The organism is Streptomyces sp. NPDC056452, from assembly GCF_042796085.1.
Taxonomy (GTDB): Bacteria; Actinomycetota; Actinomycetes; order Streptomycetales; family Streptomycetaceae; genus Streptomyces.
Genome location: NZ_JBHTRI010000011.1, coordinates 153,005 through 210,675, shown reverse-complemented (window position 1 = coordinate 210,675; position 57,671 = coordinate 153,005). Strand labels below are relative to the sequence as shown.

Below are 57,671 nucleotides of genomic sequence, written 5' to 3'. Positions count from 1 at the left end.
CGGACGCTGCCAGTCCTCGTCGGACAGCTCCCGGAAGGTGGACAGCGTGGCGCGGAGCTCTGCCTCGTTGACCTCACGCGCCCGCTCCTCGGACGTGCGGGGGATGGTACGGGCGGAAGGTGTCGCGGTGGTCATGAACCGGCTCCCCTCTTCGCCCGGTCAACGCTACGCCGATGAGCCCGGCCCCGCCCGGCACGGGGGTGAGCTGTCCCGCCCGGCAGGGACACGGGCGGAAACAGGGGGGCTAACCCCACTGCCCCGGGCGCCCGCGATTCGTACCGTAGGACGCATGGAAGCCCGTGACTCCGAGCTCAAGCGAGAGCTCGACGCGACCCTGCAGGCCCGTAGCGAGCTGGGCCCCGAATACGAGTCCGCACTCATCGACTCGTTCCTGGAGAAGGTCGAGCAGCGGCTCGACGGCACCCTCGACCGGCGGGTGCGGCGGCATTTCGCCGAGCAGCAGATGGTGGTCGCCCGGGGCGGTACGCAGCCTGCCCGGGCGGACGGGACCTTCGGGGAGCGCTTCGGCTTCGGGGTCGTCTCGCTCGTGCTGGCCATCCCGCTCTCGGCGATCGGCGTCGCGAATGCCGGGATCGACGGGCTCGTCGTGGCCTGGCTCGGGATCGTCGGGGTGAACGCGGTGCACGCCGCCCGTGGGTGGCCGTGGTTCCGGGACAAGCAGCGTGAGAGGGCCTCGTCCGACTGGGAGGCCTGAGGGCTGCGGGCTGCGGGCTGCGGGCCGAGGATCACGGGGGCGAATTCCGCCGGTCGTCCGCACGCATGCGCATGCCGCCGGTCGCCGCGCTCTGCGCGCATGGATATGTCGCGGGGACCGCCGCACCCCCGGTTTCCCGGAGGGCGGGACGACGGCGGTCCCCGCGAGGGACGCGCTCCCGGGTCAGGGCCGGGTATCGCGTCCTGGCGACGGTGGAGGTCCGGGAGCCGCTCCGTAGTCCGTGTCGCCGTACTTGGTGCCGGCGGGGTTTCCCCTGCCGACATCCCCTACTGTGCCGGAGCCGTGTTAAGCCGGTGCTGCGCGCACGTGTCGCGCTCGTACCGGTTTCGCGAAGCCCGGAAATCCGGCCTACGGCTTCGGGGTCGCGTCCTTCGCGAGGAACGCCAGCAGGTCCTGCCTGCTCACCACGCCCTTCGGCTTGCCCTCGACCAGCACGATCGCCGCGTCCGAGCCGTCCGTACCGCTGAGCGCGGCCATCAGGTCCTCGACCGGTTCACCGGAGCCGACCTGCGGCAGCGGAGCCGACATGTGCTTGTCCAGCGGGTCGGAGAGCGAGGCGCGCTGCGTGAACAGGGCGTCCAGGAGCTGGCGCTCGACCACGGAACCGATGATCTCGGCGGCCATCACGTCCGGGTGGCCCGCGCCCGGCTTCACGATCGGCATCTGGGAGACGCCGTACTCGCGGAGTACGTCGATGGCCTCGCCGACCGTCTCGTCCGGGTGCATGTGGACGAGCGTGGGGATCGGGCCCTCCTTGAAGTCGAGGACGGCACCGACCTGGGCGGAGGTGCCGGTGTCCTCCAGGAAGCCGTAGTCGGCCATCCACTCGTCGTTGAAGATCTTGCTCATGTAGCCGCGGCCGCTGTCCGGCAGCAGGACGACCACCACGTCGTCGGGGCCGAGCCGCGCGGCGACCTCCAGGGCCGCGACGACCGCCATGCCGCAGGAGCCGCCGACCAGCAGTCCCTCCTCCTTGGCGAGGCGCCGGGTCATCTGGAAGGAGTCCTTGTCGGACACCGCGACGATCTCGTCCGTGACCGTACGGTCGTAGGCGCTCGGCCAGAAGTCCTCGCCGACACCCTCGACCAGGTACGGGCGTCCCGATCCGCCGGAGTAGACGGAGCCTTCCGGGTCGGCGCCGATGACCTGCACGCGGTTCTCGCTGATCTCCTTGAGGTAGCGGCCCGTGCCGGAGATCGTGCCGCCGGTGCCGACGCCGGCGACGAAGTGGGTGATCCTCCCGTCGGTCTGCTCCCAGAGCTCGGGGCCCGTCGTCTCGTAGTGCGAGCGCGGGTTGTTCGGGTTGGAGTACTGGTCGGGCTTCCAGGCACCGGGCGTCTCGCGGACCAGGCGGTCGGAGACGTTGTAGTACGAGTCCGGGTGCTCGGGGTCAACGGCCGTCGGGCAGACGACGACCTCCGCGCCGTACGCCCGCATGACGTTGATCTTGTCCGCGGACACCTTGTCCGGGCACACGAAGATGCACTTGTAGCCCTTCTGCTGGGCGACGATGGCCAGGCCGACGCCCGTGTTGCCGCTGGTCGGCTCCACGATCGTGCCGCCGGGCTTGAGTTCGCCGCTCTGCTCGGCGGCCTCGATCATGCGCAGCGCGATGCGGTCCTTCACCGACCCGCCGGGGTTGAAGTACTCGACTTTGGCCAGGACCGTCGCCTGAATGCCTGCCGACACATTGCGCAGCCTCACCAGCGGGGTGTTGCCGACAAGACTGATCATCGAATCGTGGAATTGCACCGTGTACTCCGGGGTCTCCGAGATGGTCAAGCAAGACTATGCGTACGGGGAGGACATTGGACGAAGCGATTGGGCTACGCCCCGTACGGGGCAGGTAGTGCTGTGTACAGCTGCACAGCAAGGAGGAGGTGGACCGGACTGTGTCGAGGGCGAGGGTGGCACGGCGGATCGCGGCGGGCGCGGCCTACGGCGGCGGAAGCGTCGGGCTGATCGGTGCGGCGACGGTGGGCCTGGTGCTGGCGGAAGTACAGCTGGCGAAAAGGCAGGTGGGCGGCGGTACGGCGCCGGTCCCGCCGAGTGCGAACGGACGGTACGGGGTGGCCTTCGCCGGCCCCACCGATCCGTTGCGGTTCGTGATGCTGGGTGACTCCACGGCGGCCGGGCAGGGGGTGCGCAGGGCCGGGCAGACACCGGGGGCGCTGCTCGCGTCCGGGCTGGCGGCGGTGGCCGAGAGGCCGGTGGATCTGCGGAACGTGGCATTGCCCGGGGCCCGCTCGGACGATCTGGACCGGCAGGTGTCGCTGGTCCTGGCCGATCCGTCGGGGGTGCCGGACGTCTGCGTGATCATGATCGGCGCGAACGATGTGACCCACCGGATGCCTGCGACGCAGTCGGTGCGCTGTCTGAGTACGGCCGTACGGAGGCTGCGCACGGCCGGCGCCGAGGTGGTCGTGGGCACGTGCCCGGACCTGGGCACGATCGAGCCGGTCTACCAGCCGCTGCGGTGGCTGGCGCGGCGGGTGAGCCGCCAGTTGGCGGCGGCCCAGACGATCGGTGCGGTGGAGCAGGGCGGGCGGACGGTGTCGCTGGGCGATCTGCTGGGGCCCGAGTTCGAGGCGAATCCGCGTGAGCTGTTCGGCCCCGACAACTACCACCCGTCGGCGGAGGGGTACGCGACGGCGGCGATGGCGATGCTCCCGACGCTGTGCGCGGTGCTGGGGCTGTGGCCGGAGTCCGACCATCTGGACGGGTCGCGGCGCGAGGACATGCTGCCGGTGGCGAAGGCGGCCTCCCAGGCGGCACGGGAGGCGGGTACGGAGGTCACGGGGGCACGGGCGCCGTGGGCCCTCCTCAAGCACCGCCGGCGGCGGCGCCTGCCTGCGCACACGGAGCCGGCGAAGCGGCACGGCGTGGACGCCGCGGACGGCGGGCCGCCGCCGCCCGCGCCGCCGCCTTCCGGGTCGGGGGCCACGTGGCGGCCGGCACGGGAGCGGCCCTGACGGCCCTGGGGTGAGGGTGGCCCGGCGGTGGCGCGCGGACCGGCGGTCCCCCGCGGGAACAACACGGGCGACTGAGCGGTTGCTTAGAAAAGAGGTCCGCATCACACAGCCTGTTGGGTGACCTCAGCTATACGTCCGGGTAACTTCCAAGTCAGCCCAGTCTTCCAGCCCTCATGGAGCCGCGTGATGCCCGAAGCCGTGATCGTTTCCGCCGCCCGCTCGCCGATCGGCCGGGCCTTCAAGGGGTCCCTCAAGGACCTGCGCGCGGACGACCTGACCGCCACCATCATCCAGACCGCGCTGGCCAAGGTCCCCGAGCTGGACCCCAGGGACATCGACGACCTGATGCTCGGCTGCGGCCTCCCCGGCGGCGAGCAGGGCAACAACCTGGGCCGCATCATCGCCGTGCAGATGGGGATGGACCACCTCCCCGGCTGTACGGTCACCCGCTACTGCTCGTCCTCGCTGCAGACCAGCCGCATGGCGCTGCACGCCATCAAGGCCGGCGAGGGCGATGTCTTCATCTCCGCCGGTGTCGAGATGGTGTCCCGCTTCGTCAAGGGCAACTCCGACAGCATCCCGGACACGCACAACCCCTTCTTCGCCGAGGCCGAGGCCCGTACCGCCGCCCGCGCCGAGGAGTCCGGTGCGAGCTGGACCGACCCGCGCGAGGACGGCATCGTCCCGGACGCGTACATCTCCATGGGGCAGACCGCGGAGAACCTGGCCCGGACCAAGGGCGTCACCCGTAAGGACATGGACGAGTTCGGCGTCCGGTCGCAGAACCTCGCCGAGGCAGCCATCAAGAACGGCTTCTGGGAGCGCGAGATCACCCCGGTGACGACGCCGGACGGCACGGTCGTCTCGCAGGACGACGGCCCGCGCGCGGGCGTCACCCTGGAGGGCGTGGAGGGCCTGAAGCCGGTCTTCCGCCCCGACGGCCTCGTCACCGCGGCCAACTGCTGCCCGCTCAACGACGGCGCCGCCGCGCTCGTGATCATGTCCGACACGAAGGCGCGGGAGCTCGGCCTGACCCCGCTGGCCCGGATCGTCTCGACCGGCGTCTCCGGCCTGTCCCCCGAGATCATGGGCTACGGTCCCGTCGAGGCCAGCAAGCAGGCACTGAAGCGCGCCGGCCTGACCATCGACGACATCGACCTGGCCGAGATCAACGAGGCGTTCGCCGCCCAGGTCATCCCGTCCTACCGGGACCTCGGCCTGCCGCTGGACAAGGTCAACGTCAACGGTGGCGCGATCGCCGTCGGCCACCCCTTCGGCATGACCGGCGCCCGGATCACCGGCACGCTGATCAACAGCCTGCAGTTCCACGACAAGCAGTTCGGCCTGGAGACCATGTGCGTGGGCGGTGGCCAGGGCATGGCCATGGTCATCGAGCGCCTCAGCTAGGTTCCGGAGAGCGGTTCGCCCTCCCTCGGAGGGGCTGTTTTGAACCCGGCCGAGCCCCGAACGTGACCGAATCTCCCCCAGGATGTGATCTGCGTCCCGGGGGAGAGTCGTTTCCGCAGGTCACACCAGCCACAGGGCTAAACATCAGGCCCAAAGACCTGTCCAATTCGTGACGTAATGCACTGACAGCAGGCACGAGTACAGGACAAGCTGATGTAGGAAGTCGGGGGTGTCGATTGAAACCGGGAGTATGTCAGTGAGCGCCATGTCATTTGCCCTGTTGCTGACCACCGCCGCTGCCACGGCTGTCGGCGCCGCTGCTCTGCACGCTGCTCACGGGTTGCGCAAGCAGGTCGCGGCACTGCGGACGGAGCTGGCGGAGGGACGGAGCCTCAGTGCGTCCGTGCCCGGACAGCAGAACCGGAGCACCGCCGTCTCCGCCTCCGCCGAGGAGATACGCACTGCGGTCGCCGACGCACTCGCCGAGGAGCGGGAGCGTGAGCTGGCCGAAGCCCGTGCCTTCTGGGCCGCCCAGGAGGCGCGCGACGCCGCCGACGCCCCGTCCCTGCTGGGCGGGCTCGCCGGCCTGGGCGAGGACGCCCCGTTCTTCATGCCCCGCCAGGCCGATTTCGCGGGCCTCGAGGCGATGGACCTCGAAGCCACCGAGGCCATGGAGGAGCTGATCGAGCTGACCGATCTGCCCGAGGTCGCCGAGGTCTCCGAATTCGCGGAGTTCGCCGAGGACTCGCCCGAGCTGGCAGCGGCGCGTCGCCGCCACCCCTCGCACCCGGACTTCGTCCCGGTGCAGACACCGGTTGTCACTGACCATGAGCGTACCGTGAACCGCCTGGAGCGGCTCGCCGACACCGGTACCGAGCTCACCGACGTCCGCCCCGGCCCGCTCGGGACGCTCGACGTCTACGTCTTCGCCGACGGCACCACGCTCTGTATGACCCCCGGGCACCGCGAGACCGCCGAGCGTCTCTCCGATTCGCTGCGCGCGGGCGAGCAGCCGGTGCTGCTGGGCGGTTCCGGTGTCTCCGGCGCCTACGCACTGACGTTCTCGTGCGGCAAGGAGAACGTCTACATCCTCGCCGACCGCGTCATCGCCTCGTTCTAGTACGCGCCACGCACGCCTGCTCCGGCCCGCGCGGGCTCAGGAAAACGCCCGCGCCGCCGCTGCGTCGACGAATCGCACGGCCTCGTCCAGCTCCGCGGACGAGGCCGTTTCCAGTGCCACCGCCAGATCGCGGCCCGCGACGGCGAGCTGGTCACCGACCGCGAATATCCCGGCGTCCGGCATGACGCGCGGCTCCCGGTCCGGCGCCTCGGCGCGCTGGGCCCGTGCGGTCAGCTCCCTGGCCGTGGCCAGGGCCCCGGCGGCGGCACCGCGCTGCAGCCGGCTCTGCGGGGCGCTGCGCAGACGGTCGGCGAATCGGTCCACGGCGGTGATCAGAGGTGTCGTATCGAGCACGCCGTGACCCTACGCGCCCCCGCAGGATGGTTGCCAACGGGCCGAAGCTCGGGCACGGTGTCGGGAAGGACCAGCAACGCGCACTGCGTCGGAGGCGCCGATGTCTCAAGTCTTCTCCGAAGAAACCCATCGCAACCTGCTCTCACGGATCCCTCAATGCACCGGTCGTGACATCGCCGACTGGCTTCGCACCGTCGACGACGGCCCCTCCCTCTTCCGTTTCGAGGAGAAGGTCAGCTGGCTGCGGAGCGAACACGACCTCACCTACGGCCATGCCAAAGCGATCATCCACGAGTACGACCTGAGGCGGGCAGCCAGAAGGCTCCTGTGACCCCGCAGCACCCCGGCAACAGACGGAACGGCCCGCAGGCAGTGCCTGCGGGCCGTTCCGTCGAGCTGGGTCCGGAGGGATCCAAGGGATCCCCGCGGGTCAGTCGTCCCCGTTGAGGATGGAGAGCAGACGCAGCATCTCCAGGTAGATCCACACCAGGGTCAGGGTGAGGCCGAAGGCCGCCAGCCAGGACTCCTCGCGCGGGGCTCCGAAGTTGACGCCGTCCTCGACCTGCTTGAAGTCCAGAGCCAGGAAGCACGCGCCGAGGATGATGCCGATGACTCCGAAGAGGATGCCGAGGCCGCCGCTGCGGAAGCCCAGGCCGTCACCGCCGCCGAACACGGAGAACAGCAGGTTGACCATCATCAGGAGCACGAAGCCCACGGCCGCTGCCATCACGAAGCCGTAGAAGCGGCGGGTGACGCGGATCCAGCGCATCTTGTACGCGATGAGGACACCGGCGAAGACACACATGGTGCCCATCACCGCCTGCATCACCGTGCCGGGGCTGATGTAGGTGCTGACCGCGCTGGAGATCACTCCGAGGAAGACACCCTCGAAGGCCGCGTACGCGAGGATCAGCGCCGGGGACGGCTTGCGCTTGAAGGACTGGACCATCGCCAGGACGAACGCCACCAGGGCTGCGCCGATGGCGATGCCGTAGGACTTGCCCAGGTTGGCCTCGTCGACCGGCAGAAGGGCCCAGGAGAGCGCGGCGGTGAGCACCACGGTGCCCAGCGTCATCGCCGTGCGCGTGACGACGTCGTCGATCGTCATCGCGCCGGAGCGCGCGGGCGCCTGCGGGGCGCCGTACTGGGTGTCCGGCTGGGCGTAGGGGTTCGTGGCGTACGGGTTCGCGGCGGCGCCCTGCGCGTACGGGTTGGCACCCGCTGCGGGGGCCCCGGCCTGCGGTGCCGCGTTGAAGCCCGCATAGCCGTTGTCGCGGCTGAAGCCCCGTCGCGAGAAGACCGGGTTGCTGCTCCTCATTTCACTCCTCCATGGCCACCCTGCGTGGCCTTGCCACAAGAGTAATGGGTAGGCAAAACAATGACCCTAGTGCCAGAGGAGGATCTTTGAGAGAAGTTGACCACTGAAGTACTCTGCGCCCGATCGGGCCCCACCGACCGTGCGGTGGTGCCCGGAGCCGGACTCGAACCGGCACGCCCCCGAGGAGGCAGCGAGGTTTAAGCTCGCCGTGTCTGCATTCCACCACCCGGGCGTGGGCGCGCGGCTCCGCGTTGGCACAAGACCCTATCCGGGGGCCTCCCTCGAACAGCGGAACAGCGGCTCGATGTTGTCTTATTTTATTGACCGTTTGAGGGTGCGTCAGACGGCGCGTACAGCATCAGCACATGCCCGGACGGGGTAACGGGAGCGAAGCCCCGCAAACCGGAATGACGGAAACTCGCCGCACCCCAACGGCCGAGCAGCCACGGCCGCGCCACCGATCGCCAGGGCATCGCCACCTCAGGGGGCGACGGCGTCATTGACGCACCTCAGAACCGGCGCGGATCCCAGTGCCTCCGGGTCCTTCAGCACCGCGCCGGTGACATGGAACACCGCGCTCTCGCCGGGCAGCAGGGTGACGAGCATGTCGTCCACCTCGGCCGCCGGATCCAGCCGGTCGGGGAAGAGCGCGAGGTCCCGCAGGAGCGTCCGAGCGGTCACCGTGACCCGGTAACCGATGCCCGACTCGTCACCCTGTGTGACCGACACGTCGTACCGTGCCGGCGGCAGCGCGACCCGGGTGTCCTCCTCGTAGAACTCCACCGCCCTCACCTCGCCCAGCCGCGCCACCAGCGCCTCGCGGGCGCTGTCCACCGGCACGGCGACGGACGGCGGGAGGACGACGCGGGTGACGCCGCGCGCGGCCGTGCTCACCGCGATCTCCTCCTCGGCCAGGACCGCCCCGTCCAGTCCGTGCCGGGTCAGCCGCAGGTTCCCCTCCCAGACACGGGCCGAGTCGTTGACCAGATGCAGGGCGCCGTCCCGTACGGCCAGCAGACGGTCCGCGTACACCGTGCGCAGCGCGTACCAGAGCGGCTTGCGGCGGCCGTCGCCGTCCACGGCGGCCCAGGACACGACCGGCCAGCAGTCGTTGAGCTGCCACACGATCGAGCCCGTGCAGTACGGGGTGTGCGAGCGGAAGTGCCTGATGCCGAAGGCGACGGCCCGGGCCTGGTTCAGCTGCGTGAGCCAGTGCCAGTCGTCGAAGCCGGACGGCTGCGGGAGGTGGTCGCCCAGGCCGCGCAGCAGCTTCGCGTCGCCGTCCTCCGCCTTCTGGTGGTGGGCGAGCAGCGGGGCGTCCGGGGCGAGCGGGCCGCTGACGGCCCGGCGCAGGGTGGCGTACGCGGGCGGTCCCTGGAAGCCGAACTCGGCGACGAAGCGGTGGGCCGTGTCGGCGTAGTGGCGGTAGTCGACACGGTTCCAGACCTCCCAGAGGTGGACCGTGCCCAGGGCGGGGTCGTTCGGGGGGAGATCCGGGGAGCCCGAGTAGGGCGACCCCGGCCAGTACGGGCGGGTGGGGTCGGTCTCGGCGCACAGGGCGGGCAGCAGCTCGTGGTAGTAGCCGTGGCCCCAGGTCCGGCCCTGGAGTTTCTCCTGCCAGCCCCAGTCGGCGTGGCCCTCCAGGTTCTCGTTGTTGCCGCACCACAGGACCAGGGAGGGGTGCGGGGCGAGCCGTACGAGGTTCTCGCGGACCTCGGCGGCCACCTCGTCGTACAGCGGCTGCTCCTCGGGGTAGGCGGCGCAGGCGAACGGGAAGTCCTGCCAGACCAGCAGCCCCTTCTCGTCGGCCAGCTCGTAGAAGTCGTCGCTCTCGTAGAGGCCGCCGCCCCAGACCCGGACGAGGTTGACGCCCGCGGCGATCGCCTGGTCGAAGCGGTCGGAGATCCGCTGCCGGGTGACGCGGGCCGGGAAGCAGTCGTCGGGGATCCAGTTCACCCCGCGTACGAAGACGGGCTCGTCGTTGACGAAGAGGCCGAACGCCTCGCGCTCCAGGGTCACGCCCCGGAAGCCGGTCCTGCCGGTCCAGGCGTGGTCGCCGAGGCGGACGGTGACGTCGTACAGCGGCTGCTCGCCGTGGCTGTGCGGCCACCAGCGACCGGCCCCGGGGACGGGCAGGGTGACGGCCGCGCGGTCCTCTCCCGCGGCGACGGTGAGCACGGCCCGTTCGCCGGCCACCTCCACCGACGCCTCCAGCGGCCCGTCCCCGGCCCGGTCGACGTCGAGGGTGAGTGCCAGACGCGGCACCCCGTCGCCGTCCAGGTCGGCCAGGACCTTCACGCCGGCGATGCGCGGGCCCGTCCAGGACTCCAGCGCGACCGGGCGCCAGATGCCGGAGGTGACCAGGGTCGGCCCCCAGTCCCAGCCGAAGTTGCAGGCCATCTTGCGGATGAAGGCGTAGGGCTCCGTGTACGCGCCCGGCCGGTCGCCGAGCTTGTCGCGCAGCGCCTCGGCGTAGGTGTACGGGGCGGTGAAGCGCACGTCGAGGGTGTTGGCGCCCTCGCGCAGCAGCGGCCGGACGGGGAAGCGGTAGCTGCGGTGCTGGTTGGCGGTGCTGCCGGCCTCGGTGCCGTTGACCAGGACGGTGGCGACGGTGTCGAGGCCGTCGAAGCACAGATCGGTGAACGTGTGCCCGTCGGCGGACCAGTCGAAGGTGGTGCGGTACGTCCAGTCGGTGCGGCCGATCCAGCCCAGCCGGGTCTCGTTGTCGTCCAGATAGGGGTCGTCGATCAGTCCGGCGGCCAGCAGGTCGGTGTGGACGCAGCCGGGGACGGCCGCCGGAACGCCTCCTGCGGGGAGCCCCACGGGCACGGGGCCGTCGGCATGAAGCGTCCAGCCTTCGTGCAGGGGCAGGCGGCGCAGGGTCACGTGAGGGTCCTTCCGCAGTCGGGGAGCCCGGCGCAGGCGACGAAGTGGCCCGGTTCGGTCTCGTACAGGTCGTCGCCGGGCGCGGCGGCCCGGCCCTCGTGGTAGGCGCAGGCCTCCACGGGGACAGCGGCCGTCCAGGGCTGGTTGAGGCGGGGCACGGCGGCCAGGAGGGTGCGGGTGTAGGGGTGCAGGGGGTTGCCGAAGACCTTCTGCGTGTCGCCGCGTTCGACGACACGGCCGCTGCGGAGCACCACGGTCTTCTCGGCGAGGTAGGTGCCGAGCGAGAGGTCGTGGGTGATGTAGAGGACGCCGAGGCCGCGTTCCTTGAGGCCGGCGAGGAGGTTGAGCACGTCGATGCGGGTGGAGGCGTCGAGCATGCTGGTGATCTCGTCGGCGACCAGGAAGCGCAGGTCCAGCAGGAGGGCGCGGGCGATGAGCAGGCGCTGCAGCTGGCCGCCGCTGAGCTGGTGCGGGTAGCGGCCGAGGACCTGTCCCGGGTCCAGGCGTACGTCGCGCACCGCGCTCTCGACGCGGTCGGCCCACTCCTTGTCCGAGAGGCCCGGGTGGTAGGAGCGGCGGACGAGCGCGAAGACGCGGTCGGCCTTGAAGACCGGGTTGTAGCAGCTGAAGGGGTCCTGGAAGACGCCCTGGACGCGGCGGTAGAAGTCCTTGCCGGGCCTGACCTGTTCGCCGTCCAGGGTGAGGCTGCCGCCGCTGGCCCGGGTGAGGCCGAGGACCATCCGGCCGATGGTGGACTTGCCGCTGCCGCTCTCGCCGATGAGGGAGACGAGCTCACCGGGTGCCGCTTCGAAGGACACCCGGTCGACGGCGGTGACGGAACCGCCGCCGAAGGCACCGGCCCGGAAGGTCTTGGTGACACGGTCGAGGGTCAGCATCAGGCCGCCTTCCAGCATGCGACGGTGTGGCGGGGAGCTATCTCGACGACGGGCGGCTCCTGCTCGCACCGACTGTCGGCGAGCGGGCAGCGGTCGCGGAAGCGGCAGCCGGCCGGCGGGTTCAGCAGGGAGGGCGGCGACCCCTCGATGCCACTGAGCGGCTTGTCCTTGTACCGGGCGCCCACCTGGGGCAGCGAGCCGATCAGCATCTTGGTGTACGGGTGGCGGGGCTCGGTCGTCAGGGCCTTCGTGGGCGCCTTCTCGGCGAGCTTGCCCGCGTACATCACCATGATCGAGTCGGCGATGTGCGAGGTCAGCCCGAGGTCGTGGGTCACGAAGATCATGCTGGTGACCAGGCCCTTGTCGCGGAGTCCGGTCAGGGCACCGACGACGGCCTGCTGGTTGGAGACGTCCAGCGCCGAGGTGACCTCGTCGGCTATCAGGACCGAGGGGTCCAGGAGCGTGGAGATCACCATGACGGCGCGCTGCTTCATGCCTCCGGAGAGCTCGATCGGGTAGCGGTCCAGGACGTCGGGTTCCAGGCCCACGAGGGCCAGCCGGCGGTGCAGTTCGCCGGTGTCGACGCTGACGCCGCGCGAGGCGAGGAGCTCGCGGATCATGCGGCCGATGCGGCGGGTCGGGTTGAGCGCGCTCATCGAGTACTGGGGGACGAGCGAGACCTTGTGGAAGCGGTAGGCGTTCATCGCGCGGTCGTCGGACAGCGGCAGTTCGTCGCCGTCCAGGGTGACGGTGCCGCCCACGTGCCGCATCCGGCCGTCGAGCCGGATCAGGGACTTGCCGAGGGTGGTCTTTCCGCAGCCCGACTCGCCCGCCAGGCCCAGGATCTCGCCGTCCGCCAGGTCGAAACTGACACCGTCCAGGGCCCGGACCTCGCCACGCAGCGTGCGGTAGTGGACCCGCAGGTCGTTGACGGTCAGGGTCATGTGCTCACGACTCCCTCAGCTTCGGGTTGAAGACCTCGTCGAGGCCGACGTTGGCGACGTAGAGCGCGCCGACGATCGCGGTGATCCCGGCGCCCGGCGGAATGAACCACCACCACATGCCGAGTTGGAGCGCACTCCACTGCTGGGCGCTCTGCAGCATCAGGCCGAGCGAGACGCCCTCGGTCGGGCCGAGCCCGATGAAGTCCAGTGAGGAGGCGATGAGGATGGACCCGCCGAAGAGCAGGATGAACATCATGAAGAGGTACGAGCTCATGTTGGGCGCGATCTCGCGGAAGACGATCCGCCAGGTGCCGCTCCCGCTGAGCCGGGCGAGGTCCACGAACTCCCGGGTGCGCAGCGAGAACGTCTGCGCCCGGATCGCGCGGGCCGCCCAGGGCCACGAGGTGAGGCCGATGAACAGGCCCTGCACGGCGACGCTGCGCACCCCCAGGTACGCGTTGATGATCAGCAGGACCGCGAGGGCGGGGATCACCAGGACGACGTTGGTGAGCATGTTGAGGACCTCGTCGACGAGGCCGCCCCGGTAACCGGCCAGGAAGCCGACGACCATGGCGATGACGGCGGCTATCCCGCCGCCGACCACGCCCACCAGGAAGGTGGCGCGCAGTCCGTGCACGAACTGCGCGTACACGTCCTGGCCGAAGGTGGTGGTGCCCATCCAGTACGTGCCGTCGGGCGGCGCGGCCTGCGGGCCGACGTATTCGTTGGGGTTGCCGTTGTCGAGCAGCATCGGGCCGAGCACACCGACCGCGAGCAGGATGACGACGAGGACGAAGCCGATGATCAGCTTGGGGTTGCGCACCGCGTAGTGCAGCGACTCGCGGCCGGGCCCGGCCGCGGGGGCGCCGGCCGTGTCGGGTACGGGTGCCGGCTCGGGCAGTGTGCTCATGAGGTGCCTCCTGCCATGCCCGTACGGGTGCGGGGATCGACGACGACGTACACGATGTCGATGAGGAAGTTGGCGATGAGTACGCCGATGACGATGAACAGGAACGCCCCCTGGAGCAGGAAGAAGTCCTGGTTCTGGATGGAGGCGAGGATCAGTGAGCCGAGCCCCGGATAGGCGAAGACGATCTCGGTGACGAGTGCTCCGGCGACCAGCACGCCCAGTTGGAGGGCGAGGCCGGTGACCTGGGGCAGCACGGCGTTGCGGAAGGCGTAGCGGCGGATGAGGCGCTGCGGTGCGCCGAGGGCCGCCAGATAGGAGGAGTAGTCGGACTCCAGCTCGTAGATGATCATGTTGCGCATGCCGATGGCCCAGCCGCCGAGCGCGACGAGGAAGAGCGAGAGGAACGGCAGCACCCAGTGGTGCAGCGCGTCCAGTACGAAGTCGGCGTTCCAGCCGGGCTGGATGTCCAGGCTGTAGCCGCCCGACAGGGGGAACCAGCCGGCCTTCGCGCCGAGCGCCCAGGCAAGGATGACGGCGATCCACATGTACGGCATCGCGGTGAGCAGGTAGCCGGCCGGCAGCACCGTGTTGTCGAGGACCTTGCGGCGGGCGGAGAGCGCGCCGATCCAGTTGCCGACGAACCAGCTGAGCAGCACCGACGGGATCATCAGGGCGAGGGTGTACGGGAGCGCGTCGAGCAGGACGTCGCCGACGGGCGTGGGGAAGACCCAGATCGAGATGCCGAAGTCGCCCTGGAGCAGGGCTCCCCAGAAGTGCAGGTACTGCTGCCACAGCGGCTCGTCGAAGCCGAACAGGTTGTTGTAGTACGTGCGCATCGCCTCGGCGGCCTCGGGCTGCGAGACGCGGGCGCGGGCCACCATGGCCGCCACCGGGTCACCGGGCATGAAGCGCGGGATCATCCAGTTGACGGTGACGGCGACGACGAAGGTCAGTGCGTAGACAAGAAGTTTGCGTGCGAAGTAGCGGCGCAAGGGTGCTCCCCTGGTGGAGAGCCCCGCCGTGCGTTCACCTGTCAGGTGGGCGTGCGCACGGCGGGGCGGTCATCGAGTCAGAACTGCCGTGTCACTTGGCGGGCTTGAGCTGGGTGAGCGTCTCGAAGCCGCCCAGCTCCAGCCAGTTGCGCCAGAGGGCCGGTGCGGTCTTGGGGGCTCCGGCGGCGTCCGACGGCCAGTTCTTCCAGGTTCCGCTGGTGGACTGCGACCAGAGGCCGTTGTACCAGAGCGGGATGATGGGCATCTCGGTGAGCTGGATGTCCTGGATCTCGGAGATGGCGGTCTTCATGCCCGCGACGTCATCGGTCTTGACCCCGCCCAGCTCCTGCACCAGCTTCCAGGCCTCCGGGTTCTCGTACCGCCCGAAATTCACCGTGTTCTGCTGCTTCTGGATGGGCATCTGGAAGATGTAGTCGTAGTACGTCCACGGGGTGCTGGACAGCTGACGCTCGTTGTTGATGACGAGGTCGAAGTCGCCCTTGCCGCGCTGCTCGTTGAGCGCGTTCTGGTCGGGGAACTCCGTGCTGATCTTGATGCCCGCGTCCTTGGCGCCGGTGGCGATGACCTTGGCCGCCTCCATCCAGTCGGTCCAGCCGGAGGGGACGGCCAGCTTCAGGCTGAGGGCGGAGCCGTCCTTGTTCTCGACGAAGCCGTCACCGTTCTTGTCCTTGTAGCCGGCGTCGGCGAGCTCCTTCTTCGCCGCGGCGACGTCGTGCGTGAAGCCCTTCTCCGCGATGAGGGCCTTGTCCTCGAACTGCTCCCACTGCGGCAGGAGACCGGTCGGGCTGGCGGGCTTGACCAGGTCCCCGTACACACCCTTGACGATCTTCCCGGTGTCGACGGACGCGGCGAGTGCCCTGCGGAAGGCGGCGTCGTCCATCGGCTTCTTGGTGGTGTTGGGCACCAGCCAGGCGGTGTTGGCCGAGAGCATGTACGGCGCCTTGTCGTAGTACGACACGACCTTCTTGCTCTTGATCAGCGAGGAGGCACCGGGCAGGAAGTTGTTGCTGAGGTCCAGCTGGCCCTGGCCCAGCTGGCCGATGACCACTTCGTTGCTCGGGTTGGAGACGTCGACGATGTAGCGGGGCGCGGGCGTCATGCTCAGCGCCTTGGTGCCCCACCAGTCCTCGCGCCGCTCCCACACGACCCGGTCCTGGGACTTGCTCTTGAGCTTGTACGCGCCCGTGCCGACCGGCTTGTCGTTGACTCCGTTGAGGATGTCCTCGTCGGTGCGCGAGCTCCAGACGTGCTCGGGGACGATCGGCTGGCCGTAGAGGGTGAAGTCCCACTCCTGGTAGCGGGCCTCCTTGAAGGTGAAACGGACGGTCGTCGCGTCCACGGCCTTCGCGTCGGAGAGCCAGCTCCACAGCGAGTGGAAGGCGGAGGCCTCGATCTTGCCGAGGCCGTAGGAGTACGCCACGTCCTTGGCGGTCAGCGGCTTGCCGTCGGCCCAGGTGATGCCCTGCCGCAGCTTCACGTCGTACGTCTTGTCACCGGTCCAGCTGCCCGACTCCGCGAGCCAGGGCGTCAGCTTGCCCTCGTTGGGGTCGAAGTGGAACAGCGTCTCGTAGACCAGGCCCTTGGTGCCGGTCGCGTGGTCCCAGTTGCGCAGCGGGTTGTAGTTGGCCGGCGGCCCCCACTGGGTGCCGGTCGTGTACAGCGTCTCGTTGCGCGGCAGAGCGCCGCCCTTGCCGGCGGGCCCGGTGGAGCCTCCCGACGACGAACCGCCCCCCGTGCACGCGGTCGCAGCGAGTCCGAACACGGCGAGTGCGACGGTGATCCGCACCCGGGTACGCGTACCCATAGCCCCTCCTTTTCCCCGCCGTCCCTGCCGAGCGGAGTTACTGAACCGGGTAAGTGCCGCGAAGGTATGGGCGCACCAAGGCCGTGTCAAGGGTGCGGGAGCGCTCCCAATCCAGTTTTTTCGGATGATTGCGAGGGGGTCCGGACCGGGAAGAGGAAGACACAGGTCAGGGAGCTGTAGTTAGGATGGCCCCTGAACACGAACCGGTTAAGCGAGGTCGCATGTCCAAGCACCGCCCCACGATCGCCGACATCGCGCGCCGGGCCGGGGTCTCGAAGGTCGCGGTGTCCTACGCACTGAACGACCGCCCCGGGGTCTCCCCCGCGACCCGTGCCTCCATCAAGGCCATCGCCCAGGAGATCGGCTGGCGGCCCAACAGCGCGGCCCGCGCGCTGACCCACGCACGGGCGGACACCGTCGGCCTCGCCCTGTCCCGGCCGGCCAGGATGCTCGGCGTCGAGCCGTTCTTCATGGAGCTGATCAGCGGCATCGAGACCGAGCTGGCCACCCGCGGCTGCGCCCTGCTCCTCCAGGTCGTCACCGACCCCGTGCAGGAACTGGAGATGTACCGGCGCTGGTGGGGCGAGGGCCGGGTGGACGGGGTGTTCATCGCCGACGTGCGCTCCCCGGACCCGCGCATCGAGGGCGTCGCCGAGCTGGGCATGCCGGCCGTGGTGATCGGCCACCCCTCGGCCGCAGGCCGCCTCACCCCCGTGTGGTCGGACGACTCGGCGGCACTGCGGGACACCCTCACGTATCTGAGCGCGCTCGGCCATCGCAGCATCGCCCGGGTCGCCGGGCTGCCCGACCTGATCCACACCCGGATGCGCGACCGGGCCCAGCACGAGATCTCCGCGGAACTGGGCCTGGACGAACCGGTGGTGGTGCACACCGACTACTCCGGCGAGGAGGGCGCCCACGCGACGCGGCGGCTGATCAGCTCGCCGGGGCGACCCACCGCCGTCATCTACGACAACGACATCATGGCCGTCGCCGGGCTCTCCGTCGCCCAGGAGATGGGGCTCGACGTGCCCGCCGACCTCTCGCTCGTCGCCTGGGACGACTCCCAGCTGTCCCGGGTCGTCCGGCCGCCGCTGACCGCGCTGAGCCGCGACATCCCTGCGTACGGCACCCATGCGGCGCGCACCCTGCTGGCGATGGTGGCGGAGGGCTCGGCACCCGGATTCGAGGATTCCACGGCCCGTCTGGTACCGCGGGGATCGACCGCGCCGCCCCGCTGACCGACCGCGCCACACCGCTGACCGACCGCGCCGTCCCGAGCCGCCGGTCCTCCGCCCCGCTGAGGACGGACGCCGTCAGGGTCGGTGTCATACCCGAGGAGTACGCCGCGGTCCCGCCGATGCGACTCAAGAGGGCCCCAGGAACCGGTACGGGGGCTGACGTCCGGACGCGATTCGGCGGCGACGATGAAGGGGTCCCGCGAACCCCGCCGCATCGTCGCCCGAACCAGGAGTACCCCTGTGACCACCACCACCGTTCACCGCACCACCGCGGTCGCCGCCCGCGCCACGGAGCTGTCGAAGGTCTACGGCCAGGGTGAGACCCAGGTGGTCGCCCTGGACCGGGTGACCGTGGACTTCCCGCAGGGCGAGTTCACCGCGATCATGGGCCCGTCGGGCTCCGGCAAGTCCACCCTCATGCACTGCGTGGCCGGCCTGGACAGCTTCAGCAGCGGATCCGTGCGCATCGGCGACACCGAGCTCGGATCGCTGAAGGACAAGCAGCTGACGCAGCTGCGCCGGGACAAGATCGGTTTCATCTTCCAGGCCTTCAACCTCCTGCCGACGCTGTCCGCGCTGGAGAACATCACCCTGCCGATGGACATCGCCGGCCGGAAGCCGGACGCCGCCTGGCTGCAGAAGGTCATCGACATGGTGGGCCTCTCCGACCGGCTGAAGCACCGCCCGACCGAGCTCTCCGGGGGCCAGCAGCAGCGCGTCGCCGTCGCCCGCGCCCTGGCCTCCCAGCCGGCGATCATCTTCGGTGACGAGCCGACCGGAAACCTCGACTCCCGCTCCGGCGCCGAGGTGCTCGGCTTCCTGCGCAACTCGGTGCGCGAACTCGGCCAGACCGTGGTGATGGTGACCCACGACCCGGTGGCCGCCTCCTACGCGGACCGCGTGATCTTCCTCGCGGACGGCGCGATCGTCGACCAGATGATGCACCCCACCGCGGACGGGGTCCTCGACCGGATGAAGGCGTTCGACGCGAAGGGCCGCACCAGCTGACCCGCTGGTAGCCGGCTGCCCGTCCCCTCCTCCCGACCCTCATCCCAGGACACAACACCATGCTCCGTACCGCCTTGCGCAACGTGCTCGCGCACAAGGCCAGGCTGCTGATGACCGTGCTCGCCGTCATGCTCGGCGTCGCCTTCGTCTCCGGCACCCTGGTCTTCGCCGACACCCTCTCCAACGCCTTCCGCAGCCAGTCCGCGAAGAGCTACGACGACGTCGCGGTCGCCGTCACCTCGTACGCCGACCCGAACGCGGCGGAGAAGGAGCCCGGCCTCTCGCAGGAGACCCTCGACAAGATCGCCGGGCTGGACGGCGTCACCGCCGTGCACGGCCGCGTTGACGGCTTCGCCGGGGTCGCCGACCCCGAAGGCAAGCTCATCGACGGCACGTTCGGCAGCCCCAAGGGCTCCAACTTCGCCCCCGGCAAGGACGGCAAGGACGCCGCCTACGTCTTCACCGACGGCTCGGGCCCGCTGAGTGCCGGTCAGATCGCACTGGACAAGGGCACCGCGGCCAAGGGCAACTACGAAGTCGGCGACCGGGTCCGGGTCGCGACCAACGGGCCGGTCAAGGAGTTCACCCTCAGCGGCGTCTTCACCACCGACGACGGCGAGGTGAACGCGGGCGGCAGCCTCGTGCTCTTCGAGACGGCTACGGCCCAGGAGCAGTACCTGAAGCGGGGCTACTACCAGGAGCTCACCGTCACCGCCGCCCCGGGCGCCGACGACGCGAAGATCCTCGACGCGGTCCAGCCGCTGCTGCCGGAGGGCGCCGAGGCGCAAACCGGCCAGGCGCTCGCCGACCAGCAGGCGAAGGACATCGAGCAAGGCCTCGGCGCCCTCAAGCAGGTACTGCTGGGCTTCGCCGGCATCGCGCTCTTCGTCGGTGTCTTCCTGATCTCCAACACCTTCTCGATGCTGGTCGCCCAGCGCACCAAGGAGCTCGCGCTGATGCGCGCCGTCGGCGCCTCGCGCAGGCAGATCACCCGCTCGGTGCTCGTCGAGGCCGGGATCGTCGGCGTGATCGCCTCCGTGATCGGTTTCGCCCTCGGTATCGCTCTGGCGGTCGGACTGCGCTCGGGGATGGCCGCGTTCGGCATGAAGGTGCCCGGGGGGCCGCTGGTGCTGTCGGCGACACCGGTGCTCGCCGCACTCGGCGTCGGCGTGCTGATCACGATGTTCGCGGCCTGGCTGCCCGGCCGCAGGGCCGCGAAGATCCCGCCCGTGGCCGCGATGAGCAGCGTCCACGCGGTGGCCACCACCAAGTCGCTGGTGGTGCGGAACTCCATCGGCGCGGTCATCACCGCGATCGGTGCCGTGGGCATCGTGGCGGGCGCCGACCGCGGCGGCGACGAGGGCCGGGTCCTCATCGCAGCCGGCGCGTTCTTCGCGCTGATCGGCATCATCGTCCTGATCCCACTGCTGTCCCGGCCCGTCATCGCGCTCATCCGCCCGCTGCTCGTCGGCCCCTTCGGCGTCTCCGGCAAGCTGGCGGGACAGAACGCGGTCCGCAACCCGCGCCGCACCGGCGCCACCGCCTCGGCGCTGGCGATCGGCCTGACCCTCGTCACCGGCCTGTCGGTGCTCGGTGTCACGGTCGGCGCGGCACTCGACAAGATGACCACGGACAACATCAAGGCCGACTACATGGTCTCGATGGCGAGCGGCGGCGACCTGGACCAGTCCGCGCTGACCGCCCTGGAGAAGGCCCCGGGTGCCGTCGCGGTCTCGCCGCAGCAGTCCTCCTACCTCGACATCGACGGCAAGTTCGCCTCGGCCTCCGCGGTGACTCCCGGCGCCATCGAGAAGGTCCTGAACGTCGAGGTCGTCAGCGGCAGCATCGGCTCGCTCGCCAAGGGGCAGATCGCCGTCGCCGAGAAGACGGGCAAGACCAGGGGCTGGAAGGTCGGCGACAGCCTGCCCGTCACCTTCGACGACAAGAAGAAGGGCACCCTGACGGTCGGAGCCGTCTTCAAGGACAGCGAGTTCCTCTCTCCCGTCCTCGTCTCCACGTCGGTCGTCAACCCGCACGAGGTGAGGCCGTACATCCCGCAGATCTTCGTGAAGATGGACGGCGGCCCGACCGAGGCCAACGAGAAGGCCGTGCTCGGCGCACTCGGCGAGAACCCTGCCATCAGCGTGATGGACCAGCAGGACATCCGCGACGAGTTCGGCGGCACGATCAACCTGATGCTGAACATCCTGTACGGCCTGCTCGCGATGGCGCTCATCATCGCCGTCCTCGGCGTCGTCAACACGCTCGCGATGTCCGTCTTCGAACGGCAGCACGAGATCGGCATGCTGCGCGCGATCGGTCTCGACCGGCGCCGGGTGAAGCGGATGGTCCGGCTGGAGGCCGTGGTCATCTCCGTCTTCGGCGCGTTGATCGGCATCGGCCTCGGCTCGTTCCTCGGCTGGGCCATCGGCGAGTCCATCCGGAGCAGCATCCCGGGCTACGCACTGGTCCTGCCCTGGGACCGGATCGGGATCTTCCTGGTGCTCGCCGCTCTGGTGGGCGTCCTGGCCTCGCTCTGGCCGGCCCGCAGCGCCGCGAAGCTGAACATGCTGACGGCCATCAAGACGGAGTAGCCACACCACACGGAGGGGCCGGTATCCACACACGGATACCGGCCCCTTTCGTCCGTCCCGCGGGCCGTCAGCCCGACGCGGTCCACTCGCGGGCCCGCAGCGGCATGCCCGCGGGACCGCCCTCCTGCGGACGCACAGCGAGGACCTGGTTGACGCCTATCCTGTTGTGCTCGAAGGAGAGCGCGGAGGCCGCCATGTAGAGCCGCCAGACCCTGGCACGTCCGGGCGAGGTGACCCGTACCGCCTGCTTCCAGTGCTTCTCCAGGTTGGCGACCCACTGGCGCAGGGTCAGTGCGTAGTGCTCGCGGATCGCTTCGACGTCACGGACCTCGAAGCCTGCCTCCTCCAGGGTGGCGACGGTGCGGCCCACCGGGGCGAGCTCCCCGTCGGGGAAGACGTACGCGTCGATGAACTCGTCCACGTGGTAGGCGGACTCGTCCTTCTCGGGGCGGCGGGCGATCTGGTGGTTGAGCAGCCGGCCGCCGGGCCTGAGGAGTGCGTAGAGGTCTTCGGCGTACTCGCGGTAGCGGACCGAGCCGACGTGCTCGGCCATACCGATCGACGAGATGGCGTCGTACGGACCGTCCCTGACGTCCCGGTAGTCCTGGACCCGGATCTCGATCCGGTCGGTGAGGCCCTCCTCGGCGATGCGCTTGCGGGCGAAGGCAGCCTGTTCGGTGGAGAGGGTGATCCCGGTGACCCCGGCGCCGTACTCACGGGCCGCGTGGATGGCCATGGAACCCCATCCGCAGCCCACGTCGAGCAGTCGGTCGCCCTCCTTCAGCGCGAGCTTGCGGCAGACGAGGTCGAGCTTGTCGCGCTGGGCGTCCTCGAGCGTCCCGCCGTCCTGCCAGTAGGCGCAGGAGTAGACCATGGACGGGCCGAGGACCAGTTCGTAGAAATCATTGCCGACGTCGTAGTGGTGGCTGATGGCCTCCTTGTCGCGGCGCCTGGTGTGCAGTGCCCCGGAACGGCGGCGGACCTCCTCCACGGGCGGAGGCGGCGGCGGCCAGGGTCCGGCGAGCTGGACGAGGCCGCGGGCGAACGCGCGGACCTTCGGGTCACGGACCGGATGGACGGTGTCCTTCGCGTCGGCGCCCCGTTCCCAGAGGAGTCCGGCCAGATGGTTCAGTGCCGCGTAGAGGTCGCCCTCGATGTCGATCTCACCGGCCACCCAGGCGCGGGCCAGGCCCAGTTCGCCCGGCTTCCAGAGCAGCCGGCGCACGGCACGGCGGTGGCGCAGGATGAGCACGGGCGCGTCCGGCGGCCCGGATTCACTGCCGTCCCAGGCCCGGATCCGTACGGGCAGGGGTTCTCCCAGCAACTCTTCGGCGAGAGCGGTCAGCCGCGATGCGGCGTCTGCCATGGCGCACACCTCCGTGGTGGTGTTTCCCAACGTGCCTAAATTCGCATAGACGTGCCTGAACCGGGCGGCGACACCTCGGAGTCACCGTCAGGTACACCTGCGTCAACGCCGCCGGGCGGGCATGCCATCCCGCTCCACGGCAACGGAACGGCAAAATGCCTGCATATCCCATCTACTTCACGGGGACTGCGGACATGCCGAAGGGGCCGTCCGCACCACGGATGGCGGACGACCCCTTCGGTGACGTACAGGTACTAGGAGGCCTTGGCCTTCTCGCCCTCGGCCTTGGCTGCGACCGGTGCGGGATGCGGCTTGGCGGCCTCGTAGAACTCCTCGCGCGGCGTCTCCATGGCGCCGAGCGAGACGACCTCGCGCTTGAGGAACATCGCGAGCGTCCAGTCGGCGAAGATCCGGATCTTACGGTTCCAGGTCGGCATCGCCATGCCGTGGTAGCCACGGTGCATGTACCAGGCGAGACGGCCCTTGAGCTTGATCTTCACCTTGCCCACGACGATCATCGCGACGCCCTTGTGCAGGCCCAGACCGGCGACCGCACCCTTGTTGGCGTGGCTGTACTCCTTCTGCGGGAAGCCCCGCATGCCGGAGATGACGTTGTCGCCGAGGACCTTGGACTGGCGCAGCGCGTGCTGGGCGTTCGGCGGGCACCAGGCGTTCGGGTTGCCGGCCTTGCGGCCGACCAGGTCCGGGACCTGGGCGTTGTCGCCCGCGGCCCAGATGTAGTCGGTGCCCTGCACCTGGAGCTTCTCGGAGGTGTCGACGTGACCACGCGGACCGAGCGGCAGACCGAAGCGGGCCAGCGCCGGGTTCGGCTTCACGCCGGCCGTCCACACGATCGTGCTGGAGTCGACCTCGAGGCCGTTCTTCAGCACGACGTGGCCGTCGACGCACGAGTCCATGGAGGTGGAGAGGTAGATCTCCACGCCGCGGCTCTCGAGGTGCTCCTTGCCGTACGCGCCCAGCTTCGGGCCGACCTCGGGAAGGATCTTGTCGGCGGCGTCGACGAGGATGAAGCGCATGTCCTCGCGCTTCACGCTCGTGTAGTACTTCGCCGCGTCGCGCGCCATGTCCTCGACCTCGCCGATGGTCTCCGCGCCGGCGAAGCCGCCGCCCACGAAGACGAACGTCAGCGCCTTGCGGCGGACGTCCTCATCGGTCGTCGAGTCAGCCTTGTCCAGCTGCTCGAGGACGTGGTTGCGCAGACCGATGGACTCCTCGATGCCCTTCATGCCGATGCCCTGCTCGGCGAGGCCGGGGATCGGGAAGGTGCGGGAGACCGCGCCCATCGCGATGACCAGGTAGTCGAAGGGCAGCTCATAGGCCTCGCCGACGAGCGGCGCGATCGTGGCGACCTTGCGGTCCTGGTCGATGGTCGTGACACGGCCGGTGAGAACCTCTGCCTTGGGCAGCACGCGTCGCAGCGGGACGACGACATGCCGAGGCGAGATGCTGCCGGCAGCAGCTTCGGGGAGGAAGGGTTGGTACGTCATGTACGAGCGAGGGTCGACGACCGTGACGGTCGCCTCCCCGTACCGCATCTTCTTCAGAATGCGACGAGCTGCGTACAGGCCTACGTACCCACCGCCTACAACGAGGATCCTGGGACGCTCCGTGGTGCTCATGCCATCGAGTATCCACCCCCCTCGGGAGGCACGCTCGTGAGCCCCTTCACAAGGTATGCGCCACCCTCTGCTACACTTCGCCGCCCACGTGACCCAGGTCATGGCGCCGAAGGGGAACCACGACGCTCCGGCGAACGTTGTTCACCGCCTGTGAGCTGGCCCTTGTGCCGCCGGGCGGGCCGAACCACCGCCCCGCTTCACATGCGCGCCACACCCCCGAAACCTCCCCGCAGCCCCGCACCGGGGCCCTGCGGGGTGCACGCGCGGCCCCTCGGGACACGAACTTCACCCAGTGGAGCCGAATTCCTTGTGAAGAAGTTCACGAAGTTCGTCGCGGCGCCCCGCGCAAGGCCTCCGCCAACCGGCCCCGAGAGCCCCCGGAAGGCTCAAAGGTGCAGGCCGGAGTGCGCATGAGCGTGATCTCACCGATCGGCCCACGGCGCTGTGATCACGCTGCCGACCAGGCGATTCCATCGAGAATGTCGTGCTCGCTGACGACGACCTCCCGGGCTCCGGTCCGTTCCATCACCGCGAGCAGGACAAGGGCTCCCGCAGTGATCACATCGACCCGTCCGGCATGCATCGCGGGGATCGCCGCGCGCTCCTCGTGCGTCGAGGAGAGCAGCCGTCCGGTGATGTCCCGGACCTGGTCGAAGGAGACCCTGGAGTGGTGGATCGCCTCGGAGTCGTACTCCTGCAGGCCGAGCGCGATCGCGGCGACGGTGGTGACGGTGCCGGCCAGGCCGACGAGTGTGGCCGCCTCCGCGAGCGGCACGGTCTCCTCGGCCAGGTCGAGGGCCGCGTCGATGTCCGAGCGGATCGCGGCGACCCGGCCGGGCGTGGGCGGGTCGACGACCGCGCCGTCCTCGACGAGGTGGCGCTCGGTCATCCGGACGCAGCCGATGTCCACGGACCGGGCCGCGCGGACGGCGTCGTCGCCGACGACGAACTCGGTGGAGCCGCCGCCGATGTCCACGACGAGATAGGGCTTCTCCAGATGGTCGCTGCCCGTCAGCTCCTTGGTGGCGCCGTCGAAGGAGAGCTGCGCCTCCTGGTCACCGCTGATGACCTCGGGCCCGACACCCAGGATGTCCAGGACGCCCTGGACGAACACGTCGCTGTTCTCCGCGTCGCGGGAGGCGGAGGTGGCGACGAAGCGGATCTTCTCCGCGCCGAGCTCCTTGATCACCGCGGCGTACTCGCGGCAGGCGGCGAAGGTGCGCTCCAGTGCTTCCGGAGCCAGCCGCCCCGTGCGGTCGACGCCCTGGCCGAGCCGCACGATCTGCATCCGGCGGTCGAGCTCGGTGAAGCTGCCGGATGCCGGGTCCGCGTCTGCGACGAGCAGGCGGATGGAGTTGGTACCGCAGTCGATGGCGGCAACGCGGGTCATGGGAGCTCCTGTGGTCGTGGTGACGGGGGCTCGGCCCCCGGACCCGCTCCTCCCTCGCGGGAGGGGCTCGGACCTGCCGGACCTGCCCGCAGGACCGAGCCCCTCCGGGCGCTGGAGGACCGGGGTGCGGGGCCGGGCCCCGCGGATGCGGGAGGTCAGGCCCCTTCGTCGCCGCACGGCGACACGCACGGACCCTTCGCCCACCACTGCGGCAGCATCGCGATGGCCTCGTCGCCCAGCGGGTTGACCCCGGGCCCCGCCGCCAGCGAGTGACCGACCAGCACGTGCAGGCACTTCACCCGGTCCGGCATGCCGCCGGCGCTGGGGAAGCCCTCCAGGACCTCGATGGCATCACGGCGCGCGATGTAGTCCTCGTGCGCGGCACGGTACGCGGCGGCCAGCTCCGGGTCCGTCGTGAGGCGCTCGGTCATCTCCTTCATGACCCCGTTGGCCTCCAGCGTGCCGATCGCGGACGCCGCGCGCGGACAGGTCAGGTAGAACGTCGTCGGGAACGGCGTGCCGTCCTCCAGACGGGGCTGCGTCTCGACCACGTCCGGGTTGCCGCACGGGCAGCGGTGCGCGATGGCGCGCAGCCCGCGCGGCGGCCGGCCGAGCTGCTGCTCGAACGCGGCGATGTCCGCCTCGGTGGGCGCGGTGGATTCGGTCTGCGGAGGGGGCGTGTCCATGCCTGCCTTGAATGTCATCGATCGGTCTGTGTGTACGGGAACGGAGTCAGCCGCGGTCGGCGCTGTCGACGCCGTCCCAGAGGTTCGAGTGCCAGGGCCTGCCCGTCGCACCCGGGTCGCCGCGGCGCACCTCGGCCGCGTCCGGGTCGATCACCGTATAACCGGTCTCCCCGGGCATGACGTAGTGGAGGTGCTGGCGCGCCAGTCGCCGGATGTACGCGTCGTCCTTGAGCCGCGCCTTCTCGTCGCGCAGCTCCTCGGTCCGCCGGTGCGCCTCCTGCGTGAGCCTCTCCTGATCGGCGATCTCGTCGCGCTGGGAGATGTACTGCCGCATCGGGTACGCGAGGGCGACGACCAGGGAGCAGACGATGAGGGCCAGGAAGGCGGCCCTGCCGGTGAGCCGGGAGCGCCGGGCCTGGCGGCGGTTCTGGGACCGGTACACGCGGGCCGCTGTCTGCTCCCCGAGCAGCCGCAGCCTGGTCGCGGTGGAGAACCGGTCGCGGTCCTTCCCGGCCATCTCGCCTCCCCATTACGCACGTCCGTCCCCGCACACGGTACGGGACCGAGTGCGGGGACGGACGGAGGCTGGTGCCCCGAAGGGGGCTCAGCTCCTGCTGCCGGGCTCTCAGCCCTCGAAGCGGAACCGCGGGAACGCCGAACGGCCCGCGTACACCGCGGCGTCGTCGAGGATCTCCTCGATGCGCAGCAGCTGGTTGTACTTGGCGACACGGTCCGAGCGGGCCGGGGCGCCGGTCTTGATCTGGCCGCAGTTCACGGCGACGGCGAGGTCGGCGATGGTGACGTCCTCGGTCTCACCGGAGCGGTGGGACATCATGCACTTGAAGCCGTTGCGCTGGGCCAGCTCGACGGCGTCCAGGGTCTCGGTCAGCGAACCGATCTGGTTGACCTTGACGAGCAGGGCGTTGGCCGAGCCCTCCTCGATGCCACGGGCCAGGCGCTCGGGGTTGGTGACGAACAGGTCGTCACCGACGATCTGCACCTTGCCGCCGAGCTTGTCGGTGATGACCTTCCAGCCGGCCCAGTCGTCCTCGTACAGCGGGTCCTCGATGGAGACCAGCGGGTACGCGGAGACGAGCTCCTCGTAGTACTCGGTCATCTCGGCGGCCGAGCGGGACTTGCCCTCGAACTCGTACTTGCCGTCCTTGTAGAACTCGGACGCGGCGACGTCGAGGGCGAGCGCGATGTCGCGGCCCGGAACGTAGCCGGCTTCCTTGACGGCTTCGAGGATCAGGTCCAGGGCGGCGCGGTTGGACTCGAGGTTCGGGGCGAAGCCGCCCTCGTCACCGAGACCCGTGGACAGGCCCTTGGTCTTCAGGACCTTCTTCAGCGTGTGGTAGATCTCCGCGCCCCAGCGAAGGGCCTCGGAGAAGGACTCGGCGCCGATCGGCGCGATCATGAACTCCTGGATGTCCACGTTGGAGTCGGCGTGCGAGCCGCCGTTCAGGATGTTCATCATCGGAACGGGCAGCAGGTGCGCGTTCGGGCCGCCGAGGTAGCGGAACAGCGGCAGGTCGGACGCCTCGGACGCGGCGTGGGCCACGGCCAGCGAGACGCCGAGGATGGCGTTGGCGCCGAGGGAGCCCTTGTTCTCGGTGGCGTCGAGGTCGAACATCGCCTGGTCGATGAGGCGCTGCTCGGTGGCGTCGTAACCGACGAGCTCCGGGCCGATCTGCTCGATGACGGCGAGGACGGCCTTCTCGACACCCTTGCCGTGGTACCGGTTGGGGTCGCCGTCGCGAAGCTCGATGGCCTCGAACGCACCGGTGGAGGCGCCGGACGGAACAGCAGCACGTCCCGTGCTGCCGTCGTCGAGGCCAACCTCGACCTCGACCGTGGGGTTGCCCCGGGAGTCGAGGATTTCCCTGGCTACGACGACGTCGATGGACGGCACGAGGCATCTCCTTCTGGGATATGACGCTGGTTGTGCAGGGTCACTGTGGCCTTGCGCCACGAGCCTAACCGGCTCGGCCCCCTGCGTCGGCCGACCGCCCGTCCCCTGGGACGAAAAAGGACCCAAGGGCCTGCATTCCGGGCAAAGGTCCAGAAATCTACTGACGAGTAACCACAATAGTTGAACGATCACGCACGCGGTGGGCCCGTGCGGCGCACCGCGGACACGACCCCGGCCCGGCGCACACGGGGGTGAGTGCGCCGGGCCGGGAGGGAACACGTGGGGTGCCGCCGGACACCCTTACGCGGTCCCGAAGCCTTCGGGGAGGAGAGACCCGGGACTACTTCAGGTGGAGCTGCTGACCCGGGAAGATCAGGTCGGCGTCCTCGACGATGTCGTCGTTGAGCTTGAACAGCTTCTGCCAGCCGCCCTTGACCTTCTTCGCGTCGGCGATCGTGCTCAGGGTGTCGCCGGCCTTCACCTTGTACTCGCCGTCACCCTTCTTGACCTTGTCGCCGGTCGGGGTCGTGACGGTCTTCGAGGCCTCGGGGGCGGTGCGCTTCTCGCTGCGCGTGGTGGGCTGCTCGGCCTTGCGCTCCGGCTGGGCGGCCTTGTCGGCGCCCGTCGCGGAGGCGTCGACACCCGGGTCCACACCGTCGTTGGTGAGGCCGCCGGCACCGGCGCAGGCCCAGGCGCCCGGGCCCTGCAGGTCGAGGAGCTTCTCGGCGGCGGTGATCTGCTGAGCCTTGGAGGCCAGGTCGGCGCGGGCGGCGAACTGCGTGCCGCCGGCGGCTGCCCAGCTGGACTGGGAGAACTGCAGGCCGCCGTAGTAGCCGTTGCCGGTGTTGATGGACCAGTTGCCACCGGACTCGCACTGCGCGACGGCGTCCCACGTGGCGACGGAGGCGGCGGAGGCGCCGGTCGCACCCATCAGCGGAACGGCGACTGCGGCACCGGTGACGCCGGCCAGGGTGGCGATACGGACGGCCTTGGACGGGCGACGGTGCTTGCCCTTGCTCGAAAGCAGCATGGTTCTCCTCACCGACGCCTACGAGGTGAGCTGTCGGGTTCGGGCCTGTGAGTTGCCCGGTCGCTCGCACTGGCAAGCGACTTCACCCCCAGCCGGTCCTCACCCGTCTTCCGACGGCCGGGTCCGGCACTTACCTGGGTCCCCCGCTCCTGCCTACGGCGCTTTACGCGTCGAATCCCTTCGGCCGACGGCAGGATTCGGCGTGACGGTCGAAGGTGCCCGCGGTGCGAGCGGTTCCGACCGTAAACATAGGCAACCCCCACATTCAAAGATGGACATCACGGACAATCAGGCCTTACCCGCAACGGGCGAAGGATCGTTTTCGCAGGTCGGAGGCGTCGTCGGCGAACCGGGCGGGCGGGCAGCGTGAGTTGACGCAAAGAGACCCATGTCTCACTTAGACATAAGTGGACATAGGCCTCTGAACTGCCCCCGATTATGGGGCGTTTTCCCGAATTGGATCAGTTGCCCGCGGCGGCTTCCGCACCGGCTCCGGCGGTCTTCTCGTCCGCCTGGGCGCCCAGGTCGAGACCCAGGTCGAGGTTCTGTCCGGGAAGGATCAGGTCCGGGTCGGAGCCCAGCTCGTCCTTGTTGGCCTCATAGAGCGCCGTCCAGCCGCCGGGCAGCTCCTGCGCGTCCGCGATCGCCCAGAGGTTGTCGCCCGCGCGGACGGTGTAGGTGCCGTCGCCGCCCTTGCGTGCGTCGGCGTCCCCGCGCGAAGCGTGACGGCCGGACTCGCGCCCGTCCGTCGAGCCCGCACCCGCGCTCGCCTCCGGGGCCGGCGTGCCGCGGTGCTTGCCGCCCGGCGCTTCCGTCGAACCGTCAGAGGCCTCGGACGTCTCCGGCGAAGGAGAGGTCGAAGGGGCGGCCGTGTCGGATCCGGTCGACTTGTCGGCTTTGCCGCTTTCGCCGCCCTTGTTGTCCGTGTTCCGGTTCCCGCTCGCGTCGTCCGACGCATCGGACGAGGGGGTGGCCGACGCGTCGTCGGACGGGGTCACGGTGTCCGACGGCTCGGTGGTCGGCTCACTGCCCGGGTCGACACCCGGGAGCGTGTTGTCCAGCGCGAGCCCGGAGATCACCGCGCAGCTGGCCCACGCCGTCACCCCCTGGTCGTCGAGCACCTTCTCCGCCACGGATATCTGCTGCGAGCGGCTGGCCAGGTCGGCACGGGGCGCGAACGCCGTACCGCCGTAGGCCGACCAGGTGTCCTGCGAGAGCTGCAGGCCGCCGTAGTAGCCGTTGCCGAGGTCGGCGCTCCACATGCCACCGCTCTCGCACTCGGCGACCCGGTCCCAGGTCGAGGCGTCGGCTGCGTGCGCGCCGGTCGCGCCGAGCAGCGGGATGGCGATGGCCGACCCTGTGACGCCTGCGGCGACGACGATGGCGGGTGCCTGCCGAGGGCGACGGTGTCTGCCGTTCGCGGAGCCCATGGGATTGCCTTCCGTGTGACTGACGTGTGACTGGTGAGTCGAACGGTGAACCTAGCCGCACTCGAACGTGTGTCACAAGTCGATGCAGCGGAGATCACGTGAAAGTCACAGAGTTGACAGAGTGTCACTTTTTTCGGAGCGCTGTCCGGGATCGAACTCGACGGGAAGAGTGCGAAGTCCGCGCATGATGAGCCCGCCCCGCCACCGCAAATCGGTAGGTTCCGCAGCAAGCCGCAGGTCGGGAAGGCGTCGCAGCAGCGTCGCCAACGCCGCCTGGCCCTCCAGCCGGGCCAGCGGCGCACCCAGGCAGTAGTGGATGCCGTGCCCGTACCCGAGGTGCTGATTGTCACTCCGCGCGAGATCCAGCGTGTCCGCATCGTGGAAGCGCTCCGGGTCCCGGTCGGCGGCGGCCAGCACCACGAGAACGGGGTCCCCGGCCTCGATGCGCTGTCCGCCCAGCGTCACGGGTTCGGTGGCGTACCGCCAGGTGGCGAGCTCCACCGGACCGTCGTACCGCAGCAACTCCTCGATCCCCGTGGCCAGCAGCTCCGTCTCCCCGGCCTCGATCGACCGCTGGAGGCGCTCGCGCTGTTCCGGGTTGCGCAGCAGGGCGTAGGTGCCGTTGCCGATGAGGTTGACCGTGGTCTCGAAACCCGCGAACAGCAGGATGAACGCCATCGCCGCGGCTTCGTTCTCGGTGAGGTGCTCGCCGTGGTCACTTGCCCGGATGAGTCCCGAGATCAGGTCGTCGCCGGGATTCTCCCTTTTGCGGTGGATGAGTTCGGCGAGGTAGCCGCGCATCTTCTTGACCGACCTGGCCACCCCGCCGCGCGGGCCGCCGCCGTGCCTGATCATCATGCCCGCCCAGTCCCGGAAGTCGTCCTGGTCCTCCGGAGGCACCCCCAGCAGGTCACAGATCGCGTAGATGGGGAGCGGGAAGGCGAAGTCGTGGATGAGGTCCGCTTTCCCCTCCTCGATGAACGTGTCGATGAGGCGGTCCGTCAGCTCCTGCACGCGCGGCGCGAACTCGGCGACCCGGCGCGGAGTGAACGCCTTGGAGACGAGCCGGCGCAGCCGGGTGTGGTCCGGCGGGTCGATGTTCAGGAGGTGCGTCATCAGGTCCGCCTTGCGCTCCCCCGGGATGCCCGTCTTCCCCTTGGCGTTCGCCGACCCGGCGTGGTGCGCCGGGTTCTTGGAGAGCCGGGTGTCGGCGAGGGCCTGCCTGGCATCCGCGTACCGGGTCACCAGCCAGGCCTCGACGCCGCTGGGCAGCGCGGTGCGGTGCACGGGGCTGTGCTCGCGCAGCCAGGCGTAGGCGGGGTACGGATCGGTGGCGAACTCCCACGTGAAGAGTTCGGGCGCTTCGTCCGGCGTCTCGCCGGGCGCGGGGGTGTCGGCGGGGCTGTCGTTCACTCCTCGACGTTATCCGGAACGCCCCCGTGCCCCTCCACCGCCCGGATCGCGTCCCGGTAGGCACGGGCGGCGGCCCGCAGGGCTGCCTCCGGATCGGTGCCGTCCTGCTCGGCGCGTACGGCGAGGGCGAGGAGCCGGTAGCCGACCGAGTCGCCCGCCGGGAGCGCGACATCGAGGCCGGCGGTACGGGCCCGGCTGCCCAGCTTGGCGGCCAGGGCCAGACCGGGCTGGCCGAGCGGCACCCCGTCGGTGACCGAATCGCGCTGCTTCTCGATCGCCTTCGTCCGCAGCCAGTGCGCGTGGACGTCCTCCGGGGTCTCGGCGGTCTCGTCGCCGAAGACATGCGGATGACGGTGGATCAGCTTCTCCACGATGGTGGCCGCGACATCGTCGATGGCGAAGGGCTCGTCCGGGTCCTCCTGCGCGATCCGGGCGTGGAAGACGACCTGGAGCAGCACGTCCCCGAGCTCCTCGCGCAGCTCCTCGCGGTCGCCGTCCTCGATCGCCTCGACCAGCTCGTACGCCTCCTCGATGGCGTACTTCGCGAGACCCTTGTGCGTCTTCTGCGAGGTCCACGGGCATTCCCGCCGGATCCGGTCCATGACCTGGACCAGGTCGAGGAGCCGGGCGCCCGGCAGGTCGTAGGAGCCGGGCAGCAGTTCCAGGTCCGGCATCTGCACCCGGCCCGAACCGCCGAGCCGGGCCAGGCCGTCGGTGAGCGGCTGATTGCCCTCGCCGCCCACGAGGACCACCACGGTCCGTCCGCCCGCGCAGGCGTCGACGAGCTCCTCGGCCGACGGTGCGACGTGCTCGACCATGACTCCGGCCTCGCGCAGATACGGCAGTTGCGGATGGTCCCGCTCGGCGCAGAGCACCGCGTCGGCGGCCTGCAGCGTCTGCCAGGCGGGCCAGGACAGCAGACCGGGCGCGACCCGGTGGCTGGCGGTGAGCAGGACGATACGGCCGGGGGCTTCAGCGTTCACCCTCCGAACCTACCCCGGCCGGGACCCTCCCGGTCCTGGCTCCCGTTCCCGGTCCCGGCCCCGGTCAGGCGCCCGACTGGGGTTCCTGCTCCTGGAACTTGGTGACCTGGTTGATCCACGGAGCCTTGAAGGTGCTCAGCTGGACCTGCTTGTCGTCCCAGGAGCCGAAGCGCGGGTTGACGTCGACGTGCAGGGCCTTCGACGCCTTGGTGAGAGCCTCGCCGACGACCTGCTGTCCGGCGGGGGTCTGCAGGTCGACACCGAGCGCCGCGGCCAGCTTCGGCAGCTGGACCTCCTTGCGCAGATCGCCCTCGATCTGGTCCGGGGCGACCCAGCGCTGCTCCAGCATCACGGTCTGCAGGCCCTTGTCACCGCCGTACTGTGCGGCGGCCTGCTGACGGATCTGCTGGATCTCCTTGCGGCTGACGCTCACCCCCGCGTCCTTCGCGGCCCGGTCCAGGACCATCCCGAACACGATCCCGTGCAGCTTGGCCCGGGTGAGCTGCCCGGACTTCTTGACCAGCTGCGCGGACTGCTGCGACGCCTTCTGCGCACTGCGCACCTCCGCCGCCTGCCCCTGGACCGTGGACATGTCGACCCGGTCCCCGCCGACCACGGCAGCGGCGCCTGGGTGCGCCTCGTTGCCACAGGCGGTCAGCAGGGGTGCCGCGACGAGCGTGGCGACGGAAACGGCGAGCGCGGTGCGACGTCGGCGGTGCAAAGGAGCCTCCCGGGGAGAGTTTGTGCATCAGTGCACAAAGCCTTGCGGTGATCGATGTTAGGCAGTGGAAGGGGTTCGGGCCACTGATTCGACCAACGATTCGGGAGGAGTTGGGGATGCGGTGCGGCGACGGGCCCCTCGGGGCGCCGTCCGGGCCGGATCTCAGCCGCCGCGCACGTCCTGCTGATGGGTGAGCTGCCTGCGCAGTTCGACGGGGAGCGGGTGGTGCGGACCGTACGTGCGCTCCGCGTCGTAGAGCAGCCCCTGCAGCTGCCTGCGCCCCGCCGCGTGGTCGCCGACCGCGAGCAGCAGGTGCCCGATGCGGTGCCGGATGTCGAAGGCCCGGGAACGGTCCGGGGGCGGCGCCCCGTAGGCGTTCTCGTAGTACGGGAGGACCGCGCGGTACTCGGTGAGTGCCGCGGCCGCCTCGCCCAACTGCTCCAGGCACTGCGCCGCGTCGTAGCGGAACTGCAAGGTCTGGGCGTCGGCCGGGCCCGCCTCGGCGGTGCGGTCCTCGGCGAGACGGCGCAGCTCGGGCAGGGCACGGCGGTACTGGCCGTCGTCCATCAGCGTGGCCGCGTACTGCTTGCGCAGGATCCGGACGACCGGGGAGTGCTCCCCGTGCTCGGCCGCGGCCGCCGGGAGGATCCCGCCCAGGATGTCCACGGCCTGGGTGATCCGGCCCTCGCCGATGAGCTGCTTCACCTCGTCGACCGCCTGTGCGACATCGCGGCGGGCGGGCGGCGCGTGGGTCGTCGCCGACTGCTGCGCGGGCAGGGGCACCGGGGCGGGCACGGGCGCGGACGCCGGGGTGGCCGCCCGGTCCGGCCAGGGTGCGTGGGGCCTCAGGAAGGGCCGGGTCGGGTCGAGCGGGCCCGCCGGTGCGCCCCCGACGGGCAGCAGCGGGCGCAGCGACTCGTACACCTCCTGGGCGGAGGCCGGGCGGTGCTGCGGGTCCTTGGAGAGCAGCCTCAGCACGAGGGCCTCCAGCGCCTCGGGAACCTCGGGCCTGAGATGGCGGACCGGGAGCGGCGGCTCGTAGAGATGGCGGTGCAGCACACCGAGGGCGGTCGAACCCGCGAACGGCACGTCACCGCTGAGCAGTTCGTGGAGCAGCACCCCGAGTGCGTAGAGATCCGTGTACGGGCCGACGGCGCCACCCATCGCCTGCTCGGGCGCCATGTAGGCCGGGGAGCCGATCGGTGAGCCCGTGTGCGTCAGGCGGGTGGTGTCGGTGTCCAGGACGGAGGCGACACCGAGGTCGAGCACGATGACGGTGCCGTCGGGCCTGACCATCGCGTTGCGGGGCTTGAGGTCGCGGTGGACGATCGGCACCGCGTGCACCGCGGAGAGCACGGCGCAGAGCTGCGCCGCGATCGCGACGGCCCAGGGCCACGGGTACGGGGCGTGCTCGGCCAGGTGGTCGGCGAGGTCGGCCCCCTCGACGTACTGCATGACGAGGTAGAGGTCGTCGTCGTCGCTGCCCGCGTCATGGACCGTGACCAGACCGGGGTGGTCGACCTGGGCGGTGACCCGGCACTCCCGGACGAACCGGCGGCGCAGTTCGTCGGCGGCGTCACTGCCGGAGGGGCCCGCGACCCGGTCGGGGCGCACGAGCTTGACCGCGACCCGGCGGTCCAGGCGCTTGTCGTACGCCGTCCAGACCTGGCCCATGCCGCCCTGACCGAGGATGGTCGCCAGCTCGTACCGCCCTGCGATGACGCGCCCGTTCACTGGCTGCCGCCCTCCTTGCGGAGGTAGTCGCTCAGCTCGTCGAGCTCGGCGCGCACCTGGTCCAGGCGCTGCGGCGAGGCGGGCGAGGGCACGGCGGGCGGGGGCGTCGCGGCAGGCGGCTGCGCCGGGGCCGGCGGAGGCGTCGGGACGGGCGGGTAGCCGTAGGTGGGCCTGGGCGCGGCGGGCACGGTCTGCTGCTGCGCGTAACCACCGTACGGGAGCGGGGGCGGCCCCGGTTGCGGGCCGCCGTACGGTCCGAAGTGGCGTATTTCGGCGTACAGGTAGTAGGTGACCGTGCCTGCGACGACGACGAAGAGCCAGCCGATGCCGATGAGCGCCTCCGCGTCCGTCATCTCCTCGGCGTCTTCGGGCAACGTCCCGAAGAACACGACGAGTCCGACGTTCAGCGCGAACACGAGGGCGAGCAGATACCAGTCGCGCTTCCTGCGGGTGACGATCGCCAGCCGCAGCATGGCTGCCCAGGCGAGGAACCCACAGCTCAACATGGTGAGCGCCACGAAAAGCACGCGCAGCGTGATCAGCGTCGCCGGGGACGGGCGGCGCCTCGGTTGCTGCTCCGGCGGATAGCCGTAGCCATGCATGTGCTGCTCCTGGAAGGGCGTGTGTCGGACGGGTGGTGTGAGCGTATACACCGACACGGACAACGGGTCCCGGGTTGTGCACAACCGTTGTGCTTCACATCACTTCGGCGCGACCGTGCCGTCGGTGAGCCCGTCGTACATGCCCTGGACCAGTCGGCCGCCGAGCCGTCCGGCCGTGCGCAGCGCGTCCTCGAATGCGGCGAGGGCGCGGAACTGCTCGCCGTACCTCTGCTGTTCGGCCAGCGGCAGCCGCGGCAGCTGGAGACGACGGGCGTCGAGCCGCGTGGCGGTGGACGCGTAGCTGCTGGCCTGCCGGTTGTTGGCGGTGCCGCGCAGGAACCCGGCGAGGAACCAGGGGTCGAGCGCGGCAGGATCGGGGCGCAGCAGCTGGAGGTTGCGGCCGAGCGCGGCACCCGCGGTGGCGTCGTCGACGACCCGGGTGACCGAGCCGCCGCCCAGGACGGGCACGACGACATCGCCCGGTTCGAGAAGGAGCGCCTCGTCCTCCGAGGGGGCGGCCGGTGCGGTGGGGGAGCCACTGGGGGCCGTGCCGGCGAGCACGTCGTGCTCGGTGAGGACGGGTGCGGTACCGCTGCCGGAACCACCGGTACGCAGCTGCAGGGCTCCCGCGCGGGCCAGTTCACCGACGGTGGTGAGGGGCCGCCTGACCAGGTCCGAGGGGGCTGCGGGCGGCGGGGTGAGGCGGGCGGTGAGCTTCAGGGTGTCGTCCAGCCGCTCCCGTACGCGGATCAGCTCGGCCGCGCCGCCGCCGGAGGCCGGGGGTGGCAGATGGCGGGCGGGGGCCAGGTCCACGTCGTCGTCGAGGAGCTCGATGACGGGGACCGCGCGGCTGACACCGGGGCGGTCGACACGGTCCGCCCGGCTCTTCCCGCCCGTACCGTCGCTCCCCTCGGTCCCGTGGTCCTCGGTGAACGCGTTCCAGGCCCCGAGTGCGGCGCTCCGTACGGCCGTCCAGTCGATCCGGTCGCGGCCCCCGGCCGCCGGGGACGCGGCGCCCGCTGCCGGTTCGGCGCTCTCGGCGGTGTCGACGAGCAGGAGTTCGGGCACGGGGCGGTGCCCCGCGCCCGGCTTGCGCAGGACCCACAGGTGGAGCGGGATGCCGTACGGGGGTGCGGCGCCGGCCGGCAGCGCGATGACGGCGCGCAGGGCGCCTCGGCGCAGCAGGTCGGCACGGATCCGGCGGCCCGAACGGCGCGAGGCGGCGGCCGGGGGCATCAGCACTACGGCGGTCCCGCCCTCGCGGAGACGGGCCAGGGCGTGCTGTACCCAGGCGAGTTCGGATTCGGTGCGGGCGGGGAAGCCGTACTCCCAGCGGGGATCGTAGGCCAGCTCGTCGTGACCCCAGTTGCGCTCGTTGAACGGCGGGTGGCAGAGCACGGCGTCCACGGTCAGCCGGGGGAAGGCATCGGCGCGCAGGGTGTCGCCGGTGCGGACCGTGAGCGCGCCCCCGTCCTTCCCCGCGGGGCCGTCGGAGTGCAGGGCGAGCCGGAGCGCGGTGAGCGCGGCGAGCTCGGGGTCGGCCTCCTGCGCGTACAGCGCCGTGGGGCCTCCGACCGCGCGCAGGAGGGCTCCTGTTCCGGCGGCGGGGTCCAGGACGGCACGGGCGGGCTGCGCTCCGCTCCGCAGGCCTGCGGCCCTGTCCTGCTCGGCCAGATCGGCCATCAGCTCGGCCAAGTCGGGCGGCGTGAGGGTGTACTGGCGTGGATTGGCGTCGAGCTGCCGGACGAAGAGGAACTCGAAGGCCTTCCGGACACCGGTCCCGGCCGCCAGCTCGGCGACGGCGCGCAGGAGCGGGACCGAGGGCGCCAGGCCGGCGGCGTCAGGGGTGTGAACTGCGCGCTCGCGTCCGAAGTGCGCCGTCAGTACGTCGTCCAGAGCGCCCGGGAGGACACGGGCCATCCGGGCGTCCGAGACGGCGGTGATCTCCAGCCAGGCGGTGGGCCTGTCCCGGACGAGCAGCAGGGCGCAGCCTGCGTGGATCAGGGCGGTGACGGCGCCGGCCGGATGGCCGGACAGCTGCTGCCAGACCCGCTCGCGGAGCGGGACTTCGGCGAGTTTTCCCTGCTCGCGCAGCCACTGCTCGACCTCGGGCAGGGCGAAGGACGGGCTGGTCTCGGTGCCGCCGACCGGCTTGGGGAAGTCCGCGTGGCGACGGCGCCAGTTGCTGACGGCCGCACGCCCCACCCCTGCGAGCCGTGCGATCCCGGCCGCGGTCACCTCAGTCGAGCTCTCCGGCACTGGCTGTCTCCCCGCTAGATCCGTCCTGCCGGCGAGCATACCGACTGGTTGCCGATCCATCGGTTCACACTGTGGACGAACCCGTTCCGATTCAAAGCCTGTTGACTCGGTTCACAGGCTCTGCTCTTATTGACCTGTCGCCGCTCGATGTGGCGCACAGAACCGCTCACACATCCCCGCATGTCGCCGGAGGGCACAGCCATGTCCCAGTTCACGCAGCCGCCGCAGCCGCCGCAGCCCCAGCAGCCGTACGCCCCCGCCCAGGAACCCGGCCTGCGTCCCGTCCGCAACGGCCTCGGCACCGCCGCCCTCGTCCTCGGCATCATCGGTGCCGTCGCCGGCCTGATCCCGTTCATGTTCTGGCTGGCGGGCATCCTCGGCGTCATCGCCCTGATCCTGGGCCTCGCGGGGCGGGGCCGCGCCAAGCGCGGCGAGGCGAGCAACAAGGGCGTGACCACGTTCGGCGCCGTGCTCGGCCTGGTCGCGCTGATCCTGTCGGTGGTCGGCGCGGTGCTCACCTTCAAGGCCGTGGACGACGTGGTGAACGACATCAACAAGTCCGTCGCGGACAGCTCGGCCTCGGCGAAGCCGGGCGGGGCGGACGGTGCGAAGGGCGATGCCAAGGACGGCGCGAAGGGCGACACGGCCGACGCCCCGAAGACCGATGACGAGCCCGCCGCCGGTGAGACGCTCGCGGGGCGTGACACCGCTGTGTACGACGACGGTCTCGAGGTCACGGTCAGCAGCGCCGCCGCGTACACACCCGACGCGTACGCCGCGGGGCACACCAAGGGCAATCGCGCCTACAAGGTCTCCGTCGTCATCGAGAACAAGACGAAGGAGAAGTTCGACTCCGCACTGGTCAGCGTCGACGCCCGCGCCGGTGACGACGGCGTCAACGCCGAGCAGATCTTCGACGGGAAGGTCGGCGAGGGCTTCAGCGGCACGGTCCTGCCGGGCAAGAAGATCACCGTGCAGTTCGCCTTCGACGCCCCTGCGGACGCCAAGAACCTGAGCGTCGAGGTCAGCCCCGGCTTCGACTGGGACGCCAGCCAGTGGGACCTGAAGCTCTGACCCACCCCGGCCCTGCCGCCAGGCCCGGCCACCCCCGGCCCGGCACCTCCCGTACCCGCCCCTGACACCCCGGAGCCCCGACCCGTGCGCTGCCTCTCAGCCCGCATCTCCGCAGCCGCTCTCTGCGCCGCGGCGGCACTCGGCCTCACCGCCTGCGACGCGTTCGCCACCGGCCCCGGGGCGCAGGCTCCGTTCTCCGGTCTCACCGGCCCGGAGGTCACCAACAAGGCGGTCGCGGCCACCCGGGCGGCCGCGACCGTACGTCTGACCGTGACCACACAGTCGGCGGACGGCCCGGTCCAGGCGTTCGTCGCCTCGGGCGCCAGGGGCGCGTGCACGGGAACGTTCTCGCTGGGATCCGCGGGCACCATGGAACTGATCCGCGCCGACGGCGCCGTGTACACGAAGTCCGACAAGGCGATGCTCCGCGCGGCAGCCGTGGACGGCCCGGTCCGGGACGCCGACGTCAACAGGCTCGCCGGACACTGGGTGAAGGCCCGCCCGGACGACCGCCGCACGGCTCAGAGCCTGCGCTTCTGCGATCCGAAGGCCCTCCTCGACCGTCTCGCCGCAACGAGCGCGACCACCCGCAAGGGCAGGCAGGCAACGATCGCCGGCACACCCTGCCTGACCCTGACCGGCGGAACGGGCCGGGAGAAGTGGACGGCGAGCGTTGCCACGGAGGGGAAGCCCCACCTCCTGAAGATGCGCCTCACCGACGGCGCGGAGAAGCCGCTCACCGTGGAGTTCTCGGAGTTCGGCGCCCCGCTCGCCGTGAAGAGACCGGTAACCGGCTGACCGCCCGCCGTGCGGCCGGCCCCCCGTCCGGACAGGGGGCCGGCCGCACTGTCACACCCTGTGCCGCACCCACACGTTCGGCTCGACGTACACCGCGTATCCGTGCTCGGTCGAACAGTGCACAGGCACCAGTGCTCCCGGCACCACCACCGGCCCCTCGGCATCGAAGGGCAGCCCCGTCCAGGCCCGCCACTGCGCGAGCGAACCGCTGACCGTCATGGACGTGGGCGCCACCGCCTCGATCACCCCGCCCGCCCGCACATGGACCCGCAGCCACGGGTCGCGGGGCAGCCCGTCCTCGTCCCTGGTCCGCCTGGCGTACTCCTCCATCGGCGCCAGGGGATCGGTGTGCTTCGCGCTCGGCCGTACCGGGGCGACGAGCTCCCCGAAGCCCAGCCGTCCGGCGTTCTCCCGCATCGCGGCGACCATCCGGCCGGAGATCCCCCGCCCGAGGTGCCCCTCGGCGACCGTGATCTCGATCGCGCTCACCGTGTCGGGGGTGCGCCCGCGCCGCAGGTCGGAGAACGCCCACAGCAGCACCTGGTCCCACCCGTTGCCGGGAAGCCTGCCCCTTCCCGGCGCTTCCAGGGCGAACGGCACGCTGTATCCCCGGGCGACGACAGCACCCTCCGGGTCGGTGGCGACGAGCACGTACTCGGGGAACTCCACGGCGATCCGCGGGAAGTTCGCCCAGCCGACCAGGTCCTCGAGTACGAACTCGGGCCAGGTGTCCGGCATCTCGTCCATCGCCCGGGCCAGCTCGGGCCGTGCGGCGAGGGTGGTGATCATCAGGTCCATCCGGCCACGCTAGACACGCCGCCCCCACCCGCCAACCCATTTCCCGGGCCGCACCGGCGCGGGGGCGGCGGGTGTCCTGGTGACCGGCCGCGTCACACGGAGCCGGCGACGATGAGCGCGAGCGTGGGCACGAGTGTCAGCAGGACACCGGCCGGCCAGTACAGAAGGGGGTCGAGCTGCACCCTGCGCCGTACCGGGCCGTTGGCGAGCCACCACAGAATCCCGAACAGCACCACGACCGGCACGATGATCACCAGCCACAGCATCATGCCGTCGTTCTCCGTGGCCTCACGCCGGGTGTAGCCCATGTCCGCGAGCGGGCCGTTCGACACGAAGTACCAGAGGAGCCACACCGGAACGATTCCGGGTATGCCGAGCAGCAGGTTCACGCCGACGGCCGTCATACGCCATTTCCACATGCGCCCAGTATTCACATCGGGTGCCCCAGAGCCCGCCGCCGGTCAACGCCCGGTGCTCTCGGTGGGATTGCCGCCCGCCGGAAGCTTCTGGTCCGGGCAGGCCGCCAGCACTTTCGCCATCGCGTCCCGCTCGGCCCGCGTCACCCACAGCCCGTACTTCTTCTTGACCGAGACCTGTCCCGCCACGTACGTGCAGCGGTACGCCTTGTTGGGAGGCAGCCAGGTGGCGGTGTCACCGTCCCCCTTGCGGCGGTTGGCCGAGGAGTCCGCGGCGACGAGGTTGAGCGGATCGTTCGCGAAGGCGCGCCGCTTGCTGTCGTTCCACTGCTGCGCACCCTTCTGCCAGGCGTCGGACAGGGCGACGAGATGGTCTATGTCGACCTTGCTGCGCCCTCGTTCGAACGTGATGCGCGTCCCCGTGTACGGGTCGGGGTCGAGCACCCCGCGCAGCACCTTGCACCCGTCGGCCGCACGGGAGACATCGCTCAGCTGGTCCGCGAGGATGTCGTCCCGGGTCCCGCAGCCGTTGCGGTCGGTGTCCAGCCAGGCGGAGCCGAACTCGTCCCGCTCGTAACCGGTTCTGGGGGCCCGCCCCTTCACGGTGAGGCCCTCGACGGCCTGCATCGCCGTTCCGCCCGCGGCGGGCGCGGTCCCGGACGGAGGGTCGGGGGACAGGCTCCCGGCGTCACACCCGGCGAGGGCGAGCGAGCCCGTCAGTGTCACCGCCGCGAGAGGGAGCAGGCGGATTCGGTGGCTTGCTGCACGATGAGATGTCACAGCGGTCCAGAGTAGGCGCCCGGCGCGGTCTCGGACCTTCCCGATGCCCGACGTCGTCTCGGACCTCCCCGATGCCCGGCGCGGTCTCGGACCTCCCCGATGCCCGGCGTCGTCTCAGACCTTCCCGATGCCCAGCGTCGTCTCGGACGGCAACAGCCCCGAGCCGAGCACCTCCACCCACAGCGGCCCCAGCAGCTCCACGAGCCGCTCCCGCTCCTCGGGTCCGAGTACTTCCCAGGGCCCTGACGCCTGTTCGTCCGTGCGCCGTTCCACCTGTGCGCGCAGGGCCCGCCCGGCGTCCGTGGCCGTACCGTCCGCCTCCAGCAACCCACGCTCCACCAGCCGTTGCCGGCCCGCCGCCCACTCCTCCTCGCTCCACCCCCGGCTCGCGAACACCTCCGGGCGGGCGGCGCCGACGGCCGCGAAGGAGACCAGCGACTCGACCGGGTCGAGGCCGGCCTCGGCGAGCGCCGCGAGGTGGCCGTCCCCCCGGTGTTCCCGCAGGACCGTCGCGGCCTGCCAGAGCGCCAGGTGCGGTGCGTCCGGCCAGGACAGAGCGGCGTTGGCCTCGGCCAGCGGGCGGCCCGCGACGTCCGCGGCCAGGGCCGCCCGCCGCGCGAGCGCGGCTGCCTCGGCGAACTCCGGGCCGCGCACCCGGTCGCCGAACAGGCCCTGGTACGCCCGGTCGACGGCCCTCGTACGGGCCGCGAGGACCGCCTCGGGGCCGGCGACGGACCAGCCGGCCGGGACGTACTTTCCGGTCATCCGGGGGCTGAAGCTGTAGAACGTGGCGGTGACCCGGTCCGCGCCCACCGCCCCCAGCGGCGCCGCGCGCCAGGCGAAGTAGCTCGGCCAGCGCTCGTCGACCGCGTGACCGAGCGCGGAGGCCTCCTCGAAGGCTTCCGGCGCGTAGTAGAGGACGGCGTGCAGGGGCTCCAGCAGGTGCCACATCTGGCGTACGCGACCCAGCTCGTCGGACATGTCTCCGCCTTCCGCAGAACGGCTCATCTTGTCACTGACTAGATCCAAGCGTGCTCCTCGAGGAAGAACTTGTCAATGACTAGATACGGCGTACTGTGCTGACCATGACCAGTGAGCGCACCTACCACCACGGCGACCTGCGGCGCGCCGTCCTGACCGCCGCCCTCGACGTCGTCGCCGCCGAAGGCCCCGACGCGCTGAGCCTGCGCGACCTGGCCCGCCGGGCCGGTGTCTCGCACGCCGCACCGGCCCATCACTTCAAGGACCGGACGGGCCTGCTCACCGCCATCGCGGCCGAGGGCTACACGCTGTTCGCCGACGCCCTCGCCGCCGCGCCGGACCTACGGGAACGGGGCGTGGCCTACGTACGGTTCGCGGCCGGGCACCCCGCGCACTTCCAGGTGATGTTCCGCCCCGAGCTGCACCACGCCGACGACCCGGAGCTGCTCGCCGCGAAAGCGCGCGCCACCGAAGCGCTCCGCACCGGGATCAGCGGCCTTCCCGCATCCGGGCGCGGCGCCGACGACCGGCTCGCGGGCATCGCCGCCTGGTCCCTCGCCCACGGCTTCGCCACCCTGCTGCTCAGCGGCAACCTGGAAGGGCCGGTGGACGGCCGGGACCCCGAGGAGGTCTTCCGGACGCTCACCGGCCTGCTCTTCAACCCGGAGACCCCGGACAGGACTTCGGCCGCAGCCACGGATTCCGCTACGACCCCAGAATCGTCGTAAGGAACTCCCCGGTCCACGACAGGAGTTCACGCCCCACCACCGGCTTGCCCCCGATCCGGCCCGCGGTCGGGCGCGGCACCAGGATCTGGTGCGCGGCCGGCTTGATGACCGTCTTCGGGTGCAGCCGCTTCAGCCGCAGCTCCTGCGACTCGCGCAGCTCCACCGGGGCGAAGCGGATGTTCGCACCCTGCAGCACGATCTCACCCACCCCGCAGGCCCTGGCCAGCATGCGCAGGCCCGCGACCAGCAGGAGGTTCTCCACCGGCTCGGGAAGCTTCCCGTAGCGGTCGGTGAGCTCCTCGCGGACCGCCCTGATGTCGTCCTCGGTGTTCGCGGAGGCGATGGCCCGGTACGCCTGGAGTCGCAGCCGCTCCCCCGGGGCGTAGTCGTGCGGGACGTGCGCGTCGACCGGGAGCTCGATCTTGACCTCCAGCGGCGGCTCCTCCTCGACCCCGCCGTCCACGGCCGCCCGGTAGTCGGCCACCGCCTCGCCGACCATCCGGATGTACAGGTCGAACCCGACGCCCGCGATATGACCGGACTGCTCACCGCCCAGCAGGTTTCCCGCGCCACGGATCTCGAGGTCCTTCATGGCCACGTACATGCCCGCGCCCATCTCGGTGTGCTGGGCGATGGTCGCCAGCCGCTCGTGCGCGGTCTCGGTGAGGGGCTTCTCCGGCGGATACAGGAAGTACGAGTAGCCACGGTCCCGGCCCCGCCCGACCCGGCCGCGCAGCTGGTGCAGCTGGGACAGGCCGAAGTTGTCGCCGCGCTCCACGATCAGCGTGTTCGCATTGGAGATGTCGATGCCGGACTCGACGATCGTCGTGGAGACGAGCACGTCGAACTTCTTCTCCCAGAAGTCGACGACGACCTGCTCCAGCGCGCTCTCGCCCATCTGGCCGTGCGCCGTGGCGATCCGGGCCTCCGGCACGATCTCCCGCAGCCTGGCCGCCGCACGGTCGATGGACTCCACCCGGTTGTGGATGTAGAAGACCTGTCCCTCACGCAGCAGTTCACGCCGTACGGCCGCGCCGATCTGCTTCTCCTCGTACGGTCCCACGAAGGTGAGGACGGGATGCCGCTCCTCCGGAGGCGTCGTGATCGTCGACATCTCGCGGATGCCGGTGACGGCCATTTCGAGCGTACGGGGGATGGGCGTCGCGGACATCGTGAGGACGTCGACGTTGGCGCGGAGCTTCTTCAGCTGCTCCTTGTGCTCGACGCCGAAGCGCTGCTCCTCGTCGACGATGACCAGACCCAGGTCCTTGAACTTCGTCTCGGACGAGAACAGCCGGTGCGTGCCGATGACCAGGTCCACGGAGCCCTCGCGCAGCCCCTCCAGCGTCGCCTTCGACTCGGTGTCCGACTGGAAGCGGCTCAGGGCCCGCACATTGACGGGGAACTGGGCGTAGCGCTCGGTGAACGTACCGAAGTGCTGCTGGACCAGCAGTGTCGTCGGTACGAGGACGGCGACCTGCTTGCCGTCCTGAACCGCCTTGAACGCCGCACGGACCGCGATCTCCGTCTTGCCGTAGCCGACGTCGCCGCAGACCAGCCGGTCCATGGGGACGGACTTCTCCATGTCCTCCTTGACCTCGGCGATCGTGGACAGCTGGTCGGGCGTCTCCGCGTACGGGAAGGCGTCCTCCAGCTCGCGCTGCCAGGGGGTGTCCGGGCCGAAGGCGTGCCCCGGGGCCGCCATCCGCGCGGAGTACAGCTTGATCAGGTCGGCGGCGATCTCCTTGACCGCCTTCTTGGCCCGCTGCTTCGTCTTGGTCCAGTCGGCGCCGCCGAGCCGGTGGAGGGTGGGCGCCTCGCCACCGACGTACTTCGTGACCTGCTCCAGCTGGTCGGTGGGGATGTAGAGGCGGTCGCCGGGCTGGCCGCGCTTGGCGGGGGCGTACTCGACGAGGAGGTACTCGCGGGTCGCGCCCTGCACGGTGCGCTGCACCATCTCGACGTAGCGGCCCACGCCGTGCTGCTCGTGGACGATGTAGTCGCCCGCCTGGAGGGTCAGCGGGTCGACGGACTTGCGGCGCCTGGCCGGCATCCGGCCCAGGTCCTTGGTGGCCGTGCGCTGCCCGGTCAGGTCCGTCTCCGTCAGCACGGCCAGCTTCAGGCCCGCGTCGATGAAGCCGTAGTCGATGGCCCCGCAGGAGACGTGGACGAGCGACGGCGTGATCTCTCTCAGATCCTGGTCGAGGCGGGCCGCGATGCCCTCGCCGCCGAGCACCTCGACGGTGCGGGAGGCGGGCCCCTGCCCCTCGGTGACGTACACCGTGCGCCAGCCGTCGGCGAGCCAGCCCTTGGTGTCGGCGAGCGCACGGGCGGTGTCGCCCCGGTACGCCTCCGGGGCGCGCATCCCGAGCTTCAGGGTGTCCTCGTCCAGCTCGTCGTCCGCCGCGAACGGGGAGACCGACCACCACATCATGCCCAGCTCACGGGCATGGTCGCGGACATCGGCGATGCCCCGCAGCGAGGCCGCGCCGACATCGATCGGGGCCTCGCCGCCACCCGCGGTGGCCGCCCAGGACGCCTGGAGGAACTCCTGGCTGGTGGCGACCAGGTCGGTCGCCCGGGTCCGCACCCGCTCCGGGTCGCAGACCACCGCCATCGAGCCCTTGGGCAGGACGTCCAGGAGCAGTTCCATCTCGTCGACCAGCACCGGGGCGAGGGACTCCATGCCCTCCACGGCGATCCCCTCGGCGATCTTGCCCAGCAGCTCCCCCAGCTCGGGATGGGCCTCGGCGAGGAGCGCGGCCCTGTTCCGTACGTCCTCGGTGAGCAGCAGCTCGCGGCAGGGCGGCGCCCACAGTCCGTGCTCGGCGACCTCCAGCGACCGCTGGTCGGCGATCTTGAAGTAGCGGATCTCCTCGACGTCGTCGCCCCAGAACTCCACCCGAAGGGGGTGCTCCTCGGTCGGCGGGAAGACGTCCAGGATGCCGCCGCGCACGGCGAATTCGCCGCGCTTCTCGACCAGTTCGACGCGGGAGTACGCTGCCGCGGCGAGCGCGTCCACGACCTCGCCCAGATCGGCGGTCTGCCCGCCGGTCAGCGCCACGGGCTCCAGGTCGCCGAGCCCCTTGACCTGCGGCTGGAGTACCGAGCGGATCGGCGCGACCACCACGGCGACCGGGCCGGTCTCCGGGTCGTCCTGCCGCGGGTGGGCCAGCCGCCGCAGCACGGCGAGGCGGCGGCCCACGGTGTCCGAGCGGGGCGAGAGCCGTTCGTGGGGCAGGGTCTCCCAGGACGGGAACTCCGCGACGGTGTCCGGGGGCAGCAGGGTGCGCAGCGCTGCTGCCAGGTCCTCGGCCTCGCGTCCCGTCGCGGTGACGGCGAGCACCGTCCGCCCCGCCTCACGGGCCAGTGCGGCCACCGCGAAGGGGCGGGCGGCGGGCGGACCCACCAGGTCGACATGGGTCCGGTGGCCGTCGGTGGCGGCCTTCACCGCTTCGGAGAGCGCCGGATCGGTGACGACTACGTCCAGCAGACCGTGCAGGCTCATGAAGGCATTCCGTCCGGTGGGGCGAGGAGTGAGCAACGCGAAGGGCCCGACACGTAGGACGGGCCGGGGCTTCCAGCGTACGACTCCGGTGTGACAGCCGCTCCCGCAACAGGGGGTCCCGGCCACCGTCACGGGAAACGGATCCGGCCCCGGGGCGTTTGGAGGAACGCCCCGGGGCCGGATCAGTCATCCTACGACGGGCATGCTCACCCGTCGGTGGCGATCGCGTTCAGGACGTTCATCCGGCCGGCCCGGAAAGCGGGGACCAGCGCGGCGAACAGTCCGACGAAGGCCGAGGCGACGAACACCGTGAGGATCGTCGGCCACGGGATCTCCAGGACGCCGAGACCCTCCAGGGCCAGCAGCTTCTGGGCCGAGGTGCCCCAGCCCATGCCCAGGCCGAGCCCGAGCAGGGCACCGAACAGGGCGATGACCACGGACTCCAGCCGGATCATGCGCCGCAGCTGGCGGCGGGAGAGGCCGATCGCCCGCATCAGGCCGATCTCACGGGTCCGCTCGACCACCGACAGGGCCAGGGTGTTCACCACACCGAGCACCGCGACGATGATCGCCAGGGCGAGCAGGCCGTACACGATGTTCAGCAGCTGGCCGATCTGGTCCTTCAGGTCCTGCTTGAAGTCGGCCTGGTTCTGCACCTTGTACTGCGGGTACTCGGCGAGCGCGCTCTTGAGGGCCGTGTACGCCTCCTTCTCCTTGCCGTCCTTCGCCTTGGCGAACATGATCATGTTCTCGGGCATCCGGTCGGCGGGGACGTACTGCTCGACGGTCGTGATGTTGGTGTACATCGCGCCCTTGTCCACGTTCGTCTCGTCCGAGGTGATCGCGGCGACCTTCAGCTTCGCCGTCTCGCCGGCCTTGAACGCGACCGTGATCTCGTCCCCGACCTCGATCCCGTGCCGGACGGCGTAGTCGTCGCCGACCGACATGGCGTTCTTGCCGTACGCGTCTCCGAGATCACCGGCGACCGTCGTGCGCCGCAGGTCCTCCTGGTACGTCGGGTCGGCGGCGACGACTCCCTCGTCCTCCGTCTTCCCGTCGGGGGAGGTGAGCTTCGCGCTGACGGACCTGTAGTCGGTGACGTGCTCGATGCCGGGCACCTTCTTGATGGCCTCCGCCGCCTGGGGCACGACCAGCTGGCCGGTGCTCGACTGGACGATGAAGTCCGTACCGACCGACTTGTCCAGCTCCTCGGTGGCCGAGGCGACCATGGAGGAGCCCACGACCGAGAGGCAGGCCACCAGGGCCAGGCCGATCATGAGAGCCGCACCGGTCGCTCCCGTACGCCGCGGGTTGCGCAGCGCGTTGCGCTCCGCCAGCCGGCCGACGGGACCGAAGAGCCGCAGTACGACGACGCTGAGCGCCCGCACCACCACGCCGGCCAGCAGCGGGCCGATGACGATGAAGCCGATGAGGGTGAGGACCACGCCCAGGCCGAGGAAGAGCGAGCCCTCGCTCGCCTTGTCCGCCTGCGTCGTCGCCCACAGGGCCGCAGCGCCCGCACCGGTGAGGACCAGGCCGACGGCGGCCCGGATCCAGCCGGACTTCGCGTCCGCCGGGGTACCGGCGTCACGCAGGGCCGCCATCGGGGAGACCTTGCCTGCCCGGCGGGCCGGGATGTAGGCGGCGAGGACGGTCACGATGACGCCGAGCGCGAGCCCGATGACCGGAGTCGTCCAGGCGATGGTGAGGTCCTTGGTGGACAGCTCCATGCCCATGGCGCTCATGAGCTTCATCAGCCCGACGGCCAGGCCGACCCCGGCGCCCACGCCGAGGACCGAGCCGACGATGCCGAGGAGCACCGCTTCGACCAGCACGGACCGGTTGACCTGCTTACGGCTGGAACCGATGGCCCGCATCAGGCCGATCTCGCGGGTGCGCTGGGCGACCAGCATCGAGAAGGTGTTGACGATCAGGAAGATGCCGACGAGGAAGGCGATCCCGGCGAAGCCGAGCATCGCGTACTTCATGACGTCCAGGAAGGAGCCCATGGAGTCCTTGTTGGCCGCGGCGGCCTCGTCCTGGGTCTGCAGCTTGTACGTACCGGTGCCGCCCAGGGCCGCGGCGACGTTCTTCTTCAGCTGCTTGTCGTCGACGCCGGGTTCGGCCTGGACGGAGATGTGGGTGAAGACGCCGGGCCTGCCGAGCAGCTTCTGCTGGGCGGTGGCCGTGTCGAAGTAGACGACGGCCGCACCCGGGTTGGTCACGGTGAAGGCGGTGATGCCGCTGATCCTCGCCGTGATGTCACCGGTGACGGCGACGGTCCGCAGCTCGTCACCGATCTTCAGGTGGTGCTTCTCGGCGGTGTCGGCGTCGACCATGACCTCGGTCGGGCCGCGCGGTGCGTGACCGGAGGTGATCTCCATGGAACGCAGGTCGTTGCGCGTCCAGTTGCCGGCGATCGTCGGGGCGCCGGTCTCGGAGCCCATGTTCTTGTTGTGGCTGTCGACGACCGTGACGGACATGCTCATGACTCCGCCCTCGGCCTCCTTCACCCCGTCGGCCTTCTCGACCTCGGCGAGGACGGAGGCGGGCAGCGCTTCGGGCCGGCCGTTCTCCGGCAGTTCGTCCGCGCCCTCGGCAGTCTTCGGACTGACGGTGACATCTGCCGACGACGCCGCGAACAGCTTGTCGAAGGTGGTGTTCATCGTGTCGGTGAACACGAGCGTGCCGCACACGAACGCCACCGACAGCAGGACCGCGACGGCGGAGAGCGCCATCCGTCCCTTGTGCGCGAAGAAGTTGCGCATCGAGGTCTTCCAGACGGTCATGAGGTCCGCCCGCGCGCGTCGAAGTCCTTCATCCGGTCCAGGACCTGATCGGCCGTCGGGTTCTGCATCTCGTCGACGATGGAGCCGTCCGCGAGGTACAGCACCCGGTCCGCGTAGGACGCGGCGACCGGGTCGTGGGTGACCATGACGATGGTCTGGCCCAGCTCGTCCACCGACCTGCGCAGGAACGACAGCACCTCGGCGCCGGCCCGCGAGTCCAGGTTCCCGGTGGGCTCGTCACCGAAGATGATGTCGGGACGGGCGGCCAGGGCACGGGCCACGGCCACGCGCTGCTGCTGGCCGCCGGAGAGCTGCGTCGGCCGGTGCTTCAGCCGGTCGGCGAGACCGACGGTCTCCACGACCTGCTGCAGCCACGCCGCGTCGGGCTTGCGGCCCGCGATGTCCATCGGCAGCGTGATGTTCTCGATCGCGTTGAGCGTCGGAAGCAGGTTGAACGCCTGGAAGATGAAGCCGATCCGGTCCCGGCGCAGCTGGGTGAGCTTCTTGTCCTTGAGCTTGGTGATCTCGATGTCGGCGAGGTGGATCTCGCCCGAGGTCACGGTGTCCAGACCGGCCAGGCAGTGCATCAGGGTCGACTTGCCGGAGCCGGACGGACCCATGATCGCCGTGAACTGCCCGCGTGCGATGTCCACATCGACGTGGTCGAGCGCGACGACCCGGGTCTCCCCCGCGCCGTACGCCTTGACGACCTGCCGCGCTCGCGCAGCGACGGCCGTACGCCCTCCAGTGCCCCCGTGCCTGGGAATGGTTACAGCCGTTGTCACGGTTTTTCTCCTATGTCGGTCGATGCCTGGACGTCTCTGTGTACGTTCCGAGTCTCGTGTGCGGAGGGGGTCCGGCGCGCTGGTGCCCAGCGCAGTCTTCAGGTGGGGTTTTCCCCACCCCGCCCTCTGCGGTCAGCCGCACTCGCGGCGTAAGAACACCGTAAGGAACGGGGCCCCCGCGGCACGTCCTCCGCCGGGAGGAACGACCCCTGGCCAGAAGTACGGAGCTCCCCCTAGGGGTCTGCGACCCCGGGAGGAGACCTGGGTAGGGGATCTCATCCCTCGGCCCCATGCTGCCGCCGGGCCTCCGGCGGTGAGACAGTGTCCCCAGAATTTAGATGCATAGGGAAAGGAAACCCTGTGGGCGGCACGGGCAGCGCGGGCGGGACGGACAGCGGTTCCGCGGCGGCATCCGGACCTCCCGGAGGGGGAGCCGGAACGGGAACGGGGCCCGGGGCAGGGCCGGGTACGGGGCCCGGGGCCGGGTACGGAGGCACCGCCACGACCACATCCGACCGCGGCAGGCGCCCCGTGGTCGCCGCGCTGATGCTCGGCATGGCGCTCGCCGCCATCGACGGCACCATCGTCGCCACAGCCGTCCCGCAGATCGTCGGCGACCTCGGCGGCTTCGCCGTGTTCTCCTGGCTCTTCTCCGGCTACCTGCTCGCCGTGACCGTCACCCTTCCGGTGTACGGAAAGCTCTCCGACACCTTCGGCCGCAAGCCCGTCCTGATCGCGGGCATCATCCTCTTCCTGGCCGGCTCCGTACTCTGCGCCGCGGCCTGGAACATGGCCGCCCTCATCGCCTTCCGGGTCGTCCAGGGCCTCGGCGGCGGCGCCCTCCAGGGCACGGTGCAGACCATCGCGGCCGACCTCTACCCGCTCAAGGAACGCCCGAAGATCCAGGCGAAGCTGTCCACCGTCTGGGCCACATCGGCCGTCGCGGGCCCGGCGATCGGCGGACTGCTCGCCGCGTACGCCGACTGGCGCTGGATCTTCCTCATCAATCTGCCGGTCGGCGCGATCGCCCTGTGGCTGGTGGTCCGTCACCTCCACGAACCGGCCCGCCCGCGCCCCGCCACCCGCCCCCGCATCGACTGGGCGGGGGCCCTCGCGGTCTTCGCCACCGGTGCGCTCCTGCTGACCGCGCTCGTCCAGGGCGGGGTCGCCTGGCCGTGGCTCTCGGCCCCCTCGATCGGGCTCCTGGGTGCGAGCGCGGCCATGGCCGCGCTGACCGTCCTCATCGAACGGCGCGCCGCAGAACCCGTCATCCCCGGCTGGGTCTGGCGGCGCCGCACCATCGCCTCGGTCAATCTGGCCCTGGGCGCGATGGGCCTGCTGATGGTCGCGCCGACCGTGTTCCTGCCGACGTACGCCCAATCGGTCCTCGGACTCGGCCCGATCGCCGCCGGGTTCGTCCTCTCCGTCATGACGCTGAGCTGGCCCGTGGCCGCCGCGTTCTCCGACCGCGTCTACAACCGCATCGGCTTCCGCCGCACCGCGATCACCGGGATGACCGGCGCCCTGCTGATCCTGCTCGCCTTCCCCCTGCTGCCCTTCCCCGGCGCTCCCTGGCAGCCCGCCCTGATCATGCTGCTGCTCGGCGCGGCACTCGGCCTCTTCCAACTGCCCCTGATCGTCGGGGTCCAGTCGACGGTCGGCTGGTCCGAGCGGGGCACGACGACGGCATCCGTCCTGTTCTGCCGCCAGGTCGGCCAGAGCCTGGGCGCCGCGCTCTTCGGCGCCGTCGCCAACGGAGTGCTCGCCTCCCGGCTGGCCGCCGCCCCCGTCCCCGGACTGCCCGGCGACCTGGACGCGATCTCGCACGCGCTGGAGGATCCGGCAGCGCTCTCCGCCGCCGCGACGGACTATCTGCGCCGGGCCGTCGACACCGCCGTCGACTACGTGTTCGTCGGCGCCGCGGGGGCCGCCGCACTCGCCCTGCTGGTGCTCGTCGTCGTCGCCCCACGGCGTTTTCCGGTCCTGGAGGAGCGCGAAAGCCCCTCCCCCGAGTTCAAGGACTAGACAACTGGAAGGTTACCGAAGGTAGTTCGGCCGTAACCCTCCCCAGCGGCCATACCCACGAGTAACGTTCGCGCTCCCTACAGCGCACCCGCGCTCCTGCCTTGCAGTCCGTCCCCGGACCCGAGCCATGCAAGGAGCACCACCCGATGTCGTACGACCACCCGCACCAACCCCCCTACCCACCGCGGCGGCAACCCCCGCTCCCGCCGCAACCCGCCTTCCCGCCACCCCGCATGCGCCCTCCCCGGCCACCGCGACAGCGCCCGCAGCCACCCCCGTACCCGGGCGAGTACCTCCTGCCCTGGCAGAGCTCGTCACCACAGCCACCACCACGCTGGCCCGCCCCCGCAACCACCCCCGTCCCCGCACCCGGCCACCACGGCGACCTGCGCAGACTGCGGACCGCCTACCGGGTGCTGCGCCGCGTCGCGACACTCACCGCCCTCGGCTACTTCACGCTGTTCCTGCTCCTGTCCGGATACGCACCCGGCCTGATGACCGACCCCGTGGGCGACGGCGGCCTCACCACCGGCTTCCTCCTCGGCCTGTGCCAGCTCCCCGTCACCCTCCTGGCCATCGGCGTGTACGAGTGGACCGCCCGGCGCACCGTCGACCCGCTCTGCGCCGGACTGCGCAGCCGCGGCGCCCACCACGACAGGGACGACGGGCCGGCCGAACGCCGCCGGACCGGAGCAGGCCGATGAACGGATTCGACGAGTCCGCCCAGACCATGTCCCTCACGGCGTTCATCGCCGTAGCCAGCGTCACCCTGCTCCTCTGCGTCATGACCGGCCCGGACCGCGACGACCTCGACGAGTTCTACACCGGCTACCGCTCGCTCTCCCCACTGCGCAACGGCCTCGCCATCGCCGGCGACTACTTCTCCGCCGCCACCGTCCTCGGCACCACCGGCGTCATCGCCCTCACCGGTCACGACGGCCTCGTCCTCGCCCTCAGCACCATGCTCTCGCTCGTCCTGCTGATGTTTCTGCTCGCCGAACCCCTGCGCAACGCAGGCCGGTTCACCATGGGCGACATGCTCACCCGCCGGGCCCCCGGCCGGTCCGCACGCATCGCCTCCTGCACGGTCACCCTCGCCGCCCTGCTCCCGCTGATGGTCGTCCAGCTCGCGGGCAGCGGCAATCTGCTCTCCTTCATCCTCGGCTTCGACAGCTCCGGGTTCCGCACCGGCTCCATCATCACTCTGGGCGTCGTGATGATCGGCTACGCGGCGATCGGCGGAATGAAGGGCACCGCACTCATCCAGATCATCAAGACCGTGGTGCTCCTCGGCGCGGGACTCCTCGTCTCCGTACTCGTCATGAACCGCTTCGACTGGGACACCGGCGCCCTCCTGGCCGCCGCCCAGCGCGGCAGCGGCGCGGGTGCCGCCTACCTGCACTCCGGCCTGCAGTTCGGCGGCAACGACCTCGACATGATCAGCTCCGAACTGACCGTCGTCCTCGGCGGCGCCTGCCTGCCCCACATCACCATGCGGATGACGAGCGTCCGCAGCGCACAGGCCGTCCGCCGCTCCCTGTCCTGGGCGGTCTGCGTCGTCGTCGGACTCTGCCTGCTGCTCGCGATCATCGGCTTCGGCGCCGCGGCACTCGTCGGACACGACCTCATCACCGCCGCCGGCGCCCAGGGCAACAGCGCGATCCTCCAGGTCGCCGGAGCCGTCGCCGGCGGCGGCGCGGCCGGGGCACTCGTCGTCACCACCATGACCACGGCGATCTTCCTGACCCTGCTCGCCTCCGTCGCCGGAATGATCCTGGCCTGCGCCAACTCCCTGGCCCACGACCTGTTCGCCCACGGACTGCACGGCATACGCGACCGGAGCAGGGAACCCGTCACCGGCAGGATCGAGATGGGCACGGCGCAGGCCGCCGCCGTCGCAGTCGGGGCGACGGCCGTCGCCCTCGCCGTACTCGCCCGGCACTGGAACGTCCAGGCCCTCGTCGCGCTCTCGTTCTGCATCGGCGCATCGGCGATCGCCCCCGCACTCGTCTACAGCATGTTCTGGCGGCGCTTCACCCGCACCGGACTGCTCTGCACACTCCTGGGCGGCACCGCCTGCGTCCTCGTCCTCATCACCGGCACCAACCTCGTCTCCGGATCACCCGGTTCGGTGTTCCCCGGACGCGACTTCAACTGGTACCCGCTCACCACGACCGGGCTCGTCTCCATCCCGTTCGGATTCCTCGCGGGCTGGCTGGGAACCGTGCTCGGCCGGGGCGACGACAACGAACAGCGCCGCCAGTACGAGGCCGTCGAACCCTGGATCCTGGCCGGCGCCCCACCCGCGAGCCGCCCGGTCAGCTCTCCGCGGGAGCCGTACGCCCGGTGAGCGCCGCCAGCGAATTGCGTACGTGCGCCATGTGCGCCCGCACCTCCTCGCAGCCCTCCTCGTGCTCACGCAGAACCCGCTCCGTCTCCCTGACCACACGCTCCCGGGCCGCCCCGGCCGCGGACAACAGCTCCGCGGCCCGGGCATCGGCGTCCTCCTGGCCGTGCCGGACGGCCTCCTCCGTCTCCGAGAGCCCCCGACGCGCCTCCGCGAGCAACGCCTCGCCCCGCGCGGTCAGCTCCGCCTCGTACGCCACCGCCTCGGCCTCGGACGCAGCGATCTCGTCCTCGGCGGCCTTCCCCCGCTCGGCATGCTCCTGCTCCTGATGGGCCAGCACACCCGCGGTACGGCGACGCGTCCCCTCCATCGCCGCCTCCGCGACCGCACGCACCTCACCGGCCTCCTTGCGCGCATCCTCCGCAAGGGCTCCGGCCGTCCCCCGCGCCCCGGCCAGCACCTCCTGCGCACCAGCCTCGGCAGCCGCCCGCACAGCCGCCGCATCCTCACGCGCCGCCTCACGGAGCGCCCGGCCCGCCGCATCCGCCGCGTCCCGCAGCGCCTGCGCCTCCTCGACCGCCCCACCCAGCGCCGCCTCCGCCTCGGCCTCCGCGAGCGCCAGGATCTGCTGGGCCCGCTCCCCCAGCGACACATACGTCTGCGGCGCGAGCGCAGCCACCGCCTCACCGAGCCGCGCCGACTCCGCCGTCAGCTCCTGCGCCAGAACCGTCAGCCGGTCGAGCCGCTCCCGCGCCCCGTCCCGCTCCGCCGACAGGGCGGCCACGGTGCGGTCCACCTGCTCCGGCCGGTAACCACGTCCCCGAACACCGACAAAACCGTGCGCGGACACCGGTCCACCACTCATCCCTGAAGCCTCTTTCCCGCTCTCCGACTCCCCGACCACCAAGCAATACGTCAAGGATGCGGTAATTGGTGCCAGAAGTCGGAATCGATCAGCTGCATTCAGGACGGAAGCGACCGGCATCACAGACCCCGACACAACCGGACACAAAAGGCGCCCGGCCCCCTGCCGGGGTCCGGGCGCCTCACACCGCACACGTCAGGTCAGAGCAGTCCGTCCCACATCTGCTCCAGCAGAACCGACCACCAGCTCTCCGGCGACGCGAGCGCCGCCGGGTCCAGAGCCACCAACTGCGCCTGGAAATCAACCGTCCAACGGCCGGCCTGCTCCGGATTCAACCCGAACCGCAGCCGCCACATCCGGCCCAGCAACGCCATGGACCGCACGAACTCCGGCAGCCCGGTATTCACGAACTGCGGCGGCACCGGCTGCCCACCCGGACCAGGCTCGACCGGCACGGCCACGATGTTCGCCGTGCCGTACTGCACACAGATCGCCCGGCCGAAGTCCGACCCCATCACCAGGTACGAACCCGCGTCCGACGCCGGCTGCACCTGACGCTGCGCAGCCAGCTCGGCCAGCGTCGGCACCACCGGCTGCCCCGGCTGCGCCCAGAAGAACGGCCCGAAATCAGCGGGCAGACCCGCCCACACGAGCGTCCGCCCCACCACCTCGGGCACACCCTGACGGGACACCGCACGCTGATCGAAGCGAAGCACACCCTGCGGACCGAACGCCTGCAGCAGCTCCTCCGCGAGCGCCTCGGGCGGCACGGCGCCGGCCGGCGGCATCTGCGGCAGCGGAGCCCGCACCGGAGCCGGCCGCGCCGGACCGTCGGCGACCTGGTGCAGCTCACCCTGATGCGTCAGCAGATGCTGCATGCCCTGCTGCCGGCTCGCATGGTCCGTCCCGTACGGGGCGACGCTCGTGATCCGCACCTGCGGCCAGGTCTCCCGGATCATCCGCGCGCAGTAACCACCGGGCAGCTCACACGACTCCAGCTCCGTGTGCAGCTCGATGACCTGCTGCGGCGGCACGTTCATCGCCCGCAGCTCATGCAGCATCTGCCACTCCGGGTGCGGAGTACCGGGCGCCGAACGGCGGATCAGCTGCTGCTCACTGCCGTCGGGCGCACGGAAGCGCAGCACGGCCTGGTAGCCCGGGCCGACCGTCGGCTGCCCGGTCGGCTGCTGCGGATAGCCGTACGCCGGAGGCGGCGGGGTGTGCGGACCCGGCATCCCGGGCGGACCCGGAGGACCGGGCGGCTGCGGCGCACCCGGGCCGACCTGGCCGGGGCCCGCCATCATGGTCGCGGCGTGATGAACACCGCCACCCGGAGGCGGCGTGGAGCCGAACGGGGCGGGCGGCTGCGGCGCACCGGGCGGGCCGGGGGGCTGCGGGGCGCCCGGGT

Annotated in this window: 47 protein-coding genes, 1 tRNA gene and 1 riboswitch (1 of these 49 cut by a window edge); of the genes, 14 read left to right on the top strand and 34 right to left on the bottom strand. The window is 70.7% G+C overall.

Annotation, left to right across the window (positions count from 1 at the left end; all coding sequences use genetic code 11):
* A protein-coding gene (locus ACFQ6X_RS14030) for a maleylpyruvate isomerase family mycothiol-dependent enzyme (RefSeq protein WP_383180818.1) crosses the window boundary here: on the bottom strand, positions 1-135 show its 5' portion. Its footprint begins 672 nt before the window's first position; the window shows 135 of its 807 coding nt (coding positions 1-135); its start codon is at positions 133-135; its stop codon lies beyond the left edge, outside the window.
* A gap of 154 nt (positions 136-289) precedes the next feature.
* On the opposite strand from ACFQ6X_RS14030, the gene ACFQ6X_RS14025 reads away from it, so the two are divergent.
* Positions 290-715 carry a hypothetical protein gene (locus tag ACFQ6X_RS14025; protein ID WP_383180815.1) on the top strand — a complete coding sequence of 142 codons (426 nt, stop codon included), beginning with the start codon at positions 290-292 and terminating at the stop codon, positions 713-715.
* 369 nt (positions 716-1,084) lie between these two features.
* On the opposite strand, the gene ACFQ6X_RS14020 is transcribed toward ACFQ6X_RS14025, so the two are convergent.
* Positions 1,085-2,488: a cystathionine beta-synthase gene (locus ACFQ6X_RS14020; protein ID WP_383180843.1), complete on the bottom strand. Its 1,404-nt coding sequence runs from the start codon at positions 2,486-2,488 to the stop codon at positions 1,085-1,087.
* Between the two features lie 155 nt (positions 2,489-2,643).
* Between ACFQ6X_RS14020 and ACFQ6X_RS14015 the strand changes: the two genes are divergently transcribed.
* From ACFQ6X_RS14015 to ACFQ6X_RS14005, 3 genes are all read left to right on the top strand, one after another.
* A complete protein-coding gene (locus ACFQ6X_RS14015; RefSeq protein ID WP_383180840.1) occupies positions 2,644-3,708 on the top strand; it encodes an SGNH/GDSL hydrolase family protein in 1,065 nt (354 codons plus the stop codon).
* Positions 3,709-3,894: 186 nt separating this feature from the next.
* Positions 3,895-5,115, top strand: coding sequence for an acetyl-CoA C-acetyltransferase (locus tag ACFQ6X_RS14010; RefSeq protein WP_383180813.1), 1,221 nt, complete (start codon positions 3,895-3,897; stop codon positions 5,113-5,115).
* A gap of 250 nt (positions 5,116-5,365) precedes the next feature.
* Positions 5,366-6,235 carry a hypothetical protein gene (locus ACFQ6X_RS14005; RefSeq protein ID WP_383180810.1) on the top strand — a complete coding sequence of 290 codons (870 nt, stop codon included), beginning with the start codon at positions 5,366-5,368 and terminating at the stop codon, positions 6,233-6,235.
* Between the two features lie 36 nt (positions 6,236-6,271).
* On the opposite strand, the gene ACFQ6X_RS14000 is transcribed toward ACFQ6X_RS14005, so the two are convergent.
* Positions 6,272-6,589, bottom strand: a complete 318-nt coding sequence (locus tag ACFQ6X_RS14000) for a hypothetical protein (protein WP_329210291.1) — start codon at positions 6,587-6,589, stop codon at positions 6,272-6,274.
* Positions 6,590-6,689: 100 nt separating this feature from the next.
* On the opposite strand from ACFQ6X_RS14000, the gene ACFQ6X_RS13995 reads away from it, so the two are divergent.
* Positions 6,690-6,920 (top strand): DUF4287 domain-containing protein, encoded by a 231-nt coding sequence (locus ACFQ6X_RS13995; RefSeq protein WP_329210289.1) that lies wholly within the window; start codon positions 6,690-6,692, stop codon positions 6,918-6,920.
* Between the two features lie 99 nt (positions 6,921-7,019).
* Here the strand turns inward: ACFQ6X_RS13995 and ACFQ6X_RS13990 are convergent, their stop codons facing one another.
* The 8 genes from ACFQ6X_RS13990 to ACFQ6X_RS13955 all read right to left on the bottom strand — a co-directional run bounded on the left by ACFQ6X_RS13990 (position 7,020) and on the right by ACFQ6X_RS13955 (position 16,360).
* Positions 7,020-7,907 carry a Bax inhibitor-1/YccA family protein gene (locus ACFQ6X_RS13990; RefSeq protein WP_383180805.1) on the bottom strand — a complete coding sequence of 296 codons (888 nt, stop codon included), beginning with the start codon at positions 7,905-7,907 and terminating at the stop codon, positions 7,020-7,022.
* Positions 7,908-8,052: 145 nt separating this feature from the next.
* A tRNA-Leu gene (locus ACFQ6X_RS13985) sits at positions 8,053-8,139 on the bottom strand.
* Positions 8,140-8,387: 248 nt separating this feature from the next.
* Positions 8,388-10,793 (bottom strand): glycoside hydrolase family 2 protein, encoded by a 2,406-nt coding sequence (locus tag ACFQ6X_RS13980; RefSeq protein ID WP_383180802.1) that lies wholly within the window; start codon positions 10,791-10,793, stop codon positions 8,388-8,390.
* A complete protein-coding gene (locus ACFQ6X_RS13975; protein WP_383180799.1) occupies positions 10,790-11,689 on the bottom strand; it encodes an ATP-binding cassette domain-containing protein in 900 nt (299 codons plus the stop codon). The genes ACFQ6X_RS13980 and ACFQ6X_RS13975 overlap by 4 nt, the downstream gene beginning before the upstream one ends.
* Complete coding sequence (locus ACFQ6X_RS13970; RefSeq protein WP_383180796.1) at positions 11,689-12,633, bottom strand: ABC transporter ATP-binding protein; 945 nt, start codon at positions 12,631-12,633, stop codon at positions 11,689-11,691. The genes ACFQ6X_RS13975 and ACFQ6X_RS13970 overlap by 1 nt, the downstream gene beginning before the upstream one ends.
* 4 nt (positions 12,634-12,637) lie before the next feature.
* On the bottom strand, positions 12,638-13,543 hold the full coding sequence (locus tag ACFQ6X_RS13965; RefSeq protein ID WP_383180793.1) for an ABC transporter permease: 906 nt from the start codon (positions 13,541-13,543) through the stop codon (positions 12,638-12,640).
* Entirely contained in the window at positions 13,540-14,535 is a 996-nt protein-coding gene (locus ACFQ6X_RS13960) for an ABC transporter permease (protein ID WP_329210276.1), read from the bottom strand. Before ACFQ6X_RS13960 ends, ACFQ6X_RS13965 begins: the two co-directional genes overlap by 4 nt.
* A 91-nt stretch (positions 14,536-14,626) precedes the next feature.
* Positions 14,627-16,360: an ABC transporter substrate-binding protein gene (locus ACFQ6X_RS13955; RefSeq protein ID WP_383180788.1), complete on the bottom strand. Its 1,734-nt coding sequence runs from the start codon at positions 16,358-16,360 to the stop codon at positions 14,627-14,629.
* A gap of 221 nt (positions 16,361-16,581) precedes the next feature.
* Here ACFQ6X_RS13955 and ACFQ6X_RS13950 point away from each other — a divergent pair, with 221 nt between their 5' ends.
* The 3 genes from ACFQ6X_RS13950 (at position 16,582) to ACFQ6X_RS13940 (ending at position 21,203) form a co-directional block, all read left to right on the top strand.
* Positions 16,582-17,601 (top strand): LacI family DNA-binding transcriptional regulator, encoded by a 1,020-nt coding sequence (locus tag ACFQ6X_RS13950; protein ID WP_383180786.1) that lies wholly within the window; start codon positions 16,582-16,584, stop codon positions 17,599-17,601.
* A 186-nt stretch (positions 17,602-17,787) separates the two neighbouring features.
* The gene (locus tag ACFQ6X_RS13945; protein ID WP_383180783.1) at positions 17,788-18,609 is read left to right on the top strand and encodes an ABC transporter ATP-binding protein; all 822 of its coding nucleotides are present in this window, start codon (positions 17,788-17,790) and stop codon (positions 18,607-18,609) included.
* 59 nt (positions 18,610-18,668) lie between these two features.
* On the top strand, positions 18,669-21,203 hold the full coding sequence (locus tag ACFQ6X_RS13940) for an ABC transporter permease (protein WP_383180780.1): 2,535 nt from the start codon (positions 18,669-18,671) through the stop codon (positions 21,201-21,203).
* A gap of 67 nt (positions 21,204-21,270) precedes the next feature.
* Here the strand turns inward: ACFQ6X_RS13940 and ACFQ6X_RS13935 are convergent, their stop codons facing one another.
* From ACFQ6X_RS13935 to ACFQ6X_RS13870, 14 genes are all read right to left on the bottom strand, one after another.
* Positions 21,271-22,569: a class I SAM-dependent methyltransferase gene (locus ACFQ6X_RS13935; protein ID WP_383180777.1), complete on the bottom strand. Its 1,299-nt coding sequence runs from the start codon at positions 22,567-22,569 to the stop codon at positions 21,271-21,273.
* A 254-nt stretch (positions 22,570-22,823) separates the two neighbouring features.
* A complete protein-coding gene (locus ACFQ6X_RS13930) occupies positions 22,824-24,209 on the bottom strand; it encodes an NAD(P)/FAD-dependent oxidoreductase (RefSeq protein WP_329210266.1) in 1,386 nt (461 codons plus the stop codon).
* 448 nt (positions 24,210-24,657) lie between these two features.
* Positions 24,658-25,599: an exopolyphosphatase gene (locus ACFQ6X_RS13925; RefSeq protein ID WP_383180774.1), complete on the bottom strand. Its 942-nt coding sequence runs from the start codon at positions 25,597-25,599 to the stop codon at positions 24,658-24,660.
* A gap of 155 nt (positions 25,600-25,754) precedes the next feature.
* Positions 25,755-26,285 (bottom strand): DUF501 domain-containing protein, encoded by a 531-nt coding sequence (locus ACFQ6X_RS13920; protein WP_329215289.1) that lies wholly within the window; start codon positions 26,283-26,285, stop codon positions 25,755-25,757.
* Positions 26,286-26,331: 46 nt separating this feature from the next.
* A complete protein-coding gene (locus ACFQ6X_RS13915) occupies positions 26,332-26,802 on the bottom strand; it encodes a septum formation initiator family protein (protein ID WP_383180771.1) in 471 nt (156 codons plus the stop codon).
* A gap of 108 nt (positions 26,803-26,910) precedes the next feature.
* Entirely contained in the window at positions 26,911-28,197 is a 1,287-nt protein-coding gene (gene eno / locus ACFQ6X_RS13910; protein WP_329210260.1) for a phosphopyruvate hydratase, read from the bottom strand.
* 340 nt (positions 28,198-28,537) lie between these two features.
* On the bottom strand, positions 28,538-29,227 hold the full coding sequence (locus ACFQ6X_RS13905; protein WP_383180768.1) for a transglycosylase family protein: 690 nt from the start codon (positions 29,225-29,227) through the stop codon (positions 28,538-28,540).
* A riboswitch (cyclic di-AMP (ydaO/yuaA leader) is annotated at positions 29,228-29,398 on the bottom strand.
* Positions 29,399-29,688: 290 nt separating this feature from the next.
* A complete protein-coding gene (locus ACFQ6X_RS13900) occupies positions 29,689-30,657 on the bottom strand; it encodes a transglycosylase family protein (RefSeq protein WP_383180765.1) in 969 nt (322 codons plus the stop codon).
* A 105-nt stretch (positions 30,658-30,762) separates the two neighbouring features.
* On the bottom strand, positions 30,763-32,070 hold the full coding sequence (locus ACFQ6X_RS13895) for a cytochrome P450 (RefSeq protein ID WP_383180762.1): 1,308 nt from the start codon (positions 32,068-32,070) through the stop codon (positions 30,763-30,765).
* Positions 32,067-33,053: a nucleoside triphosphate pyrophosphohydrolase gene (locus ACFQ6X_RS13890; RefSeq protein ID WP_383180760.1), complete on the bottom strand. Its 987-nt coding sequence runs from the start codon at positions 33,051-33,053 to the stop codon at positions 32,067-32,069. The genes ACFQ6X_RS13895 and ACFQ6X_RS13890 overlap by 4 nt, the downstream gene beginning before the upstream one ends.
* Before the next feature lie 64 nt (positions 33,054-33,117).
* Positions 33,118-33,774 (bottom strand): SurA N-terminal domain-containing protein, encoded by a 657-nt coding sequence (locus ACFQ6X_RS13885; protein WP_383180757.1) that lies wholly within the window; start codon positions 33,772-33,774, stop codon positions 33,118-33,120.
* Positions 33,775-33,936: 162 nt separating this feature from the next.
* A complete protein-coding gene (locus ACFQ6X_RS13880) occupies positions 33,937-35,508 on the bottom strand; it encodes a protein kinase (RefSeq protein ID WP_383180753.1) in 1,572 nt (523 codons plus the stop codon).
* The gene (locus tag ACFQ6X_RS13875; RefSeq protein ID WP_383180750.1) at positions 35,505-36,110 is read right to left on the bottom strand and encodes a hypothetical protein; all 606 of its coding nucleotides are present in this window, start codon (positions 36,108-36,110) and stop codon (positions 35,505-35,507) included. The genes ACFQ6X_RS13880 and ACFQ6X_RS13875 overlap by 4 nt, the downstream gene beginning before the upstream one ends.
* Before the next feature lie 99 nt (positions 36,111-36,209).
* On the bottom strand, positions 36,210-38,369 hold the full coding sequence (locus ACFQ6X_RS13870; RefSeq protein WP_383180747.1) for an N-6 DNA methylase: 2,160 nt from the start codon (positions 38,367-38,369) through the stop codon (positions 36,210-36,212).
* Positions 38,370-38,570: 201 nt separating this feature from the next.
* Between ACFQ6X_RS13870 and ACFQ6X_RS13865 the strand changes: the two genes are divergently transcribed.
* On the top strand, positions 38,571-39,443 hold the full coding sequence (locus tag ACFQ6X_RS13865) for a DUF4190 domain-containing protein (RefSeq protein WP_383180744.1): 873 nt from the start codon (positions 38,571-38,573) through the stop codon (positions 39,441-39,443).
* A gap of 84 nt (positions 39,444-39,527) precedes the next feature.
* On the top strand, positions 39,528-40,241 hold the full coding sequence (locus ACFQ6X_RS13860) for a hypothetical protein (RefSeq protein ID WP_383180741.1): 714 nt from the start codon (positions 39,528-39,530) through the stop codon (positions 40,239-40,241).
* 51 nt (positions 40,242-40,292) lie between these two features.
* Here ACFQ6X_RS13860 and ACFQ6X_RS13855 read toward each other — a convergent pair whose 3' ends face one another.
* From ACFQ6X_RS13855 to ACFQ6X_RS13840, 4 genes are all read right to left on the bottom strand, one after another.
* Positions 40,293-41,039, bottom strand: a complete 747-nt coding sequence (locus ACFQ6X_RS13855) for an N-acetyltransferase (RefSeq protein WP_383180738.1) — start codon at positions 41,037-41,039, stop codon at positions 40,293-40,295.
* A 92-nt stretch (positions 41,040-41,131) separates the two neighbouring features.
* A complete protein-coding gene (locus ACFQ6X_RS13850) occupies positions 41,132-41,458 on the bottom strand; it encodes a hypothetical protein (protein WP_383180735.1) in 327 nt (108 codons plus the stop codon).
* A gap of 42 nt (positions 41,459-41,500) precedes the next feature.
* The gene (locus ACFQ6X_RS13845) at positions 41,501-42,181 is read right to left on the bottom strand and encodes an HNH endonuclease family protein (protein WP_383180732.1); all 681 of its coding nucleotides are present in this window, start codon (positions 42,179-42,181) and stop codon (positions 41,501-41,503) included.
* Positions 42,182-42,349: 168 nt separating this feature from the next.
* On the bottom strand, positions 42,350-43,216 hold the full coding sequence (locus tag ACFQ6X_RS13840) for a hypothetical protein (protein ID WP_383180729.1): 867 nt from the start codon (positions 43,214-43,216) through the stop codon (positions 42,350-42,352).
* A gap of 104 nt (positions 43,217-43,320) precedes the next feature.
* Between ACFQ6X_RS13840 and ACFQ6X_RS13835 the strand changes: the two genes are divergently transcribed.
* Complete coding sequence (locus ACFQ6X_RS13835; RefSeq protein WP_383180726.1) at positions 43,321-43,944, top strand: TetR/AcrR family transcriptional regulator; 624 nt, start codon at positions 43,321-43,323, stop codon at positions 43,942-43,944.
* Here the strand turns inward: ACFQ6X_RS13835 and mfd are convergent.
* The 3 genes from mfd to ACFQ6X_RS13820 all read right to left on the bottom strand — a co-directional run bounded on the left by mfd (position 43,922) and on the right by ACFQ6X_RS13820 (position 51,026).
* Positions 43,922-47,452: a transcription-repair coupling factor gene (mfd, locus tag ACFQ6X_RS13830; protein ID WP_383180723.1), complete on the bottom strand. Its 3,531-nt coding sequence runs from the start codon at positions 47,450-47,452 to the stop codon at positions 43,922-43,924. The two genes, ACFQ6X_RS13835 and mfd, sit on opposite strands and share 23 nt — an antisense overlap.
* A 206-nt stretch (positions 47,453-47,658) precedes the next feature.
* Positions 47,659-50,241: an ABC transporter permease gene (locus tag ACFQ6X_RS13825; protein ID WP_383180720.1), complete on the bottom strand. Its 2,583-nt coding sequence runs from the start codon at positions 50,239-50,241 to the stop codon at positions 47,659-47,661.
* Complete coding sequence (locus ACFQ6X_RS13820; protein WP_329210230.1) at positions 50,238-51,026, bottom strand: ABC transporter ATP-binding protein; 789 nt, start codon at positions 51,024-51,026, stop codon at positions 50,238-50,240. Before ACFQ6X_RS13820 ends, ACFQ6X_RS13825 begins: the two co-directional genes overlap by 4 nt.
* A 360-nt stretch (positions 51,027-51,386) precedes the next feature.
* Between ACFQ6X_RS13820 and ACFQ6X_RS13815 the strand changes: the two genes are divergently transcribed.
* The 3 genes from ACFQ6X_RS13815 to ACFQ6X_RS13805 all read left to right on the top strand — a co-directional run bounded on the left by ACFQ6X_RS13815 (position 51,387) and on the right by ACFQ6X_RS13805 (position 55,401).
* Positions 51,387-53,051 carry an MFS transporter gene (locus ACFQ6X_RS13815; RefSeq protein WP_383180717.1) on the top strand — a complete coding sequence of 555 codons (1,665 nt, stop codon included), beginning with the start codon at positions 51,387-51,389 and terminating at the stop codon, positions 53,049-53,051.
* Between the two features lie 233 nt (positions 53,052-53,284).
* Complete coding sequence (locus ACFQ6X_RS13810; RefSeq protein WP_383180714.1) at positions 53,285-53,755, top strand: DUF485 domain-containing protein; 471 nt, start codon at positions 53,285-53,287, stop codon at positions 53,753-53,755.
* The gene (locus tag ACFQ6X_RS13805) at positions 53,752-55,401 is read left to right on the top strand and encodes a cation acetate symporter (RefSeq protein WP_383180711.1); all 1,650 of its coding nucleotides are present in this window, start codon (positions 53,752-53,754) and stop codon (positions 55,399-55,401) included. The genes ACFQ6X_RS13810 and ACFQ6X_RS13805 overlap by 4 nt, the downstream gene beginning before the upstream one ends.
* Here ACFQ6X_RS13805 and ACFQ6X_RS13800 read toward each other — a convergent pair.
* Together ACFQ6X_RS13800 and ACFQ6X_RS13795 are read right to left on the bottom strand one after the other, a co-directional pair.
* Complete coding sequence (locus tag ACFQ6X_RS13800; RefSeq protein ID WP_383180709.1) at positions 55,370-56,263, bottom strand: cellulose-binding protein; 894 nt, start codon at positions 56,261-56,263, stop codon at positions 55,370-55,372. The two genes, ACFQ6X_RS13805 and ACFQ6X_RS13800, sit on opposite strands and share 32 nt — an antisense overlap.
* A 200-nt stretch (positions 56,264-56,463) precedes the next feature.
* Positions 56,464-57,671 (bottom strand): SUKH-4 family immunity protein (locus ACFQ6X_RS13795; RefSeq protein ID WP_383180707.1); only part of this gene is annotated, 1,208 nt, incomplete at its 5' end.

Coding starts and splice junctions, on each gene's coding strand:
- ACFQ6X_RS13825 (WP_383180720.1), bottom strand. CDS start 50,241: ATGACCGTCTGGAAGACCTCGATGCGCAACTTCTTCGCGCACAAGGGA.
- ACFQ6X_RS13930 (WP_329210266.1), bottom strand. CDS start 24,209: ATGAGCACCACGGAGCGTCCCAGGATCCTCGTTGTAGGCGGTGGGTAC.
- ACFQ6X_RS13925 (WP_383180774.1), bottom strand. CDS start 25,599: ATGACCCGCGTTGCCGCCATCGACTGCGGTACCAACTCCATCCGCCTG.
- ACFQ6X_RS13995 (WP_329210289.1), top strand. CDS start 6,690: ATGTCTCAAGTCTTCTCCGAAGAAACCCATCGCAACCTGCTCTCACGG.
- ACFQ6X_RS13940 (WP_383180780.1), top strand. CDS start 18,669: ATGCTCCGTACCGCCTTGCGCAACGTGCTCGCGCACAAGGCCAGGCTG.
- ACFQ6X_RS13800 (WP_383180709.1), bottom strand. CDS start 56,263: ATGAGTGGTGGACCGGTGTCCGCGCACGGTTTTGTCGGTGTTCGGGGA.
- ACFQ6X_RS13990 (WP_383180805.1), bottom strand. CDS start 7,907: ATGAGGAGCAGCAACCCGGTCTTCTCGCGACGGGGCTTCAGCCGCGAC.
- ACFQ6X_RS13805 (WP_383180711.1), top strand. CDS start 53,752: ATGAACGGATTCGACGAGTCCGCCCAGACCATGTCCCTCACGGCGTTC.
- ACFQ6X_RS14005 (WP_383180810.1), top strand. CDS start 5,366: ATGTCAGTGAGCGCCATGTCATTTGCCCTGTTGCTGACCACCGCCGCT.
- mfd (WP_383180723.1), bottom strand. CDS start 47,452: ATGAGCCTGCACGGTCTGCTGGACGTAGTCGTCACCGATCCGGCGCTC.
- ACFQ6X_RS13975 (WP_383180799.1), bottom strand. CDS start 11,689: ATGCTGACCCTCGACCGTGTCACCAAGACCTTCCGGGCCGGTGCCTTC.
- ACFQ6X_RS13965 (WP_383180793.1), bottom strand. CDS start 13,543: ATGAGCACACTGCCCGAGCCGGCACCCGTACCCGACACGGCCGGCGCC.
- ACFQ6X_RS13850 (WP_383180735.1), bottom strand. CDS start 41,458: ATGTGGAAATGGCGTATGACGGCCGTCGGCGTGAACCTGCTGCTCGGC.
- ACFQ6X_RS13835 (WP_383180726.1), top strand. CDS start 43,321: ATGACCAGTGAGCGCACCTACCACCACGGCGACCTGCGGCGCGCCGTC.
- ACFQ6X_RS13905 (WP_383180768.1), bottom strand. CDS start 29,227: ATGCTGCTTTCGAGCAAGGGCAAGCACCGTCGCCCGTCCAAGGCCGTC.
- ACFQ6X_RS13935 (WP_383180777.1), bottom strand. CDS start 22,569: ATGGCAGACGCCGCATCGCGGCTGACCGCTCTCGCCGAAGAGTTGCTG.
- ACFQ6X_RS13810 (WP_383180714.1), top strand. CDS start 53,285: ATGCGCCCTCCCCGGCCACCGCGACAGCGCCCGCAGCCACCCCCGTAC.
- ACFQ6X_RS13970 (WP_383180796.1), bottom strand. CDS start 12,633: ATGACCCTGACCGTCAACGACCTGCGGGTCCACTACCGCACGCTGCGT.
- ACFQ6X_RS13900 (WP_383180765.1), bottom strand. CDS start 30,657: ATGGGCTCCGCGAACGGCAGACACCGTCGCCCTCGGCAGGCACCCGCC.
- ACFQ6X_RS13920 (WP_329215289.1), bottom strand. CDS start 26,285: ATGGACACGCCCCCTCCGCAGACCGAATCCACCGCGCCCACCGAGGCG.
- ACFQ6X_RS14010 (WP_383180813.1), top strand. CDS start 3,895: ATGCCCGAAGCCGTGATCGTTTCCGCCGCCCGCTCGCCGATCGGCCGG.
- ACFQ6X_RS13875 (WP_383180750.1), bottom strand. CDS start 36,110: ATGCATGGCTACGGCTATCCGCCGGAGCAGCAACCGAGGCGCCGCCCG.
- ACFQ6X_RS14025 (WP_383180815.1), top strand. CDS start 290: ATGGAAGCCCGTGACTCCGAGCTCAAGCGAGAGCTCGACGCGACCCTG.
- ACFQ6X_RS13955 (WP_383180788.1), bottom strand. CDS start 16,360: ATGGGTACGCGTACCCGGGTGCGGATCACCGTCGCACTCGCCGTGTTC.
- ACFQ6X_RS13855 (WP_383180738.1), bottom strand. CDS start 41,039: ATGGACCTGATGATCACCACCCTCGCCGCACGGCCCGAGCTGGCCCGG.
- ACFQ6X_RS13840 (WP_383180729.1), bottom strand. CDS start 43,216: ATGTCCGACGAGCTGGGTCGCGTACGCCAGATGTGGCACCTGCTGGAG.
- ACFQ6X_RS13865 (WP_383180744.1), top strand. CDS start 38,571: ATGTCCCAGTTCACGCAGCCGCCGCAGCCGCCGCAGCCCCAGCAGCCG.
- ACFQ6X_RS13950 (WP_383180786.1), top strand. CDS start 16,582: ATGTCCAAGCACCGCCCCACGATCGCCGACATCGCGCGCCGGGCCGGG.
- ACFQ6X_RS13945 (WP_383180783.1), top strand. CDS start 17,788: ATGAAGGGGTCCCGCGAACCCCGCCGCATCGTCGCCCGAACCAGGAGT.
- ACFQ6X_RS13915 (WP_383180771.1), bottom strand. CDS start 26,802: ATGGCCGGGAAGGACCGCGACCGGTTCTCCACCGCGACCAGGCTGCGG.